We start from the raw sequence: 57,671 nt of genomic DNA on the forward strand, positions 1-57,671 counted from the left end.
CCGTTGGTTAAGGCTGATATCGAGCAACAATGCCGGGTATCAGCCAAGCGCAAGCGTTAACGGTTATCGACCAAAAGTTACACCGTGGACTTATACCAAGGCAGAATTACTGATGGGTAGGTTTGTCTAGGTTTTTAGAAGCGGCATACCGGAACTTACGCCCGGGGAGATTTGCCCTCTTGGGCGATTGGAGCAATCCTGTCGTCTAACGGCGAGTCGTTGAACCAGGAATCCTCGTCCACAGCCTAGCTATGGTTCAGGAGTGTCAAATGGAGTCTGACGCGCAAGCGGCGCAGTTTTTTCATCGTTCAGTATTAAGTCAGGAGTTAATCGCTGGATTGGCGATTCGTTCAGGTGGGCATTATTTGGACGCGACGGTGGGCGGCGGTGGACATAGTGAGTTAATTCTATCGGCTAGCCCAGATGTCCGTGTCACCGCGATTGACCAAGATGCCCAGGCGATCGCAGCCGCTCAAACTCGGTTAGCCTCTTATGGCGATCGCATCCAATTTTGGCAGGGAAATTTTGCCGACTATCAACCGCCTGAATCATCCTATGATGGCATTATTGCCGATTTAGGGGTGAGTTCTGCCCAACTGGATATTCCCGATCGCGGCTTTAGTTTTCGCCATCAAGCCAATCTGGATATGCGGATGGATCAACGCCAATCCTTAACCGCCGCCGAGATTATCAATCATTGGGATGAAACCCAACTGGCAAACATTATTTATGAGTATGGTGAAGAACGCTTATCTCGGCGGATTGCCCGGGCAATTGTGGAACGCCGCCCCTTTGAGACAACCACCCAATTAGCCGAGGCGATCGCGCGATCAGTTCCCAAAAAATACCGCTATGGTAGGATTCACCCCGCCACTCGCACCTTTCAAGCGCTTCGCATTGCCGTTAATCAAGAATTATCCTCCCTAGAAAAATTTCTCAATTGTGCGCCTAGATGGTTAAAACCAGGCGGCAGAATTGGTATTATTAGTTTTCACAGCTTGGAAGACCGTCTGGTTAAACACCACTTGCGGGATTCACCAATATTGCGGGTGCTTACCAAAAAACCCATAACTCCACAACCCACGGAACGGGATGAAAACCCCCGTGCTCGTTCTGCCAAGTTGAGATTGGCTGAACGTCTTTGAAGGGACAAGAGACTACAGGGCTAGAAGTCAGTCAAGTCATCCTATGGGCGCTGGTACTGGATTGGGAAAATCAGACTAGAATACTCGCTTTTTCAATGCATAGTATGACGATTTTGTCAACGGCTAAGACGAAGTTAGTGTTCTAAGATACAAACAGATGGCGACGTCCTTGTCGTCACCAATCTACTGTTTCTTTTTATCCCCAAGTTGGTGTCAATAAGCAGATGTTGCTGAAAAATTGCTGAACATATCACTCTGGCGAAGAAATATCAGGGCAGATGCATCGAGCCAAACTTAATCTGACACCAGGGAGTTCTACTCTTAGTCAGTTAAGGTGAATGTTTGGTGTTATTTCGTTTTTAAGAAAACATCTGACAAACCTTTGGATCTTCCAAAATATACCCCGTCCAAGTTGAAAACTGGAGATTCTCCTAGAGAAAAACGACCGGTTTCAACGTAGACGCGGTTTAGATTGTTCCTTTTGTTGATGACTCACACTTGCCCTAAATGAATTATGAGGGAAATTTTAATCGGGAGCCTCAGGGTGTCCCTAATGATGCCTATTCTTGGTTATTTGTGGTGGATCGGCTCAAAATCACAGATTGAACGACAACCGGGCTGGTTCTATATGCTGGCAGGTTACGCTTTAATTTGTCTAGATGGGTTTATGGATTTAGTCCACCGTACTCTTGGGTTGACAACCCTAAACTCTAGTCCAATCGATACGCTGATGCCAGCGACACTGCTTTATTTAGTGGGATTTGGACTGCTGGTGCTTGGTTTATGGCAATGGTTACCGTTTGTTGCCAGGGTCAAGAAGCTAGACATTTTGTTCCCTTCATACCCTAACTCGGAAGACTATCATACCTGTAAATTGTACGAGCAAGGCGGCACGATCACCCAGTCGGATGAACTCAAGCAAGCGATAGCAGACTGTCTACATACTAACGCCGAACTGCAACAACGAGAAGCACAATTTCGGGCGATTACTCAAGCCTTTCCTGTACCTGTCGCGATCGCACAAGCCTCTGATGGCACAATTGTCTACGGCAATTCCCACGCGAACGTACTGTTTGGCGTTGCTACCTCAGAGTTAGTCGGTAACTCAATGCCCGATTTTTATGAAAATCCTGCCGACTGGCAAAGACTGTTAGCCAGATTAGACCAAAAGGGTGTTGTCCAGAATGATCCAGTTCGTGTCCATACAATTAATGGCACGCCCTTGTGGGTAACGGTATCGATGCAGGTGTTGACCTTCAATCAGGGAAAAGCCATTCTGAGCGTATTCCATGATATCAGCGATACCTACCAGCAAATTACCCAATACCAGCAAACAGAAGCCGTTCTCAAAGACAGTGAAGCTTGCTATCGGACGTTGGTTGAACAGTCTCCCGAGGCGATCGCCCTGGAAAGCCAGGGAACCCTGGTTTATATCAATCCTAAAGGTGTCAAACTACTGGGAGCCATTCGTCAAAGCCAACTTATTGGTAAACCTTGGTCAGAGTTTAGCTCACCAGATCAGGGAAATCAGAGAAATAGGAGAGATCACCAAGTTATTGGTTCTGAGCCTACAGAGAAATTCTTGGATCACAAACGAAGGTCGCATCCCCCTCACCCCCTACCATTACCCACAAAATTTGTCCCCGAAAAACTGGTGCAGTTAGACGGTCAGATCATTGATGTGGAAATTGCCCGTTTACCCGCCATTTATCAAGGTCAAGAGGCAACCCAACTGGTAATTCGAGATCGTACTCATCCAGAACAGCCAGACCGAGACCTGAGAGTACGAGCGCGTCAGCAAGCAACTGTGGCTAAATTGAGCCAACGGGCGCTTTCGGGACTGGATTTAAATACCCTGATGGACGAAGCGGTAAGTACGATTGCTCAAACCTTAGAGGTTGAGTATTGCAAAGTGTTAGAACTCCTACCCAATGGTAATGTGTTTTTACTCAAAGCGGGTGTGGGTTGGTCACCGGGATTGGTTGGGTATGCTTTAGTCGGTGCCCACAGGAATTCCCAAGCGGGTTATAATCTGATATCTCAAGAACCTGTCGTGGTTGAAGATCTACCGATTGATCCTCGCTTTAGTGGACCGCCTCTGCTCTACAATCATCGCGTTGTCAGTGGTGTGAGTGTGGTGATTCCGGGTCAAGAGCAACCCTTTGGAGTTTTAGGGGCGCATACCACCAGCCAGCGCCGTTTTAGTGAAGATGACATTCACTTTCTCCAGGCGGTTGCCAATGTTTTAGCTTTGGCGATTGGACATAAGCAGTCAGAGGCGAATCTCTATCTGATGCAGCGAGCGATCGCGGCGAGTAATAATGGAGTGATTATTACAGACCCCAATCAGCCGGATAACCCAGTTATTTACGTCAACCCCGCTTTCGAGTCAATGACCGGTTATACCAAAGAGGAGGTGATTGGACGTAACTGTCGTTTCTGGCAAGAACCTGATTATCATCAAGCTGGGGTGACTAAGTTAGCGACAGCGATTCAAGAGCAACGAGAGTGCCATGTCATTTTACAGAACTATCGCAAAGATGGCAGCCTCTTCTGGAATGAACTCTATGTGTCGCCCGTCTTTGATGGAGACGGCTATTTAACCCACTTTGTCGGGATTCAAACCGATATTACTAAACGGAAGCAGGCAGAGGAAGCCCTACGACAGAGTGAGGAAAAGCTGGAGAGTATTCTCAGGTCTCTAGATGATGTGGTTTGGTCGGCTTCCCTGGAAAATCAACAGTTTATTTACCTGAATCCGGCGACAGAACGGGTTTATGGTCGCCCCGTATCCGATTTTGTGGATTGTCCCAGTCTCTGGCAGTTCGTCGTTCATCCTGATGATCGCCAACGGGTGGAGAGGGCATCTCATCGGATGATTCACCAGGGGAGTAAAGATCTAGAATATAGGGTTGTACGACCGGATGGCGAAGTGCGTTGGCTGCGCGATCGCGCCCGCCTGATTTATGACCAAAGGGGTATTGCCATTCGCATGGATGGAATTGCTACCGATATTACCAAACGCAAACAGGCAGAGGCGGCTTTACTCAAAAGTGAGGAGCAATTTCGCCTCACCTTTGAACTGGCTCCCATTGGCATGGCAATGACATCCCTTAAGGGTCAATTCCTCAAGGTTAATCAGGCATTGTGTGACGCTTTGGGGTATACGGATCAAGAACTGTTGGCTCTCACGTTTACAGAAATTAGCCACCCGAGTGAACGGGCACTCGACTTTACCCAACACCAATCCTTGTTGCAGGGGGAACTCTCTCATCTGCAAACTGAACGGCGATTAATATCAAAATCTGGCAGGATTGTCAATGGTATTTTGAAGGTTGTGTTGGTCAGAGACGCTCAAGGTCAACCCCTACACTACATTAGTCAGGTGGTGGATATTAGCGATCGCAAACGCATGGAGGAACAGTTACTCCACGATGCTTTCCACGATGTATTGACCGGATTACCGAATCGGGCATTATTCATGGATCGGCTGGAGTATGCGTTGCGACGGGCAGGGCAACGCTGGGACTATTTATGTGCGGTGATTGTCTTGGATTTAGACCGTTTCAAGGTGATTAATGATAGTTTAGGGCATCTGGTCGGCGATCGACTGCTGAGTGCGATCGCCAACCGATTACAAAGGTGCTTACGCCCCAGCGATACCTTAGCCCGGTTAGGGGGAGACGAATTTACGATTCTACTGGATGATATCCCCAATGCAACAGCAGCTACGGATATTGCCAAATCGATTCACCAAACCCTGGAATCCTCATTTAACTTAGATGGGTATGAGGTGTTTGCCACAGCCAGTATTGGGATTGCCCTGAGTGGTATGGGGTATAACCGGGGGGAAGATTTGTTACGAGATGCAGATACCGCCATGCATCGGGCAAAACTTCAGGGAACGGCTTGTTATGTCATGTTTGATACTGCCATGTCCGGTCGCGCCCTTGCCCAGTTACGCTTGGAAACCGAACTACGATGGGCAATTGAACGCCAAGAACTAGAGGTGTATTACCAACCGATTATTTCCCTGGCGACAGGTAAAATTACCGGGTTTGAGGCGCTGGTGCGTTGGCACCATCCAGAACAGGGAATGATTTCACCGGGCGCGTTTATTCCGTTAGCTGAGGAAACGGGTTTAATTATTCCCATTGGTCAGTGGGTATTGCGGACATCGTGTTATCAGCTACGCCAATGGCAACGACAGTTTCACCATTATCCCCCGTTAACCATGAGCGTTAATTTGTCGGGGAAACAGTTTTCTCAAACGAATTTAATTGAGCAAATTGCCCAAATTATTCAAGAGACAGAGGTCAATCCCAGCACTCTCAAGTTAGAAATTACTGAAAGCGGGATTATGGAACATTCAGACTCTGCCGCGGCTTTATTGGAGCGACTTAAGGCATTGAAAATTCAGTTATACATTGATGATTTTGGCACCGGCTATTCGTCGTTAAGTCGCTTACATCAGTTTCCCATTGATGCCTTAAAAATTGACCGTTCCTTTGTCAGTCGCATGGGAGATGCGGGAGAAAATGGGGAGATTGTGCAAGCGATTGTGACCTTGGCTCACAATTTAGGCATGGATGTTGTGGCTGAAGGGATAGAAACGAATATGCAGTTAGCCCAACTGAGAGGGCGGCGATGTGAATATGGTCAGGGATACTTTTTCTCTAAACCATTAAATCGGCAAGCCGCAGAACAGTTAATGATTAATTTACCTCAGTGGTAAACGATGAAATGGGGAGAAGGAAATTGCAAGCTGGCTCCCTGACTAGGTGCGCCAGCTTTGGCAGGAGGCTTAATTAATTGGAATTTATTGTCGCTCTTTCAAGAGTTGCTGCATGGCTACCGCTCCCCCACTATTGAAATTAATTGTTAATTACAAATAACTTAACCTCACTTTTACCTGATCTGTCAACCTGCTCGTGGCGCGATCGCATTACTCCCTTCCCGGTGACTCAAACGATTGCATCAAGTTCCTTGTAGCCACTGTGCCTTTTTTACAGGAGATTGATTATCGCCTTAAATGACTCATCAGGATATTGCCGAGACGATTGGGATTACCCGGGTAACCGCAACTCGCCTAATCAATCGGTTGGAACAGGAAGGGAAGATTGTGCGATCACATCGAAATCTCATCCTCACCACTGGTGAACCTTCTCGGTATAATGAATAAGCATTTTGGAAGCATCAAAACCTTGATATACTGTAGGGTGGGCATTGCCCACCAGCCTTAATCAGCGTGCCTTATTGACTTTTGAGCGTTAGAAATCCAGCACTTTGTCAGCCGCTAAAATTAAGTTAGGGATTTCATCATTCTCCAAGGCAAGTTGGCTTCTAGGACGCAGAAAATTTTCATCAATCCCGACGGCGCTAGCACAAACCGGACAGACGATAATCTTGCCACCTGCTGTCACAAAATCCTCATAGAGTTCAGCAACAGTCATAGTACCGTTTCCCCAACGCAGATCTAAGGGTTGTCGAGCATCTGCCAGTCGCACGCCTTCCAAGGTTAGCACCAGTGTAACCTGCGCCCCTTTCCTTTGCATATTGCTTCCCAGCTTCAGCGCCATAAAAACAGCGTGAAGATCATCGGTGCTGTGTTTAAGATGCACAATAATGTTCTGCTGGTTAGCGGCGGTAATTTCCTCCCCTGTGTTGGGTATCATCTCGCCTGGTTGCGCGTAACTCGGTAATGGCGTAGCTAGCGGTAATACCAGCACTGCGCCTAAAAGTGCGATCGCCCCTCTACCTACTCTTCCACTGCCCTGTTGCATAATATCCATACCTCAAGCCGTTTGAGAAATGCCGAATCGATGATCATGCTTGTCTTCTGTTTTGTCAAAAGACAAATGGTCAAATCTATGATTAGGGGCGATCGCACTCTATGCTCATGTCATCATACAAGTCTGTTAATTCCCGCGATCGCGTCTTTTTTTTGTTAACCCGTCGCCTCATCTTTTTCGTTCTTTGGATTGGGTGTCCTCCGGTTGAAATTCTGTCCATCCTCTACAAACAATCTCGTAACATTTTGGTGGGGCAATGGGTAAATTTGTCAAGTTAAAAAATGCTGCTTGATTGGCATACTCCAGCAACAAAACAACATCTTTGTAAGGATTATAATGATCCACCACTTGCAGAATATAGCCATTCATGAAATGTTTTTGCAGTAGCACCGTATCGGCAGCCGCCAGCCATGCATTAAAAAAAGCAGCTAGACGACGGCGCGGTACAAAATGAGCTGGGAATGTTTCTCCAAAAGCACCAACAGTCGGAGTATTGGTACTACAGACAACAGCACCACGATCCCCACTCAAGTAGCCAACCCAGGCGTTATAACCAATGACTAATAGGTTAGTGGCGATAAAATCGTGCTGCCAATCTTGAGAGTTTGTTTCAGTCATTTGTCATTTTTCATTTTTCATTTGTTATTTGTTATTTGTCATTTGTCATTCGTCATTCGTCATTCGTCATTCGTCATTCGTCATTTGTCATTTAGACAGGGCGGGTTTAGTGACGTTAGGGTGGACAAAAAACGATAGTAGTGAAACCCGCCCCTACACATAAAACTCTTTTCTTGTCATTGATCATTTATCTTCCCCATCTCCCTCATCTCCCCCATCTTCCCTAAGCACTTGGACTAGAAAACTCTGATTTTAGTCGCCAATCCCAGTCTTCGCAACAGACGAATCATCTGCCAAATTAGGTCAATTTCCCACCACAATACGCCGTACCGTGCAGAAGATTGGCAAGCATGGTGATTGTTGTGCCACCCTTCACCAAACGTCAGCAAAGCCACCCACCAGCAATTTGTGGAGTGATCGCCTGTCGCGTGGCTGCGATAACCAAATTTGTGGCATACGCTATTCACACAACAGGTACTATGAAATCCGACAAACAGGCGCACAAAAATGCCCCACACCACAAACGGCATTCCTCCTAACCCATACAATAAAATCGCCAACCCTACTTGCAAACCAATATAGTGCTGATGGCAGAACCGATAAAATTGATCATCAGCAATGTCTTGAGTAAACCGAGACAATTCAGTTTTTGCGGGCACCTCATGCATTAACCAACTGATATGACTCCACCACAATCCCTGAGTCGAATCATGGGGATCAAGGGGTTGGTCACTATACAAATGATGAATTCGATGGTAACCAACCCAACCCAGAACCGCTCCTTGTCCCGCCAACGTACCGCAAAAAATCAGACAATATTCCAACCATTGAGGCACTTGTAAACTACGGTGACTGGCTAAACGATGGAAACCCAACGAAATACCAAGTCCAATCGTTATCCAGTGCAACAATAGGGCAACACCGACAGCACTCCACTTAAAATTACTGGGCAAAAATGCCAAGAGAGTTAATAGGTGTAACGCGCCAGTCGCGAGAATAATTGTCCAACGTGGACGGGGTGAATTTGACATGCAAATGCTCAAAAATTTAACAATTATTACCGGAAACAGGGCTGAAATTCATGCCAACGCCGACGAACTTGTCGGTCACATTCAGGAGGGGAAATTTTTAGGTTATGCAAGAGATTAATTTCGGTTTGAGTCTGCGCCGTGAGTAGCAAGATTACATCTTCATCAGGGTGATAACGATCCACCAGTCGCAGAAGTTGGTCAATTACACCTTCCTCAACTCTACGTCCTTGCATCTGACTCACCACCTGGGGTTTGGCAATGAATTCAGCACGGAACGGTATCCAATCCAGACTGATTATCTTTGATGCGATCGCGGTATCCTGCACATCCACACAAACCATCCCGCGACCGGATTCAACATAACCGTTCCAAGCGTAATACCCAATCACCAACAAATTGGCATGAATAAACTCATTTTGCCAATAGCCAAAATTACCTTGCCAAACACTATTGTCCGGACGCATGGGTTTCCTCCCGCAGCATTTTTGCCGCTTCTACCATATTTTTCAACGCCGGAATCACTTCGTCCCAATGGCGAGTTTTCAAGCCACAGTCGGGATTCACCCAAATTTGTTCAACGGGCAAATTAGCCACTCCTGTCCGTAGTTGTTCCAGAAGGTGTTCTGTTGTGGGAATCACTGGACTATGGATGTCATAAATCCCATTCCCCACCTGATGAGCATATCCAGCATTGGTAATTTCAAACAAGGTTTCATTATTACTGCGGCTATTTTCAATCGATAAAACATCCGCATCCAGACGCTGAATGTGCTGAATAATATCCCCAAATTCGGAATAACACATGTGAGTATGAATCTGGGTTTGGGGTTTGGCAATTCCAGCACTGAGACGAAACGCATCCACTGCCCAAGACAGATAATCCTGCCACCGTTCTGGTTTCAGCGGTAAACCCTCTCGCAATGCCGGTTCATCAATCTGAATAATCGTCGCTCCCGCTGCTTCTAAATCCGCCACTTCTTGCCGCAAGGCTAAGGCAATTTGGAATGCCTGTTCCTGTCGGGAAATGTCGGTACGGGGGTAAGACCAATTAATCATGGTTACGGGTCCGGTGAGCATCCCTTTAATCGGTTTTTCCGTTAATGACTGGGCAACGTTAAACTCACGAACCGTCATCGGCGCTTGACGCACGACATCACCGTAAATAATCGGGGGACGAACATAGCGACTGCCATAACTTTGCACCCATCCATGTTGAGTGAAGGCAAAACCTTGGAGTTGCTGTCCAAAAAACTCCACCATATCGGTGCGCTCAAATTCACCATGCACCAGCACATCTAATCCGGCTTCTTCTTGATAACGAATACACTGAGCAATTTCGGCATCAATTGCCTTTTGGTAATCAGCCAGAGTGATTTCGCCGCGCTTCCATTGTAGCCGTAGTTTCCGCACCTGTGAGGTTTGCGGAAATGAGCCAATTGTGGTAGTTGGAAATGGGGGCAGTTGAACTTGTAGTGGCTGTCGTTGGGTATAGGGGAGCGATCGCTCAAAGGCATCAACATTCAATGACTGAAGCTGTTGTTGAACCTGTGCATTGGGGGGGCTGAATTGCTCAAATGCCGTTTGGCGTGTGGCAATATCCTGCAATTGCGATCGCGTGTCTTCCCCTTGGAGGGTTTGCGCCAACATGATCACTTCTTGGAGTTTTTGTTCCGCAAAACTCAGCACATTTCGCAGGGGTTCGGGTAACTTGGTTTCCCTTGTCGCATCGTAGGGAACAAACTGTAGGGAGGCGGAGGGTTGAATGGATAGGTTGGAGGTAATGGGTTTAATCTCGTCCAGGATGGGTAAGAGGCGATCGGGTCGAATTTGCCAGACGTTTCGCCCATCCACAATACCCACACCCAGGCGTTTATCGCTGGGAAACCCATGGTGTTTAAGTTGGTCTAGATTGCGCCCCCGGGTAAAGTCTAAACTGATGCTGGCAACGGGTAATTGGATCACCCAGGGATAACTTCCACCCAAATCATCAAAATAGGTGACCAAATCTAGCGGTATACCCACCTGCGCCAATGAAGCGTAAGTTGATTCATAGTCGTCTTTAAACTTAGCCGTATCTCCCAAAACTAGGGCAGGTTCATGAATTTGAACGTTTTCTACACCCAAGGGTTTGAGTGCCTGTAGCAGATTCACATAGCGATCGCACAGGGGACGAATGATCTCCGAAATTGGCATATCTAACCGACTCAATCGTAGGAGTGTCATCGGACCTAAAATAATCGGCGTTGCCCGTTTCCCCAGAATTTGCTGGGCGCGTTTAACGGTTGCCAAAACCGGATTAAAATCCGTCGGTTGCAGTTGGGCGGAAATTTCCGGTACGAGGTAGTGGTAATTCGTATCAAACCACTTGGTCATTTCCAGGGCGGGAATGCCTTCTTTCCCCCGTGCCATGGCAAAGTATTGTTCTAAACCGGATAGATGCCGAAATCGTTCTGGAATCAATCCCAAATAAATAGACCAATCGAGTACAGAATCATAGAGGGTAGCGTCACCAATCCCAATGCGATCGATACCTGCTTCACGTTGGGTTTTCCAGTTGGTTTCTTCAACCTGGCGCACGGTTTTCCGTAAGGATTCTGCGTCTAATTTTTCACTCCAGAAAGATTCTAAAGCTTTTTTGACTTCGCGGTTTTTGCCGATGCGAGGATAGCCTACTGTTGCGGTTTGAATGGACATGGTTTCTCTGTGTTTAATTAAGGTGTAATAGCCAGGATTTGATCAAGCGCTAAGGGTAGCACTCACCATCAAGGAACAGCACTCAAGCTATCTAATGCCTCAGGCAATTAATCGGTGTTACCGGAGTCATTAGAGCGATGAAATACTATAGGTTGTGTTTAATTGGTGCAATTTCCTCAAAGGCAGAATCTGTGCCAGAAAATCCGGTTCAACGGTTCAGGCGATTCTGAAACCGGGCGGGAACGCCTCGGATATAGTAATGCAGGATAGATTGAATCTAACCAAACGAAGACGTAGCAGTAAAAAACCCTTCTGCCCTCTGCCTCCTGCCTTCTGCCTTCTGCTATATTTCTGGACAGCAGAAACACTGCCTTGGGTGGATAAATTGCCAAACCAATCGAGTAATACCAGCTAGCATCTGTAGCGTATTTCTGGCACGATCAGAGCGTGAAATCGCGGGATGGGACTATTCATGATTGTATACATCTGTACCTCGCAGATGGATGAAATGATTTGACTGAAATTGCTTGACATTCGGCGGGCATTCTGACTCAGAGACATCAGTCTCATTACAGCTGCGGGACAGCGTCGGATTTGCACCGACCTTTCCCCATTACTTCTAACGGCTGCTCCCCGTTAGAACCGAACGTGATTTTCACTATATCACCATCATGTCTTTTTTGTCTCCCCTGCTCCCCTAATTTTGTCCACCTTCCCCACCTTCCCCACCGACAGAGTATTCTTTCTAAGTAGCATTTGGGAAGAATCTCAGCACCGTGATTAGAGTATTTCTTGATTCAAGTGCATTGATTGCAGCCTGCGGTTCTGCTAGTGGTGCTAGCCATTTCTTTCCGCTTCAGCCGTAACGAATTGTCCGAAAGTCCACACGGTTTGTATCCGGCTCATAAAGGGTGTAGGTGGCTTTTCCGGGTTCTCGTCCCACATTACCCACCCCAATGACTCGACGAGGAGATGCTGTTGCTGTCTGAACCGACTGTTGACTCTCAAGCGTGGTGATTTGTGAAGACACAGAACCTCCTTGCAGTTGATACTCAAAAATTAAACCCGATCGACCACAAAATAGGTGAGTTGCACCCACACGCATCAAGCGATCGCACATCTGCCAAGGGGGTGTCTGAGGCGTCAATTGATCATCCACACTCACGCTGCTACCATGAATCAGTAGACAATCGAGTTCTAAGAACCCAAAATCTAGGTGGCGAATCCATTCAATCGTTTGCCGGGAAACAGCATCCCAAAGCAATTTTACGGTGTCAGCACCATAGTTCTCAATCAGTTGAGTCGGTTCACCTGTAGCTGCTAATCCATGAAGAATCAGACATTGTTCCTCCCACCAACCGGTACAGATTTTGGGTAAACATTCGTTGGGTTTCGGAGAACGAATTCGCCGCACAACCTGTTCACTTTCGGGTCGAGAACTAATAAAATCCCCCAAAATATAAATATCATTCACCCCTCTAGTCTGGTGTTTAATATCAGAAATTACTGCTTCATAAGCGGCAATATTTCCTTCAATTCCACTTAAAATTGCCCAGGTTTCCATTGTTATTCAGTATGTGGGAGAATTGGACTTAACGGTGGAGAACGTCATTTGTCAGGCTTTAAAGACAGGATAAACGTGACAACCGTCTGCCTTCTGTTAACCGATGACCAAGAAAGGTTTATCGCGCACAAATATGAGTTGGGTCATCCGCTTTTTCGGCATACTCCAATCCTCGCGCCAATCGCCACGCAAAAATAGGAGGTAAGCCTTTATCAATAATTGCCGCACAGGTTTTTTGGTAGTCGTACTCAACCTCCCTCAACGTTACCTGTTCGGTGTCAGTATCGTAAATAACATAGGTAGCATTCGGGCGTCCGTGACGAGGTTCTCCGACAGAACCCACATTGATAATCCGTTTCAGCCGAGCCTGGAAAGTTTGCTGTTGTTGCTGTTCCTCGCGACTAATCTTGACTTGCAGTTGACCCGCTGCTAACGTCCGCACATAAGGCAGATGGGTATGTCCACAGAAAAGAACATCAGCACCCGTCGAGAGAACTCGTTCCACGGCTAAAAAAGCATCTAACTCCGGCAACAGGTATTCATGATTACTGTGAGGACTCCCATGAACAAAACAGAGGTTTCCTTCCTTTAAGCTATAAGGCAGTTGGGCGAGGAATTCTCGTGTTTCAGGGTGAATTTCCTGATTCGTCCATTCGTGAGCAATGCGTCCTCGTTTTTCGGCTAATAGTGAAGGATAGGAACATTCGCAAGCGTTTAATCCTTCAACAACATCTTCATCCCAACATCCCTGACAGGTGGGAATATCGAGAGAGCGAATTTGTTCGACTACAGCATTGGGATGGGGTCCATAACCCACTAAGTCGCCAACACAAACGATTTTGTCAGCGTTTTGGTGATCAATATCTAATAAAACGGCATCTAAGGCTGGGTAGTTTCCGTGAATGCAGGAGATAACAGCAAGTTTCATACTACTTCTTCTTCGTCTGGGTCTAAAATAGCTAACGATTCTTTGATTTGTTGTTGGTAATGATGAACAGCTACATCCGATAAACAGCAATCTTTCAGTGTTTGGGCGATCGCGCTCTTATCCAACGCCACACCCACCACCTCAATCCCACTGAAGCGCTGGGGACGACCTTCAAGCCAACGTGGAAGCGCTAACTCGGTGTAGGTACTATTGATCCCCGCGACAAAATCAAAATAAAAGGCGCGTCCATCGGCTAGGTCAAAAATTCCCTTGGCTCGATTCACATTGCCATAGGCTCCTTGGGTTAACTCAGCCCAAAAGACATCCAGACTAGCTGGATCAAGCACTTGAGAGCTAATCGGCGCACGCCAAAGCTCAGGATTTCCCTCCGGGGTGGCAATTGTCACCCCTGGCACGACTTGGTCTGCCCAAACGTGCCATCCGGTATCCTGAACATTAGGTGGCATCACGGCAACGCGACGATAGCAGAGGTGATCTAATACGGACAACACTGGCTCGACTGACTCTAAATCCAGATGAAATCCCAGTTCTATATAGGCAAGACACTCCAGCCGAGCTAACTCTAACAACCTATACTCATCCCCTTCTTTGAGAAGTGTGACTTGGGGAAATTCGACAGTGATACCCGTTAGGTCAATGGGAACAGGCTGAGAACCCGGACTAAAATACAGCACGGGTTGGTCAGTGATGGCTAGCTGTTGTCGAATCCAAGTGGTTTTTCCGGCTCCCGGTAAACCAGCGACAGCAATAATCATTGAAGAACATTGTGGGAATGATTATCATTATAATAACTCAAACGGGTGGATCGATCGCGTGATCGGGCAAACAGCACCGTGGTATCGGGCGCTGACGTTAATTGAACGAATCCCAGACTCAGGGACAATCAGGGAAGACTCTGACACCTATAGCTTTAATCAGGACTGAGCCGAACGCAAACTGCAGCGCTGGTATTCCCACTCAGTACAATAGATACAGAACGCGAATATCGGTTGGAGGCAGTATTTGACATCCTCACCGCCCTACAAGGACGGTGATTCCAAAAGCGTCGAACAGCGATAACTGCACGTACTCTCGGTGGGTTGACGGCTCACCACACACTGCCTCACTTGAGGTCTTACACGCGCTCCCCGTCCATTTAACGTCGTGGGTCTGCCCGACCCCGACCTTAAGTCCAGCTTGTTCAATATTGACCGAGGCGTTATCGTCTCGGTCGTGTTCTACGCCACAATTGACACAGACAATCGTTCTAACCGATAGGTCTAACTTGCCCCATCGGTAGCCGCACTCAGAACAAACTTGACTGGTGGGTTCCCATCGGCCGATGACTCTAAAATCCCGATTGTGTTTGCAGGCTTTACCCTCACACAATGAGCGGAATTCATGCCAGCCAGCTTGACTAATTGCCCGTGATAATTTGCGGTTTTTGAGCATACCGCCAACGTTCAAGTCCTCCAAGGCAATGACTTGGTTTTCGTCTACTACCTTAGTGGACAGCTTATGCAGGAAATCCTTGCGCTTATCCCGTATCTGGGCGTTAAGCTTGGCTACTTTAACCCGCATCCGTTCTCGCCGCTTGCTTCCCCGTTCACGTTTAGCTAACCGCCGTTGGCAACGCTTCAGCTTGCGGTAGAGAAGGGAGTAGTCTGGGCTATCAATTTTTTCCCCGTTGCTACAGGACGCAAAGGTTTTCAGACCTAAATCAATCCCGATTGATGGGTTCTTGGGCGGTTTAATTTCCGGGTCTACCTCTACAACAAAGCTGAGAAAGTATCTGCCAGCACAGTCTTTAATCACCGTGACTGAAGTCGGTTCAGATGGCAGAGGGCGTGACCACTTAATCTTGATGTCCCCAATCTTGGCTAGGTAGACCTTGGACGTTTTGGTTTTAAACCCTCCTTTTCTGAATCTTGCTGTTTGTTGAGAACGGCGCGATTTAAATTTAGGTGGGTTTACTTTTTTGCCCTTGCGCTTACCGGAACGGGATTGAAAGAAGTTTTTGAAAGCTACTCCTAAATCAGCAATCGATTGCTGCAAAGGGATATTGCTAACTTGAGTTAGCCACTCTCTAGCCTCAGTCTTCTTAGCCTGAGTGATGCACAGCTTCTGGAGTTCACTATTTTTAGGCAGCTTTTCCGACTGCTTGCACAACGCCAAAGCATCATTCCAAACCACCCGCACACACCCGAATAGTCGCGCCAATGATTGACGCTGACCAGGGGTGGGATAGATTCGGTACTGATATCTCGCTTTCATGGTGCTATTATATATTGGTCTGCTTCCTGAGACAACCATGTATCGCAAAGAAAGACATAGCGTTACAGACTTAAAGACTCACTTGGTCTGTGTGACAAAATACAGAAAGCCTGTTTTGACTCACGAGGGCTTAAATGTGATTGAAGACTCCTTTAGAGATGTCGCCAAAAAAATGAACTTCACCGTTGAGGAGTTTAACGGTGAAGCTGCGTAAAGTTCATGTTTTAATTGAGTATCCCCCTAAGTTATCGATATCTCAAATTGTTAATGCGCTAAAAGGGGTGTCCAGTCGCCGTTATGGACAAGTTGGATACAGGAAGCCTAGCAAAAACAACCTTTGGAGTCCTAGTTATTTTGCGGTTTCTGTTGGTGGAAGTCCTCTTGAAGTATTGAAACAGTACATCAAAAACCAAAGCCGTCCTTGAAGGACGGGGCTTGTGACCCAAATTTTCGGTCACTTACCGTCGCCGATTTAGAGAACCGACAAGCTTATTATCCAGACTATCGGCTAGAACGATGAGTAATCTATCAAAAGACCAAGAACTTACGATTAAGACATTTCTTTTGTCAATGGCTGAAGCAGGTCAGGTAACACTTCCACAAGAGGTTTTGGATAGCTTACAGGTGAGTCCAGAAAATTCGTTGCTGTTGCTGCAAATTGGGGAGTTTGTTTTACTTGTTCCTAGACAGCCTCAAGTTAGTTCTCTTGCCGATCGCTTTGTCTCCCAAATGAATACCAACCAGGTTAGTTTAGAAGACTTATTAGAAGGGTTACAGGAAGAGAGGCAAACCATTTGGGAAGAATATAAGCACCGTGATTAGAGTATTTCTTGATTCAAGTGCATTGATTGCAGCTTGCGGTTCTGCTAGTGGTGCTAGCCATGCCGTGATTGTCATGGCAGAGATTGGATTGTTCAAGGTTGTAATTTCAGAGCAGGTTGTAGACGAGTGCGAGCGCAACCTGATGAAAAAACTGCCAAAAGCTCTTCCCGTTTTTAGGCAAATTATCTCTACTATCGCTCCTGAAATTATACCCAATCCTTCTACTACAGAGATAGAGCAATGGGTAGCAATTATCGAACCTAAAGATGCTCCCATCTTAGCTGCTGCGGTAGTCGGTCAGGTCAATCGGTTGCTGACACTAAACACGAAAGATTTCACGCCAGAAGTCTCGGCTCAAAGTGGTTTACTGATTCAAACACCGAGCGAATTTATTCAACAAATTCGTGCTTTAATTAACAAAGAATTGAGTGAGTGATAGATAGGGAGGTGGCTTGCTTGTTTTCTTAAAAGCCAAAGGGAACAGGGAACTGCTTAACAGGGAATACCTAATTTATACCAAATCCAGGTTGATTCCCCGAGTCCGCGTAGACGGACTTTGTTTGTGTGGTGCCGCGACTTCCAGTCACCGTGGCAAAAAAGGGATTTCAGAATTTTTCTCATTATATAGTGTTTTCAGATGATTCGTATACAGCCAAAGCACTGAAAGCCTTACTGAGCAAGGGTTGCTTGTTTAAACCTCAAATGAAAACACTATAATAACCTAAACGGTTCCCCTTAGAAAAGGAACGTCGCTCGGAGCGTACCAATCACTACATCCGGATTTCGCGCGGATTGGTTAGGCGCCGTCAACCAAATTACACCAGGAGTCAGATAAATATGATCGGTCAGCTTATACCGATAGAATCCCTCAATATGCCAAGGAATCGCATTATCTGAAATCAGGTCAGTAGAATCTTCTCCTAAATCAGAACCTAAGAACCAATTTCCCCCAGTCTGGAACGGTGTTGGAACTTCTGCTCTAGTCGCATAAGCAGAAGCACCGATAACCAAACCACCGAGATTTCCTTCCCCTCCTAAGTCGGGAAACGCCAGAGCGATGCCATAGGTAAGAATATCAGCGCTACTGCCTTCATACTCTACATCGACGAAGCTTCCCCCTTGAAAAATGCTGGCGCTGTCCGGGTTACTATTGACGCGACTGTAGGCAAACCAGCCATTGATGGCAAACTGGGGACTCACTTGCCACAACGCACCAACACCATAGGAATCAACCGATACCTCTTGAGCCGGAATAATCGGACTATTGCTCAAGACTGTTCCTTGATCGAACAAAAAGATGGGTGTACTGCTAAATGGTCCCCTCGCAGGATGATAGCTGTGGTTATAGGTCAAACCAAAGGAAAAAGTATCGCTGGGTTTGACCGTTAATTGTGCCAAAGCCGAATACCGACCGCCAAATAAACCCCCAGCGAGAGGATTCGTCGAACGGGCGGAACTGGGTTCATTGGCGTATGTGGCGATATAACCCGCGCTCAGACTAATGGCATCACTCAAGTGGTAAGTGAATCCTAGACCGGCTCCTGACTCAAAATTATAAATGCCACTGCGTTGTCCAAAAACCGACAGAGAACCTGTACCCCCATTGTCGTCATCCCAAGAACTAAACGTGGTGGGAATGTAGTCGTGATGTTCGCCGCCGGCTGCCATAATTACGGTTCTCAGCTTTTCACCCAGGGAAAACTCATAGCTCAAACTCGTCAACCCTACAGTATTATTAGCGGGTAAGGACGCGATATCGTTAAAGGTTTGCTGACCTTCAGGGGAAAATTCCCGTCCCCCAAAGAAACCAAACAGGGGATTCGGACCATATCGAAATCCGCCGTCGCCTCGATCGGGGTGGGGAAAGTTCCCACTGGCAAGTCCTATTTTTAACTCATCCTCACCCGTGAAACTGGTAAGGAAATTGAGGCGAACGCGGTTGGCAAAAACCGTATTTTGTTCAGGACTGTCACGAGTTATGGTTCCCGTTGGGCTAAAGACTGACGGGAACGTCACTTGGGTGCCGTCTCCTGCTAAAACATCGGTAACGGCGATGATGACTTCTCCTTGCAGTTTGGTGGTGGTGGAAAACTGATTCGCTTCCAGAGACGCGGTACGATCTTCCAGATTCTCCACCCGTGCACCCAGGGTGACTAATTCGGTTTCAAACTCTTGTACCAGCCGTTGCCAAGTGTTTACGTCGTCTAAATCTCCTGGGTTTTCCGCGAAGATACGCTCGATTTGCTGCAAGCAAGCATTCAATCCGGCGGCAAATTCATACCGACTCAACGCTCGATTGCCTTGAAATGTGCCATTGGGATAGCCAGCAATACACCCATAGCGCTCAACCAGAGTCCGTAAGGCTTCATACGCCCAGTCTCCGGGGAAAACATCCCGCAGTTGAGACACGGAGTTAACTTGGCTCATGGGATCACGTTCCTCTGGAAAAAGCACCACCGATTCATCGACCTTACTTTTCACGGGATCGGGAAAACCTCTCTCCAAACCTCTCTCCTGCAAGGAGAGAGGCTTTGAATTCTCCCCCTTCCCTGCAAAAAAAAGCGAAGGGATGACTTCTTCCCTTGCCACGGCGGTATCAGCACCACCACACAGCAGGACAACCGCTGAAATACCGACAATCACCTTACCCCGGAACCTGTACATCTGTAGCATTTTCTCCTCCTCACACCTTCGTGGGTGAAAATGAAAATCATTCTGATATATTTGAGTATGATAATCATTATCACTCAAAAAGGAAATACCGGAAAACCACTACACAAGGCAGAACAGGATGAATCGCGCGATCGGGCAAACAGCACCGTGGTATCGGGCGCTGACGTTAATTGAACGAATCCCAGACTCAGGGACAATCAGGGAAGACTCTGACACCTATGGCTTTAATCAGGACTTAGCCGAACGCAAAATGCAGCGCTGGTGTTCCCAAATCCCCTTTACAAATTCGGCTTATTTTGATAGGCGATTGGCAATTGAGGGAATGACCCGAGAGCAGTTTCGCGATCGCCTCGGTGAATCCGTTGAATCTTTGGTCAAGCGTTTTCCCCATCCGCCCCATTGGTTAGAGGAACTCCAGCAGGCGTTTTCTCGCCCAAATTTCACAAATGTTCAGATCGCACCTGTGGCGCAACTCCCCCCTGAGCGAGCAACACCAACTTTCCTCTATGGGATTAAACCCTTACTGAGCCATGCGATCGCTCGTTTAGACGCCGGAATTGGCGAATTAGAGAAACGTTACCCCACTTTACCTTTTGATCGGCAGACTATTAAGGGACTTTTAGTTGCCAATCTCCCTGATCAGTTGATTACAATGATCAGTCAAACTATGGTATTGGAACTGAATGTAGCTCGGTTACAAGGACAATTATCTGGGGAGACACCAACCGAACGATTGCACAATTTTATCCAAGACTTAGACAATCCAGAGCGAGCGATCGCCCTGCTGCAAGAGTATCCCGTTTTAGCCAGACAATTAGTCATTCACCTGGAACAATGGGTGGACGCCAGCTTAGAATTTTTAGACCGTCTCTGTTCAGATTGGCAGGACATTTGCCAGACTTTCACGCCCCAAACCCATCCAGGGATTTTAGTGCAAGTGCAACAAGGCGCAGGGGACACCCATCGCGGTGGGCGATCGGTCATGATCCTAAAATTTAGTTCCGGGTTTCAGGTGGTTTATAAGCCCAAATCCTTAGCTATTGATTGCCATTTTCAACAACTGCTTCAGTGGCTCAATCAACGCGGTCAGCATCCACCCTTTTTCACCTTAAAAATCATCAATCGGGACACCTATGGATGGGTTGAATTCCTGTCTGCCTCCAGTTGTACCACGCCTGAACAAGTTGAGCGATTTTACTGGCGCATGGGCGGTTATTTAGCACTATTCTACGTTTTAGAAGCAACAGATTTTCACCTAGAAAACCTGATTGCTGCTGGCGAACATCCCGTTCCCATCGACTTAGAAACCTTATTCCGTCCCGTGCGAAGCGCCCCCGATTCCCCAGCATCTGTATTGATTGCTAACCGGAAAATGGGTGAGTCTGTAATGGGAGTGGGACTATTACCCCAACGCACTAATATCCAAGAAGGCTCACCAGGAATTGATATCAGTGGAATCGGTGCCATTGGGGGTCAAACTCTGCCCACTCAATCCCCTCAATTAACTGGGATAGGAACCGATGAAATGCGCGTGCGTCGCCAGCCAGGGAGGTTAAATAGAAGTGAAAATAGACCGACGTTGAATGGGGATGTGGTTAATGTTTTAGACTATCAAGAGGCAATAGAAACTGGATTTGCCACGATTTATCGGTTAATTAAAGAACATCGAGAAGACGTCTGTTCTACCTGGATGACAACATTTGCCCAGGACGAAATCCGAGTAGTTTTGCGGGATACTCGACTCTATGGATTATTATTACAAGAGAGTTTTCATCCCGATGTTTTACGGGATGCACTGGATCGCGATCGCCTCTTTGATCGCCTTTGGGTTGATGTCCCGAATCGCCCGTTTCTGGATCAGGTAATTCCCTGGGAGAAAAAAGCGTTATGGCGTGGCGATATTCCCTTATTTTCAACCACTGTCAATTCCTGTGATTTGTGGAGTGATGGTGAACGCATCACGAACTTTTTTGAGCAATCGGGAATCGAACGAGTAGAACGTCGAATTCGACAATTGAGTGAAACCGATTTAGACGAGCAACGTTGGTTTATTCGCACAGCTTTAACGGCGTTAAAACTCGAATCCCCAAACCCTGGGCATTCAAGTTATCATTTAGTGGAACCGGAAACGGTTCCAGATCCTCAACAATTGTGCCAACGCTTGTTACAAATAGCCGGGAACATTGCCTCACGATTGGAATCCCTTGCTCTGCACGATAATCATCAAGCCAGTTGGATTAGCTTAGACTCCGTCAGTCCAGGGTATTGGACGCTTAAACCGCTGAGTTGGGATTTATTTGCCGGAATTTCTGGGATTACTCTATTTCTGGGTTATTTCGGGGCAATGACTCAAACAGAACGCTATGAAACCTTAGCGCGAGATGCCCTATCTACGGTATTGCAACAGGTGGAGTTTGATCAAAATTTAATTCGTTCGATTGGGGGATTTAGTGGTTGGGGTGGATTAATTTATACGGTCACTCATTTAGGCAGTTTATGGCAAAATCAGGAGTTATATGATCGTGCCTTGAAATGGGTTAACCAACTGCCTAAGTTAATCGAACAAGACAAACAATTGGATATTGTTTACGGTTCAGCCGGATGTATTATCGCCTTAATGAATCTTTATCGCTGTATTGGTAATGAAGACATTAAAGCTGTTGCTTTACAATGCGGTGAACATCTTCTGGCTTGTGCCCAACCCATGGAACCAGGCATCGGTTGGGTAACCATTCCCCATAAAAAGCCCCTGGGCGGATTTTCTCACGGTGCGGCGGGAATTGCTTTAGCTTTGTTAGAATTAGCAGCATTTACGGGAGAAGAACGCTACAAAAATGCGGCGGTGGCTGCTTTAGAATATGAGCGGAGTCTCTTTTCGGAACCTGATAAAAATTGGCGAAATAGATTAGAGGAAGACGAAGAAAAATTTGCCGTGGGGTGGAGTCATGGTGCAACGGGAATAGGTTTGGCTCGCTGGAGAATGAGCGCCTATTTAGATGATCCAGAAATTGACTCAGAAATTGATGCCGCTTGGGAAACAACCCTGAATCGAGGCTTTGGTTACAATCATTCGTTATGCAACGGAGATTTAGGAAATCTAGAATTGCTCGGGCGGGGAAATTCTGGAATAGAAGTGGAAAACGAGTCTCAAGAGTTATGGCATAAACGTTATCTCCAGAAAACGGCTGCTGTTTTGGACAGTCTTGAACAGCAGGGGTGTTACTGTGGTGTACCTTGGGGAACAGAAGTTCTCGGTTTAATGAACGGTTTAGCCGGAATTGGTTATGGCTTACTGCGTTTGGTTCACCCCGATCGCGTTCCTTCGGTTTTAGTTCTCGATCCACCTATTTCCCGGCATTCCCACCTCTAAGACAATGGAGTTAATTCCAATGTCACTGACTTTAGAGTTTGTAGTCAGCGCTAGACTCGCTTATGGCACTAAAGTGCATACTACGAAACCAGCTTAAGTCAGCGACATTCGAGTTAATTCGGTTTGAATAAAATTAAAGTTTCGCGACGTGACTGATGAAATACCCCGTTGTACTCCAGCACAATGAAGAAGATTGCGGCGCAGCCTGTTTAGCCGCGATCGCTAAATATTATGGTCGAATTTTCTCGATTAATCGGGTTCGAGAAGTCGCGGGTACTGGACCATTGGGGACTACATTACTTAACCTCAAACAAGGGGCAAAAGCCCTTCGATTCGATCCGAGAGGGGTGAAAGTTCCGATTGAACTCATTGATCAAAAAATAATTCCTTTACCCGGAATTATTCACTGGAACGGTAATCATTGGGTAGTGTTGTACGAACGCAAAGGAAGAAAATACGCGATTGCTGATCCAGCTATTGGAATTCGATATTTATCGAAAAAAGAGTTGCTAACGGGGTGGACTAATGGAGCCATGCTTTTACTCCAACCGCGTCCAGAATTTCCCTCTCAACCGGATGATCGTCATAAAATTGGCAGTTTTCAACGTTTAAGTCAACGCTTCTGGGAAAAACGAGGTCTTTTGGCGGAAGTGTTGCTGATTAACGGGGTTTTTGGTTGTCTATCTCTCACCTCTCCATTTTTACTGCAAATTCTCACCGATGATGTCTTAATTCGCGGTGATGAGCAACTGCTCAATGGTGTGATTATCGCCGTTTTATTGTCGCACTTACTCCGGAGTAGTCTCCGATTTGTCCAGTCTCATTTAGTTGCCCATTTTGCCCAAGGTTTAGAGCTTAATTTAGTCCTGGAGTTTTGCCGTTCAATTCTCGGACTTCCTCTCGCGTATTACGAATCTCATCGCAGTGGTGAGGTGGCGAGTCGTTTGCGTGATATTCAAGCGGTTAATCAACTGATTTCTCAAGTGGGTATTTTACTTCCCAGTCAGTTGTTTATTGCCTTGGCATCTCTGGGATTTATGCTCGTTTATAGCCGAAAACTCTTGCTGGTGACGTTGGTGATTTCAGTAACCATGACGCTTTCAACGTTAGTGTTTCTTCCTCAACTGAAACAGAAAACCCACAGTCTTCTAGCGTTAACTGCCGAAAACCAAGGGATTTTAGTCGAAACGTTCAAGGGAGCGCTGGTTCTGAAAACTAAAAATGCGGGATCTCAGTTTTGGGAAGAATTCCAATCTCGATTTGGACGACAGGCAAATTTGAATTTTAAACGATTGAAAATTGCGATTATTAATACGGTGTTTTCGGGGTTTGTTTTGTTGAGTGGTGAAGGGATTTTGCTGTGGTTTGGCGGTCAGTTGGTTGTTGCCAATCAAATGAGCATCGGACAATTAATTGCGTTTAATGCGCTGAATCGCAATTGTCTAAATTTCATCACCAGTGTCATCGATTTTGTCAACCAATTTGCGTTTACGGAAGCTGCTCTACAGCGGTTAAATGATGTGATTGATGCGACACCGGAGGAGCAAGATAACCTGTTGAAACCCCAGGTTAATTTGGCGAATAATGCTGAAATTATTTGTAATAATTTAACTTTTCATCATCCCGGTCGAGTTGAGCTACTCAACGACTTCTCCCTAACCATTCCGGGGGGGAAAGCGATCGCTTTAATCGGGAAATCGGGTTGTGGAAAGAGTACGTTGGCAAAACTGTTGGCTGGGTTATATTTTCCGGACTCTGGCACAATTCGTATTGGCGATTACAATCTTGATGACTTGTCCTTGGATTGTCTCAGACGGCAAATTGTTTTGATTCCTCAAGAGGCTCATTTTTGGAGTCGTTCAATTATCGAAAATCTTAGTTTGGGCGATTTACCTGTCGGGTTTTCTGAGATTGTTCAAGCTTGCAAAATTGCTCAAGCTGATGAATTTATTAGTAAACTTCCTAATAAATATCAAACTATTTTAGGTGAATTTGGTGCCAATCTTTCCGGAGGACAGCGCCAGCGACTAGCGATCGCGCTGGGTATTGTAACGAATCCTCCGATCCTCATCCTTGATGAATCGACGGCTAGCCTTGATCCGGTGAGTGAAGCTGAAGTCCTTGATCACCTCCTTTGTCATCGTCAAGGTCAAACCACGATTCTGATTAGTCATCGTCCGCGAGTTATTAATCGGGCGGATTGGATTGTACTACTCGACACAGGACGAGTGCAACTCCAAGGGACTCCCTCGGATTTGCTCTCTAAGTCAGGTTCTCACCTAGATTTTTTGACTCCCTGAGAAGGTTGGCTGGACATTCATCCGTTACCTAACTTTTCACGGGAAGTCTACAAACTATTGTAGAGACGCGCCATGGCGCGTCTGGGCGGGTTTAGTTACATCTGGGTGCAACCAAAAAGGTAGTCGTGAAACCCGCCCCTACAAACGTTGCGCCAGATACCGTGAAAAGTCAGATCAGTTACTTCCCCTGTTAACCACGGAATCAGGCTTGATTTTAATATAGTACAAATGCACTTAAATCGCTTAAACAAACTTTGCAATAAAAATGATAATCATTATCAAAACTAAGGTAATATAGTCTCGCGGCAAAAAAGCCGCTTCAAGACTAGATCAATAGGAGGACGAAAATGTCTCACCTTGATATCATCCGTGCGTGGAAAGATGAAGACTACCGTGCCAGTTTGAGTGCCGAACAACTCAGCCTGTTGCCGGAAAACCCGGCGGGGTTGATTGAACTGAGCGATGAAGATATGTCGTCGCTCTCCGGTGGCTGCACCACCTGCACGGGGACAACTATAGACACGATTCACACTTGCTACCCAGGTTGCAAGATTTCGGTTGAATCTGATGTCTTGACCATTGCCTAGGCAACGATGGGTCGTGATCGCCCAGTGTTGAGGGCTTAAAACGCCAGCCAAGGTGACTGAGTTGGATTTGGCTAATTTTCTCAAATTCACCTGTGGTGACGGTTTTAAGCCGTCGTATATTGACCCGGAACCCTTTCTGGGTCTTTTCCTAGTTTACACTCCATGATTTCCGAAAGAATACTCAACCGTGACCAATCGGCAAACCTATCAACAGTTAAGAGTGCAGATTTTCTGCCTCCCATCAGCCCTTGGCTGAGTTGGGGCGGACTATGTTTAGTCGGCACAGTCGGTGCGGCGTTTACTCTAGCAGCTATTTTCACCTACAACGTCACCGTGAACGCCAGGGCGACAATTCGTCCTTCTGGTGAACAACGCCTCGTACAAGTGGCAACGGAAGGAACAGTTAAAACCATTGAAGTGAAGGAAAACCAGCCAGTTGAACAAGGGGACATTATTGCCACGATTGACGACTCCCGCCTCCAGACGCAAAAAAGTCAGCTTCAAAGTAATATTCAACACAACCAGCGTCAACTGACTCAAATCGATGCCCAGATAATGGCGCTTGATCGGCAGATTATTGCTGAAGGCGATCGCACGAAACGCACAGTTGCCTCAGCGCAAGCCGAACTCAGCCGCAGTCAACGGGAGTACCAAGACGAACAAATAACCGCAACAGCCCAAGTCCAAGAAGCCGAAGCCCATTTGAAGCAAGCGCAAGAAGAGTTACAAAGAAGTGAGGCTGAGTTAAACGCCGCCCAAGCTCACTTAAACTCTACGGAAGCCGCGTTAAACGCTGCCAAAGCCAGACGCGATCGCTATCAGCCAATCGCCGAATCTGGCGCTCTTTCTCAGGATCAATTCCAGGAAGCTCAACTTGCTGTGACTCAACAAGAACAAGCCCTAGAAGCCCAAAAAGCCACCATCCTGGCACAAAAACAAGAGATTGAACGACTCTCATCGGGTGTAGATGCTGCCCAAGCTAGACGAAAAGGGGCATTAGCCGCACTCAACCCCAGTGAGGCAATGGTGACAATGGCGAAGGAGAAAATTGCCCAAGAACGCGCCACTGGGAAAGCCAGCCTATCTCGATTACACCAAGAACGAGAGCAGTTAATTCAACGTCGCGGGGAACTCTCGAACCAACTCAGTCGCAACCAGGATGAACTTCAGCAAATTGAAACGGAACTCCAAAACACGATGATCCGCGCCTCAGCCTCTGGTATTATCCAGCAACTGCATCTTCGCAACGTCCAACAAGTTGTCCGTGCCGGAGATGCGATCGCGCAAATTTCCCCCAGTGCAGCGCCTTTGGTGATTAAAGCCTTCGTGTCATCTCAAGATATCAGCCAAGTCGAAATGGGTCAACGGGTGCAAATGCGCGTCTCTGCCTGTCCCTATCCGGACTACGGTACTCTCCCAGGTACAGTGACTGCCATTTCTCCAGACGTGACGACGCCCACCCTAACCCCCCAGGCGATCGCAAGTTCCACTCCAGCCAGTACAACCTCTGCCACTCATGCTGTTTATCAAGTCACGATTCAGCCAGGACTGTTTCAGTTGAGTGAGGGTGAACGCCCTTGTGTGATTCAATCGGGTATGGAAGGCAGAGCCGATATTATTGCCACAGAAGAAACCGTTCTCAACTTGATTCTCACCAAAGCTCGGTTACTCACGAATTTGTAATCCGCCAGCGATCGGCGGTTGATCCGCTACTTACCTTTTTTTACCTCCGACAAAATTTTCATCTGCGATTATAATGATTATCATTATCAAAAATGAGCGTTGCCAAAGTCAAACGTGCGATCAATCCAGCAAAGGAGACTAACCCATGCCAAATTATCGCCATCTAGTAACAACAATCCTGGCTTTAGGAATCGTGTCTTTAGTCGGCTGTGGACAAACTCAAATGAATGAAACAACCGAATCCGCTCAATCTTCTGACTCTAACGTCTCAGAGAACCAGCTTGATGTGGTTGTGAGTATTCCACCGCAAAAATATTTTGTCGAACGGATTGGTGGTGAATATGCCAATGTCACCGTCATGTTACCGCCTAGTGCGAGTCCAGCCACCTATGAACCCAAACCCCAGCAGCTACAAAATTTAGCTGATGCAGAGGCGTATGTCCGCATCCAGGTTCCTTTTGAGAATGCCTGGTGGGAACGCATTCGTTCTGCGAATCCGGAGATGAAAGTTGTGGATTTGACAGAAGGAATTAACCGAATGCCTATGGCAGCGGAACATTCCCATCCCGGAGAAGAACACCATCACCACAGTGACGCCGATGAACACCAGCATGATCAGGAGGCTAGTTCTCAACCCGAAACCGTAGCCAATCCCGATCCCCACATTTGGCTATCACCCCCCCTGGTTAAAGAACAAGCACAAACCATTTATGCAGCCCTTGCCGAACTTGACCCCAGCCGTCAACCGATTTATCAAGAGAACCTAAATGCCTTTATTGCTGACCTAGAGCAACTGGATCAAGACATTAAACAAACCCTTTCTGGGGTTGAGAATCGAACCTTCATGGTCTTCCATCCGGCTTGGGGCTACTTTGCTCGTGCTTACAATTTGGAAATGGTTCCCATTGAAGTCGGTGGCAATGAACCCAGTGCGGCAGAGATGTCCAAGCTGGTTTCTAAAGCCAAGGCAGACAATATTCAAGTCATTTTTGCTCAACCTCAATTTAGCACCAAAGACGCTAAAACAATTGCCAATGAAATTGGTGGAGAGGTGATTTTACTCGATCCACTGGCTGAAGACTGGATGAGCAATATGAGCCAAGTATCTAACACATTTAAAGACGTTCTGGGTGATCCAACCGCCCTGTTAGTTGTCACCCCTCACTGAAGGGGTGACAAGCTCGCGTCAAAGGTAGGCAGGGTGTGGGGTATGGGGTGTGGGGTGTGGGGAAAATATTAGAGAAACACAAAAGCCCATAAGAGGAGAGAGGGTAAGGAGTGAGCGCTCTCGCTTGCGAGCCAAGGCCGTCAACTCGAAGGACTTCAGGGTCAAAATGAATAAACAGGAGATAGAGTTTTTGGTGACTCCCTTTTTAAAGTTCAATTTTTCCCTACACCCTACACCCTACACCCAGTAGTACCCTCAAGTCCCTTGTCACCCCCTCAGCACCCCTCACCTTATGGCTGTGATTAGCAAATAGCTTTTTTCTTCACTATTGCCTATTGCCTATTGCCTATTGCCTAGCGCGTAGCGCTATATTGCACCCTGTCTGACCCATCCCGGCGATAGCAAAAGGGTGTATTTGTTGCCTGATTATAAAGAGAAAACGGGTATCACTGTGGAACACTCAACTACATCTGAAGTCGTGATTACGATCGAAAACCTTTGGGCAGGATACGGTAAAGAACCGATTTTGCACGACATCAATCTTTCGGTCAATAAATTGGACTATATCGGTATCATTGGTTCAAATGGAGGCGGCAAGACCACCCTATTCAAGGTACTATTGGGATTATTGTCACCTCAACAGGGACGGGTAAGAATTCTCGGACGTTCGATTCAGCAAGGTCGTCGTTATATCGGCTATGTTCCACAGGTTATGACATTTGACCGTAGTTTTCCCATTAATGTTTGGGATGTGGTGCGGATGGGACGTTTGGGCAAAGGTCGTTTATTGAGACATTTTAATCGTAAAGATGATCAGAAGGTAGAACAGGCATTACAACAGGTAGACTTGCTAGATTTAAAAGATCGCCCGGTGAGTGAGCTTTCTGGCGGGGAATGCCAACGAGTCTATATTGCTCGGGCGTTAGCAACAGAACCTCAGATTCTACTGCTTGATGAACCCACAACCAGTCTAGACCGTCAATCCTCTACAGCCATCTATGAATTGCTGCGGCAACTGAATGAATATGTGACAATTTTGATGATTTCCCATGATCTTGGCATGGTATCCTCTTACGTTAAAACAATCGGTTATTTGAACCAACGGCTGTATTACCAGGGTGACAGTCAGGTGACGAATGAAATGCTAGAACAGACCGACGGAGAATCAGTAGAACCGGTGATTCACAATCGGTTTGTGCCGCGAATCCGTTAAAATTGACCTAAATCAAAACCTGAATAGCCGAGACACAAGGAAATAATTTTGATTTCGCTTATGCTGGAAGTTATACAGCAAGAATTTATGCAAAATGCCCTATTAGCAGGGTTGTTGATTAGCATTGCCAGTGGCATTATTGGCAGCTTTGTGGTGGTCAATCGGATTGTGTTTATCGCTGGAGGCATTGCTCACGCCGCCTATGGGGGTGTGGGTATGGGATTTTTCTTGGGATTTAATCCAGTGCTAGGGGCAAGTGCCTTCAGTCTGATGGCGGCGTTGATCATGGGCTGGGTGCAGCGTAAAACTCAGTTGCGACAAGATACTGTCATTGGTATGTTATGGGCAATTGGTATGGCAATTGGGGTAATTTTTATTGATTTGACACCGGGCTATACGGCAAATCTCAGGAGTTATTTATTTGGTAGTATTCTCTCGGTTCCTAGACGCGATCTCTGGATTATGCTGGCGCTAAATATAATGATCGTCATTTTGGTCGCGCTGTTTTACAAAGAGTTATTGGCGATCTCCTTTGACGAAACCTTTGCCACGGTGCGGAATGTACCCGTGAATGCGCTTTACCTGATGCTGATGGGAATTATTGCGCTGACGGTGGTGATGCTGATGCAGGTGGTGGGCGTAATTTTACTGATTGCCTTGCTGTCGATGCCCGCCGCGATCGCGAATCTGTATGTCAAGGACTTGAAGAAAATGATGCTACTGGCTAGCTTGCTGTGTATGGTCTTTACCACAGCCGGATTGTGGCTTTCCTACGTCCTCAATTTTACCTCTGGTGCCACGATCGTGCTGTGCGCCGCGATCGCTTATCTTGCCAGTTTGGGTATCAATTTTCTCCGGCGATACCGCCAAAGGGAGACAAGATTGTTTCAGTAGAGTCTTTCCCGTTTAATTTGTTAGGTTTGAGTTTATTTATGTTAGACACCGCCAGCTTACCTCAAAAACTACCTGTAACTGTCATTACAGGCTTCCTGGGCAGCGGTAAAACAACGCTGTTGAACTATATCTTGCAAAATTTAGAAAATTATAAAGTTGCTGTTTTAGTCAACGAATTTGGCGATATCAACATTGACAGTCAGTTCTTGATCACTGTTGAAGAAGACATGATTGAACTGACCAATGGCTGTATATGCTGCACGATCAACGATGTCGTTTAAAGGAGATCGCCCTCTCTCTCTCAAAAAATTTCAACAATTTCTTGACTATCAACTTCCGAATAATGTATTTCGCGCTAAGGGCGTTCTCTGGTTTGCCGAAAGCCCCAAGCGACATCTATTTCAACTGATTGGCAAACGATTCACTATGGATGATAGTGAATGGACAACAGCTCCTAAAAATGAACTGGTGTTGATTGGACGTAAACTTGAGGCTCTTTTGTTGATCCAAATGCTGAACAACTGTCTTACCAAGTAATGGCAATAAAAGTCTACAAACTCTTTGTCAATTAACCATCAATAAGCCGATGTCTTTATCCACGTCAATCCCCTATATATTTCCCACCCGTCTGCATGTTGTGTATCCCCAAAAAGCGTTTAATCGCAAAGATTTGCTATCTCTGAGTTCAGACTATCTGTGGAAAATTGAACAAGGTATCGTGCGATCGCTAACTTGGAATGAAGAGGGTCAACTGGTTACCCTTGGCTTTTGGGGTCCGGGAGATGTAGTGGGACGACGGTTATCTCGGATCAAGCCTTACCAGGTGGTTTGTTTGACTCGAGTACAGGCAAGTCAAATCCCTTTAGAGAGTCAATCGTTACCAGAGGCGTTACTGATTCATGCTTGGAAAAGCGAAGAACTATTGAATATTCTACATCAGCACTCTGCCTATGCCCGCCTGCTGCATCTGTTAGAATGGCTATCCTGTCAATTTGGACAAACAGTTCCTCAGGGTAAATTGCTGAACTTTCACCTGACTCATCAGGATATTGCCGAAACGATTGGGACTACTCGGGTAACCGTAACTCGCCTAATCAATCGGTTGGAACAGGAAGGGAGGATTGTGCGATCGCGTCGAAATCTCATCCTCACCACTGGTGAACATTCTCAGTACAATGGTACTGAAAATTTGCATTTGAAAGCATCAAAACCTTGATCTAGCGTAGGGTGGGCACTGCCCACCTGTCAATGGCTGAAGCAGGTCAAGTAACACTTCCACAAGAGGTTTTGGATAGCTTACAGGTGATGTGTTTTGAGTGTTCGCAACAGCCCTATCCTTTGTAGTGGTCAATTGACATCATGCATGGATGAATTTAATCGAGATCAAGTTCCTCTATGTAGCCTGAATCCAGGCTTTTCGGTTAAAATGAGAATGATTATTATTTTTATTTTGGAGTATGGTCAGTCAATTAACTCAGTCTCTGTCTGAGAACAGTCCTCACCAAGATGACCCAAAAAAACTAGAGCGAATTCGCCACACCTGCGCTCACATCTTGGCAATGGCAGTGCAAACTCTCCTCCCACAGACAAAAGTAACGATTGGACCCACCACAGACACCGGATTTTACTACGACTTTGATCGCCAGCAACCCTTTACCCCAGATGACTTGAGCCGCATTGAAGCCAAAATGCGGCAGATTATCAACGCTAACTTGCCAATTATCCGCGAAGTTGTAGATCGGGAGGAGATTCGTGGGGAAATTGAGCAGTTAGGGGAACCCTACAAGCTGGAAATCCTCGACTTGATTCCCGAAGGAGAAACCATTACCCGCTACTTCATCGGTAACCCCGATTGCGGCAGAGGGTCAACGGATACAATTCAGCCAGAACCTTCTCTATTTGAACAAGTGACGCTACCTCCAGATGAATACTGGTGGGATTTATGTTCTGGTCCTCACGTCAACTTCACTGGAGAAATCAATCCCGATGCTTTTGCCTTAGAAACTGTTGCGGGTGCTTACTGGCGTGGGGATGAAACCAAACCTCAGTTGCAACGTATCTATGGTACAGCTTGGGAAACACCCGAACAACTCTCGGCTTACCTTCAACAAAAAGAAGAAGCCAAGCGACGCGACCATAGAAAAATTGGTCAAGACCTCAAACTCTTTAGTATCCAAGACGATGCTGGCGGTGGCTTAGTTTTTTGGCATCCGCGTGGCGCAGCGATACGTAACATTATCGAAGATTACTGGAAAAAGTCTCACCTAGCAGCAGGTTATCAACTCCTTTACACACCCCATATCGCCAATCTGGAACTGTGGAAAACATCGGGTCATTTGGATTTTTATCGAGAGAATATGTTTGACTCGATGGATATTGAACAACAGGCTTATCAAATTAAGCCGATGAACTGTCCTTTTCACGTTCTGACCTATAAGCACGACCTGCATTCTTACCGCGAGTTTCCCTTACGCTTTGCTGAATTAGGAACAGTTTATCGCTACGAACGCTCAGGCGTTATGCATGGTTTGATGCGTGTCCGAGGATTCACCCAAGATGATGCTCATATTTTCTGCTTACCCAATCAGATTGCCGATGAAATTATTGGGGTATTAAATCTAACCGAGCAAATTTTATCAGATTTTGGCTTTACAGACTATGAAGTGAATTTGTCCACTCGTCCGGCTAAATCTGTTGGCACCGATGAAGTTTGGGAGTTAGCGACAACAGCTTTAAAACAAGCTTTAGCTGCCAAAAGTTGGACTTATATTGAAGATGTGGGGGGTGGCGCGTTCTATGGTCCCAAGATTGACCTTAAGATTCGAGATGCCATTGGTCGTTTGTGGCAATGTTCGACAATTCAGGTCGATTTCAATTTACCCGATCGCTTCAATATGGAATATGTCGCTGCGGATGGAACTCGCCAACAACCGATTATGATTCACCGAGCAATCTTTGGCTCGTTGGAACGCTTTTTCGGGATTTTAATTGAGAATTATGCAGGTGATTTCCCTTTGTGGTTAGCCCCCATTCAGGTGCGTCTGTTACCCGTGAGCGATGATCAACGGGAGTATACAGGATCAGTTGCCACCACTCTTAAAAAAATTGGGTATCGGGTTGAGATTGACCGCAGTGGAGAGCGTTTGGGTAAGCAAATTCGCAATGCAGAGTTAGAAAAAATTCCCGTTGTTGCTGTAGTCGGTAAACGGGAAGTAGAAAATCAAACTCTGAGTGTGCGGACAAGGAAGGGGGGAGAGTTAGGAACACTAACTTTAGCTGAGTTGCAAGCTTGTCTGCAAGGAGTGATCGAAGAGAAATCAACGCTTTAATCTGTCAAGTTGGAGAAAATAATTTAGGTCTGACCGTACAGAAACAGGTAACTTCTTTCTAGTTGATAGCTGTAATGAATTCTTCTAAAATCTTGGATGTAGTTATTGTCGGTGCGGGTGCGGCGGGGGTCGGTTGTGGGGTCGTTCTCAAAGATTTAGGACTCCATGATTTTATCCTATTAGAGCGCCATGAAGTGGGAGCATCTTTTAATCGCTGGCCCGCACAAATGCGATTTATTACCCCGTCGTTTCCCAGTCACGGCTTTGGGTTACTCGACCTGAATGCAGTAGCTCTAAATACCTCCCCAGCTCTATCTTTTCAACGAGAACACCTAACGGGTAAAGAGTATGCCCTCTATTTACAAACGGTTGTCGAGTATTTTCAGCTTCCGGTAAAAACAGGCATTGAGGTTCACAATATTGAACCGCAACCTGGGGAAAAAGGGTTTATCCTCAAAACGTCCCAAGGCGATGTTCAAAGCCGCTTTGTCATTTGGGCGGCGGGAGAATTTCAGTATCCGCGCCTCGATCCCTTTCCCGGTGCCGATTTGTGCATTCAAAATACTCAGGTACGTTCCTGGGACGAGATACAGGGAGAGGAGGTTATTGTGATTGGCGGTTATGAAAGTGGAATGGATGCTGCCACCAATTTAGTTGCCTTGGGAAAACGAGTGGGAGTAATCGATCGCGCAAAAAGTTGGGCATCCAATAACCCCGATCCGAGCATTTCTTTGTCTCCTTACACAGTACAGCGCTTGGAGTTTGTCTATGGGACAGGTCGCCTTGAACTGATTGGGAATACTGACATTGTGGGAGTCAAGCGCGACGCCAACGGTTATGCTGTCGTCGGGGCGCAAGGTAATGAGAGGCTTGAGTATCGCCAGTGGATGAGTCCCACGCCTCCTATTCTGTGTACGGGTTTTAAGGGCAGTCTCAGTACCATAGCCCACTTGTTTCATTGGTCAGACGGACATACTGTGCTGAATGAATGCGATGAATCAACCCGGACTCCAGGGTTATTCGTCGTTGGACCTTCTGTGCGTCACGGGGATGTGATTTTCTGTTTTATCTATAAATTCCGGCAGCGGTTTGCGGTGGTGGCTGATGTGATCGCACAGCGTTTGGGTTTAGATCCCTCTCCTTTGCAGGTTTACCGCGAACAGGGTTTATTTCTTGATGACCTTTCCTGCTGTAGCAATGATTGTGTTTGTTAATAGTTGAGTTCTTTTATAGACAGATAGCGATGAACCGAGTTACAGGACAACTCTCTACCCACACTGCCGTCGTTGCGATCGGTAAAGAAAGCGTGGGAAAATCCCAGTTAATTACCTCTCTCACCCAAAAGCCAGCCTATAGCTCGAATTTTCGGGGTACTACCGTGGCTTGTGAAACCTATCGGGACGGCGATAGCACCTTTGTCGATACGCCTGGGATTTTGCGCCAGTCTGATAGCGTGACGACGGCAACCGTGCTGAACCGTTTGCCAGAAACGGATACCGTGCTGCTTGTGGTACAAGCTACTCATATCGACGAGGATTTAGCGGAGTTACTCCCATTGGTTCAAGGCAAGCGGGGAGTCGTGGCTGTTACCTTTTGGGATAAGGTACGAGCTAAGGCAGAAGCCATAGAAGTACTCGAACGTCTCCGCCAGAGTTCCGGGATTGGTTTCATCCCTGTGGATGCCCGTCATCTGAGTGCGAGCGATCGCGTCCAGATTCTAGAGGCTCTTTCATCTCCCGGAACCTTTACCCAAGAGTCAATTCCAGAGCGCATTGACTGGCGGATCGAGCCATCACCAACCTTATTGGAACATCGTTACTGGGGTCCGATTGGAGCAATTTTGCTGCTTTTATTGCCTGCCATCATCGCCGTTGGGACAGCCAACGCCTTGGCTGGATTCGTTGAGCCCTTAGTACAAGGGTTGGTTAAGCCTTTAGTCGAACAACTCAACCCGTTGCCGTCCCTGTTGCGAGAAATTCTTGTGGGTCGATATGGACTGGTGACGATGGGTCCGTTGCTGTTCGTTTGGGCAATCCCCACGATTGTACTGTATGCTCTGTTTCTTGGTGCTTACAAAGCAAGTGGTTTGATTGATCGGATCACGGTAGCAATGCACCCGTTAATGCTTCCCTTTGGATTAACGGGGCGAGACTTGGTGCGGGTGATTATGGGATTTGGTTGCAATGTCCCCGCCGTAATTAACACTAGGGCTTGTTCGAGTTGTTCGCGAGGGACTTGTATTTCTGCGATCGCATTTGGTTCCGCTTGTTCCTACCAGTTTGGGGCAACCCTCGGCGTATTTGCGGCGGCAAAGCTGCCTTATCTGGTTATTCCCTATTTGCTCTATCTGACGGTGACAACCTTACTTTACACCCGACTAACAGCACCCAAAAAAGCGCGATCGCCGTTAAATAAGTTGCTCGTTGAAGGGCGTAGTTTCCTGGAATTTCCCCGCCCGATTGCAGTCTGGCGCGAAGCCCGCAGCACTTTATCTCAATTCTTTCTCCAGGCAATCCCCATCTTCTTGGGAATTACAATTATTGCGTCGCTACTCGACTGGCTAGGTATTCTCTCTTTATTGTCGGGTGTTCTTCGCCCTGTGATGGGATTGTTTCGCCTTCCGGCTGAAGCAGCTTTACCTGTAGTGCTTGCCTCTATTCGCAAGGATGGCATTTTGCTATTCACCGAACCGGATGTAGTGGGTGCTTTAACCCCCTTGCAGATTCTAACAGCCGTCTATCTGGCAGGTGTAATTCTACCTTGCCTTGTCACCCTCCTAACCATTGTGCGCGAGGTATCTTGGCGCTTTGCCCTGAAGCTTTTGAGCCAGCAAGTTGTGGCAGCCGTTAGCTTTTCGCTGCTTCTGGCTTGGGGCAGCGCCCTATTTGAGCATTTAATGACAACGTTGCTGATATGTGTAATTAACCCACTTCAATGACAACGTTGCTGATATGTGTAATTAACGTCCGTTCATCTTGAGTCACAATTTTGACGTAGCCACTGGCAATACAGTACTCAACCGAAGCAGCTTCAATGGTTTGTGTGGGAGTAATCATCGATACTTTGGCGTTCTCAATGTAATTCGTTGCATAGTGCTGAATTGTTGTCATCGCTTTTACCTCCTGATTGAAAATTGGTTTACTTTTTCAAGTCATTCACTGTCAACCTTTATAGCATTGTCCTGTTAGCGCCATGCTTTGAGAAATGGATAAGTATAGTTCGTTGGGTTACCCGGTTCAGTTTGAAACTCAAAGTTCATAATTTTCCAACGAGGTTCTGTATGTTGGTCTGAGCTAAATTCCACTGGCACTCCATACAATCGTTGCTTCACAAAATAAAACTGCCTAAACCAGTCAGCATGATGTTCTAAGCTGTTGCCAAGCATCTCTTTATACCGTTGAGCAACAATCACCTGGGTTGCTCGATATCCATTTCGATAAAGGTGTTCAAGCGCCTCAGCGATTTCAAAGCGTAGGGTATCGGGATGAATATGCTGACGATACCATTGACCTTCCCATTGATGCCAAAATCGCCCCGACTGAACATGAACTAATTCCCCTGTATTGGGGTTGGCTTCAAAAGCTCCATGCTCAGGGCAAACGTAAGAGTCTGTGAGTAACAAGGCTGGAATTGGTTGATGGCACTGAGGACATCGAATCTCTGTGCCGAATATGGGGTAGTCCGAAAGGATAGGAGTCATACCAAGTGTCATCACAAAAATTGTTCCTTTCCACTAGAGAGTTCAAAAACGATGCCAACGGGTTTGTCCGTTGGGCTGATCAATCAAGGTAATGCCTGCTGCTTGCAGTTGATTACGGATGCGATCGCTCTCGGCATAGCGTTTTTCTTGGCGTGCTTGGTGCCGTTGTTGCAGTAGCGATTCAATCCAATTCACATTAATCTCTGGTACAGGTAAGGTTTCGGCTTGAACCTCTAAACCAAACACCCCAGCAAGCTGTATCAACGTCTGCGATAAAGCACGTAACTGCACATCCTCAAGTTCCTGAAACCCTTGATGGCAACGCTGATTAAACTCTCGTTTTAGGGATTTTGCCAACTCAAACAGCACCGCTAATCCAGCCGCCGTATTAAAGTCATCATCCATTGCCGCTTGAAAACGGGCGATCACCTGTGAGTCCAATTCATCAAGAATCGTAGCTTGTGGCGATAGATTGCATTTAGCCAAGTCTAAATTCAGCGCATCTTTGAGGGTTTGCCAGCCATGAACAGCGGCGGTAATGGCTGATGCCGTAAAATCTAAGGGCTTACGATAATGAGCTTGCAAAACGAATAACCTGATGACCATTGGATCGATCGGCTGCGGATACTCTGACCATTTACCGTCTAACAAATCTCGAATGGTGGTAAAGTTGCCTAAGGATTTAGACATCTTCTCCCCATTCACGGTCACCATGCCATTGTGTAGCCAGTATCGAGCCAAGGGCTTACCTGTTAGCACTTCTGATTGAGCGATTTCATTTTCATGGTGGGGAAACACCAAATCGCCCCCACCGCCATGAATATCAATCGTCTCACCCAATCGGGCACGAATCATTGCCGAGCATTCAATATGCCACCCAGGTCGTCCTTTACCCCAAAGAGAATCCCAAGCAGGCTCCCCTGGTTTGGCAGCTTTCCACAGTGCAAAATCAAAAGGGTCTTGTTTTTTGCCCTCTGGTTCGCCTGGGTCAATGCGTCCACCTGCCCCAGCTTGCATCTGCCCTCTTTTTCGTCCAGAGAGTTTGCCATACTCGGAAAACTGCTGCACGTTGTAGTAAACATCACCATCCACGGTGTAAGCATAGCCTTTCGTTTCCAGTGCTTGGATGAGATGAACAATCGCTGGGATATGTTGGGTGACACGGGGATACTCATCCGCATCCATGACGTTCAACCGCCGAATATCCTCAAAGTAGGCATTGATGTAGCGATCGGCAATTTCTGGCATCGAGCTGCCTTCAACTCTAGCCCGATTCAAAATTTTGTCATCAATATCGGTAAAGTTCTGCACATACCGTACTTGATAACCCCGCCATTGTAAATAACGCCGCATTACATCCCAGCCGATATAAGACCGGGCATGACCCAAATGGCAATAGTCGTACACTGTTACCCCACAGCAATACATGGTAACTTTACCGGGTTCAATCGTTTTGAACGGCTCTTTGTGGCGAGTCAATGTGTTGTATAGAGTGAGGCTCATCGCAAATTTTGGCTTGTCAAGGTTTGGATCAAGTATTCCAGTAGCATTTAGAATGATAATCACTCTCATTCTAGCATGACTATGTACAACATCCCTGCCCCACCAACCCCTTGGTCACAGCAACTCGCTGAACCAACCCTAGATTCCACCGTCTATATCCACCCCCTGACCAACGTGATTGGAGATGTGCGGATTGGAGAGCAGGTTCACATTGCTCCCGGTGTCTCGATTCGAGCCGACGAAGGAATGCCGTTTTATATTGGTGCGAATGTAAACATTCAAGATGGAGTGGTGATTCATGGATTGGAACAGGGACGAGTCATCGGGGATGATGGACAGCTTTACTCCGTGTGGATTAGCGATAACGCTTCGATTACGCACATGGCTTTAATTCACGGTCCTGCTTACGTGGGAAACGGTTGCTTTATTGGCTTTCGATCAACTGTGTTTAACGCTCGTATTGGGGATGGTTGTATCGTTATGTCCCATGCACTAATCGAGAATGTAGAAATTCCGGCGGGCAAATATATCGCATCTGGCTCAATCATTACCAACCCCCAACAAGCTGATCATTTACCCAATGTGCAAGACGCAGATTCAGAGTTTGCCCGTCATGTAGTGAGCATTAATCAAAAACTCCGTCAGGGATATTTGTGTGCTGAGGACAATACCTGCATTGCTGCAATTCGCGATGAATCGAACGGGTACTCAGACTTTGTGCCAAGTCATAAGTCTGGCAATGGTTCCCAGCAATCCCCATTTCCAAATTCTGATAGCGCTAGCGTAGTGATTCCAAAGGAGCTAGCGGTAGCGAATCTGGGAGCGTCAGCATTAGTATGGGTTCGCGAGTTACTGAACCAGGGGCACCACATTGGGATCGAGCAGGCTGATGCAAGGCGATTCCGGGCTAATTCTTGGTCTGACTGTGGGTGGATTAAAACCACCAACGAGGCAGAAGCGATCGCAGCACTAGAAGATTGCCTGCATGAACATCACAGCAAGTATGTGCGTTTATTTAGTATTAATCCTAAAACACGGCAGCGTGGTAGTGAGTTAATGGTTCAGTATCCACAGGTGAAGTGATATAAGCAGTGATGGGGTGGAGAGGTCAAGGACTTGACACTTCACCCTTTTACCTCTTGAACGCGATTGAAAAAACAACTTCTGGCTCCCGTATGGCAGGCAACATTGCCCACCTGATCAATTTTCAATAGAAGCGTATCGGCATCACAGTCATAATAAAACGCTTTGACTTTTTGAATGTGTCCAGAAGTCGCACCTTTATGCCACAGTTCTGCACGCGAACGGCTCCAGTAATGGGCTTCTCCTGTTTCTAGGGTTCGCTGAATGGATTCGCGGTTCATCCACGCCATCATCAAAACGGTGTTGTCTAAATAATCCTGGGCGATCGCTGGAATCAAGCCCTGTTCGTTGAACTTGAGGTGTTCTATCCATAAAAAAGTTTGATTCATAGTTGATATCGCCAAACTCATTGACTCAACGTATTCGCGGGAGTCCTCACCCTCAGCAGATCCTTCGCAGGCTCAGGAGGGTGAGGAGGGATAGCGGGATGCCGGAAGAATGGAGGCATCCAAGTCTTTTGTTAGGCTACGCATAAGCCGTTATTTCTCCTGATTAGCTCAACTTTACTAGGAGCAAATTGTCCAACACGTTTCCAGGTATAGTCGCAAACAGAAACCTTCTGAGTCTTTTTGGTATCAGTGAATCCGCCGACGTAGCCAATGTAAACTTTCCCGGCTTTTTCTGCTCTAACCCAATCACCAATCCTCACCCCAAAGGGGGTAATCGTCCCACCTTTACGCTTTCTTGTCCCCGACTTATCTGGGACTTCAAAGTGTAATTGGCGGCGGAAGAATCCATACTCTTTTCCCCGTTTCACTGCGCCAGGACGGGTGATGATTTTAAACGGGGAAGGGGTAACGTTAACGCTACCTTTATGGGTGTAACCATGGGAATTAGAGCCAGTAAACGGGACATACTTGATGAAATACCCACAAGCCAGCGTCACCCCATCAACCGCGTGAGTTTCCGGTTTGGCTCTTGCCTTGTTAACCTTATCCTTCTCCAACCCCAGTTGGGTTCGGAGTTGGGATGTACCGTTCCCATCCTTTTGCCAACCGTGCCGAATATAGACAGGGGCAATTTTTTCCATCTGAGATATTGCCCAATTGTTTGGGTCGGCGGGAGATATTGCTACCTCCCGTCTCCCTTTCAAAACCGTGCGTGACAGTTTCCCGTCACACGGCTCCTCAGTGACTTGACCCTTGTTATGGGCACCTCTTCCCTCGTTTGGGGTTAGGCGGTTAGAACAGGTTATCATCCAAATACCTCGCTAACTCTTCATGTGCCAACTGCCTCTTTTGCCACAAGGCATCCATAGCAGTTTTTTGGTCGTGGCAATGTCTGTGCAATAACTGACGGTTGCTCAATACGTCCTTTCCATCTTGCGAGGTAGGGAGTTTATGGTCGATTTCAAGCAAGTCGTCTTCTCTGAAGTGTAATCCGCATCGATTACATTTCCCTTGTTGAACCTTGAGGAGTTTTGCGACTCTCTCAGGACATTCTGGGTGTTTACCCCTTCTAGTTGACCAGTACACTAGGTTGCCATCATAAGGACTAGCTTCGCCTTTAACCTTCTCATGCCTGACTATAGGAGTCTTGGCATGAGTGCGTAACCGAACGAGGTTTCCTTGCTCGTCCCTGGTTGCGAATACCCAGTTATTGTTTCCCACCGCCATCCAGCATTTACGGATGATTTCTTTATGCGGTGTACCGCCGTGGGAGTACTTAGCCCAAGCCCAAAGCTGTTGATAGGTTATGTGGTCTATCTTTGAAAACGTTTCTTTACTGACTTGTGTAGAGTTGTAGTTGGCCCAACCTTGTATTATCGGATTGAGTTTTCCGATAAGAGCCTCTTGAGGCTTTGACTTATGGGCTTTGATGATGTTGCCTATTTCCTCTACATGACGTTTTATCGCTTTCTGGCTAGGCTTGATGAGTGTCTTAAAGCCTAGAGGTTTGCCTGTTGAGCTTTTCCCAGACCGTTTTATACTTATTGGGTACTGGCGAATATTAAACCCCAGGAAATCGAAACCCTTGTTCCCTTCGTACTCCGTGAGGGTATGGGATATGCGGGTTTTTGATGGCTTTAATTCCAATCCCATGCCATTTAGCCACTCGGCAATTATCTGCTGACATCCTTGGACAACGGCTATATTTTCGTGAAGAACCACGAAATCATCGGCGTATCGAATGACGTTGGGAGTACGGAATGTTTCTCCCTTTTTGTGAAACCAAGTCTCCCTCGACTTTTTCACCATCGTAGGAAAAGCCTGGTTAATTCGATTCTCTATACCGTGAAGGGCTATGTTTGCCAGTAGAGGGGAAATGATCCCACCTTGTGGCGTACCCTCAGATGTTGGGAACAGCTTGGAGCCGTCCATCACTCCCGCTTTTAACCATGCACGAATTTGACGGCGGATGGTGGGGAATGTATTTAATTTGTTAAGCAGTGCTTTATGGTTGATTTTGTCGAAGCATTTGGCGATATCCGCATCTAGCACGTATTTGGCTTTCTGATTAATCGCTGTGAATATTGCTTCAATCGCATCATGGCACGAGCGTCCGGGTCTGAAACCATAGGAGTTTGGCTCAAAACGAGCTTCCCATTCTGGTTCTAAAGCAAGTTTTACCAATGCTTGTGACGCACGGTCTGTCATCGTTGGAATCCCTAGTCTCCTCTTCTCAGAAGTTCCCGGCTTGGGTATGTTTACCCGCCTTACTGGGCTAGCTTTTCGGGATAGTTTCAGGTTATTAACTAACTCAAGTCGCTGGGTTGGTGCGAGACTTTTGATACCATCCACCCCGGCTGTCTTTTTGCCAGTGTTATCCTGCGTTACTCGACGAACAGCCAAACATTTGGCAGACCAAGACCTCATCAGGGTCTTTTGGAGTTTGCGAACTGCACGAACATCGCCACGAATAGAGGCTTGATAGATACGTTTTTGCAACTTGAACACCCGTTTTTCTAGCTTTCGCCAGTCTATGGCGTTCCATACCACCGTCAGTTTTTCCTGCGTTTTAGTCTTATTCATTGCTACTTTGTTCTCTATCCTTCAAATCACCGTGAGTCTGTCGGCATATACCTGGTATTACCCAGGTCATTTGCTTGTGACTCAATCCCTCCCATCCCGTAGCCTTCGGTTAGCACCTGCTCTTCGGTATCGACCTCCAAAGAGGGCATACGGGAGGGTTACTTCGTTCCTAACAGCCATTTGTTTGAGTCCTTTAGGGTGCTACTTTCCACCGGGTTTAATCGGGGTACTAACTGGTCAAGGTCAAAATTGCCAGCCCATAACCTTTCCTTTCGGACACATGGTCACGATGGTTCAAGCGTAGCTTCGTATTCCTACCCATAGGCTCTTGCTTGCCCGTAGGCTTTCACCCCTGCGTTACAAATTTGATGGCTATTCTCCTTTGTAAGGGACACCCTTCAAGAGGGTGCTTTGTGTGCTTTCAACCCAGCACCTGGGCGGTTGGACTTGGGGGTTCTAGGATACTGACCCTCACCAACATGGCTGTTAAGTTGTCAAGGTTCTGTTGGGTGTTACCCCGTCATTTTCCCTTGCGGCTAATCCTTCAAACCTAGGCTCTCAGAAGAACTCTGGCTGATTTCTAGCCAACGAATCGCACTTGACCTACCATGGCGGGACTGAAGCCTTTATCTCCTCTGGCTTTAACCACTTCCACCACTACATCAGTGAATGGGTAAATCTTGCTTAACTCCTGAATCACCCTTAGTGCTAACTGCTTATTAGCTCGGATGCTGGGGGGGATCTTGTGACCCTTGCGGTTATCGAATCTGTGCTGGCGGTGGTTGCGTTGGTTAAATGGCAGCTTCCGGTTAATCCGTCGCCCTCGCCGTCCCCGTCGCATCATTGCCCGTTGGCTCATCCGTTTGGTTACGGTTTTAAACGGCAGGTTTAGGTGGGCAAGGAACAGGGTAGCTCCCTTTGACTGAACGGCAATCCCGGTAAATAGTTTTCCCGGATCGACTCCGGCTGCAATATCTTGGGTCTGATCATCTGACGGTTCCTCTGTTAATTGGACTTGAAAGATGCCTAAGTCGTTGTGTACAACCTTGGCTTTGCCGGACTTTAGCCACCGTCTAATACGGCTGGCTTTAGCTGGCATTAATGGTTCACCTTGCGGTGATAAAACGGGTACACGAATCATGGGTATAAGCCTCTCGTGTAGAGACGCTTCAAAAGCGCGTCTGTACAAAGTACATAGTCCCCTCGACCGCCACCAACAAAATGTCCTCTCTTAAAGCGTCTATGACAAGTAGACTTACAGGGTTCGCGAACTGGGGAAGCATCCGGAAGTGTGTATCAGTTGGTGGTTCAATGGCACTATTCAGCTCTTACGTCGCCAGACTTGTCCCTGGCAATCCCCACGCTCCACGTCAGTAGCGTGGGGTTGCTGAAGTAACATCCCATCGCCATCAAACCAGTGATAGTGACCGATAGGGGAAAACTGAGGATTCGGACCATTGCGGACAAACATCCCGGATAAGTCGGCAGGAAGTTCACCAATGACGGTTAGTTCATCCGCCGTGATTTCGTCCTGTACTGGGGCAAAATTCCCCGCTAAAAACGGATTGACGGCTGTTGTACTCATCCTGTTCACTGAACTTGTTACCTACAATTGAGGGAAAAATTTCCCACTATCCTCCATTGTGTCTCGAAACGAGGGGGTCAAGACGACTGATGCAGCCAGCACAACAAAAAATGACAGTCTCTTTCCCCTGTTCCCTGTTCCCCACTTCGATAAAGATTGCCATGCCTAAGTCTATAGATAGAAGAGTCTTTCTGCGACAGAGTGTTAATTTACTGGGGTTCGTGGGATTGTCCCTAGTCGGTTGCAGTTCGGCAAATCACGATTCCACGTCCACAGACTCGCAAACCTCATCAGACAAAAATACGATGAACCTGGAAAGTCAAGCCTTTAACGCCAACGAGATGATTCCGTCCCAGTACACCTGTGATGGAGAGGACATCTCTCCCGAACTCCACTGGGATGCACCCCCCACAGGAACCCAAAGCCTTGCTTTAATTGTTGATGACCCGGATGCGCCTGGGCAAACCTTTGTTCACTGGGTTGTCTATGATATCCCCCCGGAAACGCGCCAGTTACCTCAAGGAATCCCAGCGCAAGAACCACTACCCAAGGGCGGGACTCAAGGTAAAAATGATTTTGGTAATTTAGGATATGGGGGTCCATGTCCTCCCAGTGGCATCCACCGCTACTTCTTTAAACTCTACGCCCTTGACCGCACCCTGAAATTAGACGCCGGTGCAACCAAAGAGCAGCTTCAAGCGGCGATGAGTGGTCATATTCTGGCAAATGGAGAACTGATTGGACGCTATTCCCGTACTTAGGGTTTGCTGCACAACTCCAAAACCCTTAGATATCAAGGCTTTGAGTAGCATGGACATTGGCTCATCTTCAAGGACATAAGGTAAAACCCTTTCATACCCTTGCACCACTAAGTAGGTGGACCCAATTAAAGTTAACGGTCGAGATTAGGGAACAGGGAACAGGGAACAGTAAGGGTTTGAGGGCGATTTACTTGCACTTAATACAGTACCGTTTTCTTTTGTCCGACTACTTATCAGGGAAAATGTATCATTGCTTCCCCAGCTTCCAGACGTAGCATGCTACGTCTCTACATTGCTCCCCCAGCTCCCTACCCCACCACAAGACTTATTCAGCAGACCCTACTTCATTAGGTTAAAGTTATGGGTTTTCTCTGTTACAATCCTCTTTGTTCAAAATTTCTGCTGGAAAACTGGCACTAAACCCTAGAATATGCCTGAGAGGATGTCCTGATGTCTAGCTCTGGTTGGCGTAAACCAAAACCATTACACTCAATCGCGACGAGAAAATTAGCTGTGTTCAAGCCGACTCTATTTCTGGTGAGTAGCCTATTCGTTACCGGGTTGACGATAACTCTAACCCCTGAGGCGGGGGCTAGTCAAACCCAGCTCGTTAGCCAGCTACAGCCGGAACAACAGCGACTGCGTGAGCTACTCCGCCAAGCGCGAGACTTGGTGGATGCGGGGAATTATCCTCAGGCGATCGCAACCTATCAACAAGCGGCTACTCTAGATCGAGATAATGCCAAGATTTTCTCTGGAATTGGTTATCTCCAGGCGCGTCAGGGGAACTTCCGAGAAGCGGCTAGGGCGTATCAACGGGCAATTGCCTTGGAACCGAATAATGCAGAATTTCAGTATGCTCTCGGTTATAGTTTAGCCAATGCCGGAGATAATGCCGCAGCAGCAGAGGCATATCGTCAAGCCCTAAGGCGCGATCGCAACCATATTAACTCCTATTGGGGATTGGGGGTTGTCCTCCTGCGTCAAAAGGATTATGACGGCGCCACCCAAGTTTACCGCCAAGTCATCAATCTCCAACCCAAGAATGCTCAGGCACACCAGTTACTGGGTGCGGTTTTTCTCCAGCAAGGGCGTCCCCAAGAGGCGATTAAAGCACTCCAACAAGCTGAATCCTTAGCACCTCTGGATAGTAATATTCAGCTTACATTGGGTATGGCTTGGTTGAGTCAGGGCGATATCGACACTGCCCTGAAGGTTTTTGACCGAGCGGCAAAACTAGAACCCAATAATAGTCAAGTTTATCTACAAATTGGCAAAATTCTCCAAGCGCAAGAAGATTTCGTCGGTGCATTAAAAGCCTTTCAACGAGCCGTGGCGGTTCAATCAGATTTAGTGGAAGCACAAGCTGCTATTGGTGAGATTTTACTCGGCGAGGAAAATTACTTAGAAGCCATTGTCGCCTATCGGCGCTTGATTGAAATTGCCCCCCAAGACGCCCAAGCCTATTACAATCTAGGATTAGCGTTAAAAGGGCGGGAGCGCATAGCAGAAGCGATTACGGCTGTGGAAAAAGCCCGTGATCTCTTCCGCCGTCAGGATAATCGCGAGGGTGTCAAGAAAGCGCAATCCTTGCTGCGGGATTTAAAGAAAGCGCGGCGTTAAACTAGTACAAGAAGGCAGAAGGCAGGAGGCAGATGGCAGAAGGTTGATTATTGATATAGCAGTAGACACATCGATTAGGACTTTCGGCACCATAGAGGCGTTCCATGCAACGTCTCTACATAAATGATGTGTCCTAACCGCTATGGCGGTTGCTATACTTCGCCGTTTCAGCCGTTCAAGATGTCCTAACCTTAATGGCAACCGCTATAGTTTTACTCTTTCCAAGTGCTTAATTCATCGTTTTTTCAACATATATTTATTTTAACTTTATATTTATTTAATATTCACAAATCTAAAAGGTTTGCTGAATCTTCTGTAAAATGCCTCAATTTCCATAGACAAGACAATCCCAGATTCAGTACAGTATAAAACTATAAGGGATTGCTACTGATTCAGTCATTTCACCAGAGTTCCCTTCCCTGAGTTTTCTAATCCTATAACCCCTATACTGAACATGAAACCACTATCTTTAGGTATCCTAAGTTCCAGCTTACTCGCTACCAGCGTTACACTCATGTCCTGCTTTGTCTCAACTAACGCAGCACAAGCCTCAGCTATTTCATTCGATAATACCAACACATCAACCAATACACTTACTAATGAAGCTGTAGCTCAAGTCAACGAAGCAAATAGAAGAATACTGATTAATACTATACCTCATATTCCTGAGCATAATCCGGATCATGATGATGGTTCGGCGTCCCAACACACTATGCTAATAAGTTTTGCCTTGATAGTCGGTTCTATCGCTGCCACAGCCGTTCGTTCTCGGCAGTCTGGCTAACTATTGATTTATAAAGTGGCTTATAGTGCAAAAACCTTGCACTTGTTGGGTCAGAAAATGGCTTGAAACCTCTATCTGACCTACCCTACACACTCATGCAGCAAGCCCTAATTTAGGAAAGATACGAGAGTTTATGCCTTCGAGTTTATTACAACTTCATCTAGCAAGCCGTTCGGCTAAAGTTTCGGTAAACTTAGATACTTTTTATAGACACCCCCATCCAACATTCAGTAACGTAGTAAATAAGAAGCAGGTGCTGATTCTTCTACCCTCCTAAAACAGTCCAACACATTTTCTAGTCCTACAAGCAAAGTAAAAGAACATGACAACCTTCACTTCTCGTTTACTAGGTTCCAGCTTACTCGCTACAAGCATTGCTCTCACGTCTTCTTTGGTTTCAGCCAACGCCGCACAAGCTTTAACCCTTAACTTTGATAGCACCAGCACCTCAACAAATGACCCAGCTACAGGCGCTTCGGCTCAGGTAGACTTCGATTTCGTTGATAGAGAAGAGGGGGGTGTTCAGTTAGATTTAACCTTACTCAATACCACAGATCAACTGGATAGTCCATTTGGGGAAGAAGCAACTGAGTCAGAATTCGTCGCCTTTGGATTTGATGTCTCTGATTCAATTTCATCTTACACCTACGATAGTCTAAGCAGTCCCTTTACTCGGCTTTTCGGTGATTCTGGTTTAACTTCAGATACTGTAGAAGGTTCTGCGGTAATTAGTGGTGCTGGTGGTCAAAATATCTTTGACATTGGCATTCGCGTTGCTGGTCAAGGGAATTTTAGTGGTGGACAAACAGCCGCCGGACTCAATCCAGGAGAGTCTGCACAAGTTAGATTCATCCTGGATACAAGTGATAATGCAAAAGCGGTTGAACAAGCGTTTGCCAATTTATTTAATGGCGAAGAATTCCGCGCTGTGGCTCGCTTTCAGTCAGTAGGTGGAGCAGATTTTGAAGGCGCTTCTGACAAGTTACTGGTTAATAGAATTCCTAACGGTGAGCCTGATGATAATGGTGACGTATCTGTCCCCGAACCCGGTACGCTGGCAGGTTTAGCCTTGATTGGGGGTTCTTTAGCCGCAGCGCGTCGCCGCAAGTCTTGCTAAGTATTTTAAGTGTTAATCGGCTGGTTGACGGGGTTAGAAGTTGAACTTCTGACCCCTTTTTTTACAGCAAAAGGCACAGGTCAGAAGGCAGGAGGCAGAAGAAAATAAGGGAAAAATGGAACAAGGAAAAGACAATAGAGAATACACAATTTAAATGTATCTCAGCTTAGTCTACAGTTAATAGTTGACCATTGGTCGGGTCGATGAGTCTTGACCTCTGCTGATAAAGCTTTTTCAGGATACTAACATCACCCATACAATAATCAATCACTTGTCCGCGTTTACCGCGTTGCCAAAGTTCTGGGGCTAACTCTCCCTTCCCTGATTTGCCATACCCCAAATTAACTCTGGCTAATTGTTCTAAACTGTAACCTGCACGAGTTTTCCCTTTAACATAATTAGGCGGCATTCCGGCGGCGACACGGACATGGCACAATAGATCATAAGTTGTCTTGACGTTTAATCCGTTGGCAGCACAAAGCTGATCATCAAAGGCGATAGAATTAAAGCCGATAATTTCTTCGGCTTGATTGATTAGTGTTTGGAATTCTGTTAGATTATCTTTTAAATAAATATGATACCGATCTTGCCAGGATGAATAAGCACAGATAACAGATAGTCCCATTCCTGAAAAATCACCCCAGCCTTGGCAGTAGTCTAGGTCAGGGGAAGGCTGTTTGTTTGGGATACATCGAACAATCTCGCAGTCGTATATGACTGTTTTTTTGGGGAATTCGGGTTTGGGTTGAAAGAGTTTATTTTTTTCTAATCGTATTTTTTTTAACCAATTAAGCATTTTCAGTAATTAACATTTGTCTGTAAAGCAATAATTTTACTGTCAAATTCACTAAAGGGCAACTCGATCAAATTAAGCGGATACAGTTGTTAATTTGGGTTTGCTGCACAACTCCAAAACCCTTGCATGGACATTGGCTTATCTTCAAGGAAAGATGGTAAAACCCTTTCATACCTTTGCACCGCTATCAGGGAAAATGTACCATTTCTCCCCCTGCTCCCTCTGCTTCCCCTGCTTCCTCTGCTCCCTACCCCCTACAAGACTGATTCAGCAGGTACTTTTGCCGACTTGAGATATCCATTCCTGTTAAAACAAACTCAATTGTACGGGTGATTGATCCATCTGATTCCACGGTAACGGGGGAACAGGTACATTATTTTCCTCCAATAACTGCTGAAACTGTCGTGCATTAGCTGGAGAATAGTCTTCAATCGGACAGTGAACGAAAAAATAAATCTGTCGCCCTAACTTTAGCTCCTGATCCACCCAGTTTACCCACTCTTGGAAAAATGGCTGATTCACCTGTTGATCAGGATGACTAATAAACCTAACGAAACTAAATTCTGCGGTTACGGCGGGTTGCACGGGTAGTTTTGGCTTGCGAACCTCTAATGGCGTTTTATAATGAGTGGATTGACTATAAGCGGGGCGGCTATCTAATAACACTCGCCCTACTCCCAGTTGGGTTAATAATTCATTCAGATGACTGGCGTGGGGTTGTTCAAACCAATCAGAATGACGCACTTCTAGTGCGATCGCGACTTTGGCTTTCTGACACGCTTTCAGAAAGGCGGCTAAATCTGCCAAGAATGCAGGTTCATAGCTGGGGGGAAGTTGGATAAACACTGGACCTAAATATTCCCCTAACCCTCGCATCCTCTCCAAAAACGCCAACGCCTCTGAAATTGAGGGTTTCAAGACTCCATTATGAGTCAGCGATCGCGGAATTTTGGGACAAAACCGAAAACCCGGTGACATCTGGGATTTCCACTGGGCGATCGTTTCTGCACTGGGAATGGCGTAAAATGTGGTATTGCCTTCAACGGTTCTCAACCGTTGACTATAACAATGCAGCAATTCCCCTGCTTGACTCTTCGGCGGATAAAACTCACCGATCCAACCCTTATACGCCCAAACTGCACAACCCAGTAAAAAATTCATGGTTCATCCTTGTTGGCTACATCTACTATGACCAATGAACCATCAACAATCAACTATGCACCTGCAACGGTTAGTCATCTCACCCCCGCAACGACAAAACCAACAGATTCTCCTCACCGATAGCCAACAGCATTACCTGGTGCGAGTCTTGCGACTGAGTAAAGGCGATCGCTTTATTGCTATGGATGGACAGGGAAACTGGTGGTTGAGTGAGTTAATGGCGAACCTAACCCAAGCGACAATTATTGAATCGATCCCCATCCAAACTGAATTACCCTGTGCGATTACTTTAATCGCTGCGATGCCCAAGGGGAGTGGATTTGAGGATATCATCTCCAGTGCAACCGAACTTGGTGTCACCTGTATCCTACCCGTAAAGAGCGATCGCACAATTCTCAAACCCAGTTCCCGCAAACTGGAACGCTGGCGGCGTATCACCCAAGAAGCCGCCGAACAATCGGAACGTCAGATTGTACCCACCATTCTTGATCCCTTGGACTTTACCTTAGCGATTAAACAAGGTATCGACTCCACCACCCACCGCTATATTTGTGTCGCACGGGGTAACGTTCCTCATCTGTTAAATTGCTTACCTAAGCTAGAGGTTATTGATCAGGGAGATGAGGACGGGTTTAGCCAAATCAGGGTGACAACAAACGATAATAGTGAAACCCGCCCCTACATTCAAAACCCGGTTCCAGATGAACGCAGCGAAGGGTCAAAACGCCCTATTATCGCCATTGTCACAGGACCCGAAGGCGGCTGGACACCCAAAGAAATTGAACAAGCGATCGCGGCTGGATTTCAACCCGTTTCCCTAGGACATAGAATTTTACGCGCTGTTACCGCCCCCCTCATGGCTCTTTCGTTAATTGCTGCTAGTTTAGAGACAAAAAAGCGACAATCTTTTACATAAGACGAATAACAAATGACGAATGACAAATTATGCTTGACCAAGTTACTGATGCCTTTAAACAAAAAGACTACCGCACAGCGGCTCGGTTACTCAAACAATTAGCCAAGGAAGACCCCAATAACCCCTGGGTGCGACTCTATATCGGACGCTTACACGAAGCCACAGGTAAGCTAGACGCCGCCGAAACCGCCTACCGCAAGTTACTCAAAAATACCACGCATCCTAAAGTCATGACCCAAGCACGTCAGGGACTTGGGCGTTTAGAAGCCATGGAACAGGAAAAACGCCGCCAAGCGTTAGCCCAAGCCACGGCTGACCCCGAAAATACTCAATTCGGCGTTTTAGTTCTCGAACCCATTGAACCTGAAGCCAAACCCATCGCCGCCCAAACCTTGGCGAAAATTATGCAAATCGATCCCTATACCGCCCGCCTGCAACTCCCGACACGCGGCTGGCGGTTGTATCGAGTTGGACCCATTGGTGAATTAAAATTTTATGCGTCATCCCTGCAACAGGGTTCAGTTCCTTGTTTTTGGGCAATTCTGGCGGAGATTCAGTCTCTGAATGTGTTTAGGGTTCATTATTTTTCCCAACTCAGTGCTGAGGACGTCACCGTTGTTTGCGAAAATGATCAAGGTCAACTGGGTTCTCTCCCCTTTCAATGGTCCCAAGTGAGTCAACGGGTAGAGGGACGCTTGCCTATTTTTGAACAAGTGGTGGATCTCGACGCTCGTGGTAAATTACAGCGCAAGACTCAAACCCAGGACTACGCCCAGTTTTGCGACTTGCATTTACCAACAAGAAAAACTATCCTGCGTTTGTGCGATCGCGATTATCAATTTCAACAGGGGATTGAGTTATCCCCCCAACCACAGAACCACCCCACTCCCGGAGAATCCCCCTCTTCCCTGAGCCAGACAACCAATCGCATCAACTGGAATAAGCTGCGGGATTTTCTCAACCGCCAACTTCCTCAAACCCCAATTTTCTCAGATTTCACCAACTTTGCTGAAACGGCTCTCGATTACAAAGAAATGCTGACTCGTTTACCCGCTCACATTGACTTGTTTCGCCGTCAAGAAAGTCTTTGGGATTCTGCCTTTGAACTATACAGTGGACTGGTTTTTCAGAAAAATGTCTAACCCGTTGAAAGCCATACCTAAATTCTCGGTTGTGCCGGGATACCCTTGGTTTGGCACTCGACCTAGACCAAGCCTTTAGCGAAGCTGGCTGGTTTGGTTTTTGAGTAGAGACGTTGCGTGCAACGTCTCTACATCGATACCGCCCAATGAAATCGCTTATGAACGAGGCGGCTGCATCTGACGCGCCATCTCCAGGAAACTATTCATAGAAGGACCCGGACGCCGCCGACCACTATTGGTTTTGAGTGGCAATAAGTTGTTTGGCGCAAAGGTGAGTCCCGGTTGAGGCTCGACTTTGCCATTGCTGGCTGCTGGTGTCGCCTGAGGTGCAGCTTTTTGCGGTTTGGCTTTTGGTGCTTTAGCCGCTTTAGCTGCTGGCTTTTTCGCTGCTGCTTCTGGGGCTTTGGTTGCTTGAGCAGGTTCCGGTTTCTTCGCTTCCGGTTCCGATTTTACCGCTCCCGTGTCGTCTAGCTCCAAAAAGTAGTCTTTACTTTTTTTTGTTTTCGGAGCCTCTGACGATTGGTCTTTAGATTTCTTGCCACCTTTTAAAAAACCGAACATTTATCGATACTCCTGTCTCTTAGAGAAAACTTAACAACTTTGCCAAAGAAAGATAGATGAGGACAAACGAATAACGTCTGCCATTTCTGATTGTACAGGTAAACGGCTACCTCAATCAGTTTTGTTAGCTTTTTTCTGGGGACTGAGCTATGCCAGTCACTAAGCTGTCATGCATTTAAATTAGGTATTAGTAGCGAGCAAGATGCCCACACTACAAGGATGAGATCCATTATTGACATTAAGGTTTAAATGTCAAACAGCTTAAGCTATAGACTCATAAGAGATAAGACTTTTTTGCTCTTATGGCTACTCGATGGAATTGACTTGTCTGGCAATTGAAGGGTCTTATTTGCCTCATAATTTTAAGGCTTTTTCTTCAGGTGTTTCTAGATAGACGAACGTTATATCGTCTTCTATCATTGTTGCTTAGCGCACTTGTTAAACCTAGCTTCAATTGATCATCCCGACTCCAGTAGAGAGGTCAATAACTACTTACATTTTACCGTTTAATGGTACTTTTTCGCTAACCCAAATACGGCTGTTGATGACTTGACAGCAATTGATCAGGCATAGGGCTATCCCTACTCTTCTGGGATAACGCTGCTCTATAACATCGCCATCAGATTAGAATTATGAGTTTTCAGGGCGATTATTGCAAGGTTTCGCTAACTTTCTTTACAAAATTTTACAATCAGACGATAACAGATACTCTATTCCACCAATACTTCTCGGATAAGCTCTAAATTTGATTATCATCTACTATCGCCAGATAGCATCAGCCACCCGACAGACATCATGCATTTCGGCAACGTCGTGAACTCGGAGAATATCCGAGCCTGCCGCAATCGCCGCACAGCAAGCCGTCGCCGTTCCCCAGACTCGTTGCTTGGGGTCAGGTTGGTTCAGAATGCGACCGATAAAACTTTTGCGCGACACGCCAACTAAAAGTGGCACACCGAGGGAACGAAAGGCAGTAAGTTGCCGGAGTAGTTGTATATTTTGCTCAGCAGTTTTGGCGAACCCAATACCCGGATCAATGATCAGGCGCGATCGCCCGATTCCCGCCTGGATAGCCGCCTGAATTTGACCCTCTAGCAACTCGTAGATTTCGCCGATGAGATCCTGATAATCGGTCAGCGTTTGCATGGTTTGGGGGGTTCCCCGGATATGCATCAGAATGATTGGCACACCCAACTGGGCAACCACAGAAAACATATCCGGGTCAAACGTGCCACCGGAAATATCATTGACCATATCCGCCCCCACCGCCACCGCTGCTTTGGCGACAGAGGCTCTGGTGGTATCCACCGAGATCGGAACAGACAGGGAGGAACGCACCGCCTTGACTACGGGGAGTACACGCTGGAGTTCGGTGGCTTCCGAAACCTCCTCAGCCCCCGGTCGGGTTGATTGTCCGCCGATGTCCAGAATATCCACACCCGCTTCGACTAGCCGTTGAGCTTGTGCCAACGCCGCCTCTGGGGTATTAAACTCCCCCCCATCACTAAAACTATCCGGCGTCACATTCAAAACGCCCATCAGATAGGTGCGTTCTCCCCAGCAGAACGAATGGTCTCGGATGGTTAGTTGTCCTTTGTCATTCGTCATTTGTCCTTTGTCATTAAGCTATTCGGCATTTAAACCTTAATGTCAAGAATGGCTCTCATCCTGGTAGTGCGAGCATCTTGCTCGCTGCTAATAGCCAATTTAAATGCATGACAGCTTATCGGTTGTTTTCGACAAATGATCCATGAACGATGAACCATGACCGATAAACCATGAACTATTCATAGTTAACAATTCGGGCAAATCCCCCCGGATCTAGACTAGCTCCCCCGACTAGCACCCCATCAATTTCAGGTTGCGCCATAATCTGATCAATATTCGCAGGCTTGACCGAACCCCCATATTGAATTGGTACATCGGCAATTTTCAGTTGAGAGCGAATCAAACCCATGATCCGATTGGCTTCTGCGGCTTCACAGGTATCCCCTGTGCCAATTGCCCAGATCGGTTCATAAGCGATTACCAGTTGCTGCTGATCCACATCCACCAAGCCTTCTACGAGTTGCTGGCTGATGTGAGATTCCGTTTCTCCAGCATCCCGTTGCTGCTTGGTTTCACCGACACAGAGAATCGGAATTAACCCGTGACGCTGGGCGGCGAGGAGTCGCTGGTTCACGGTTTCGTCCGTTTCACCAAAGTATTGACGCCGTTCACTGTGACCGACAACGACATAACGCAAGCCGAGTTCGGTCAACATCGGACCAGAAATTTCCCCCGTGAAAGCGCCTTCATCTGCCCAGTGGATATTCTGCGCCCCTAACTGCACCCGGCTATTGTGCAGATTTTTGGACATTACTCCTAAATCTGTAAAGGGAACACACAGAACAACTTCCCGTTCTGGGGGCGTTTGTTCCAGCTTGGGCATAAAGTCTTGCAAAAACTCAGAGGACTCCCTTTGAGTTTTGTGCATTTTCCAGTTACCAGCAATGACTATTTTTCGCACAGCTTAAAATAAAATCGTCTCAATCTTGATGCATCCTATAGTTTATAGCCTTGAGGCGCAATTGACAGACTCAAGTTAGCCGTTTGAGGTCGCTAATCCTTGTCTAACTCCTACGGCATCAATGATCTAGCGATCTGGTTGTGGCAAATTGGGAGCATGTCACTTTTGTCGTGGCGTGGCTGGGGTTCGTAGTCAGGGCTTTAGCCCTGGATTCTGCCCTACTAACAGGCGTCAACCCAACCTACAATCTATACCACCATTTTAAGTGAAATGGCACTGACTTAAGCTGGGTTCGTAGTAGGCACTTTAGTGCCAGAAGCGCTGAAGCGCTTACTACAAACTCTAAAGTCAGTGGCATTCATTTTAAGTGGGTGGACACAATACCTACTGGGCTGACACAGCTAAAATAGGGCTTTGTTTGTAGTAAGCACGAAGAGTGCTATAACGCCTAGCTGGAGAGGGCTAAAGCCCTCACTACGAACCAATTCTAATCCATCAATTAAGGTGTGCCATGCCACTACTGCCGTGACCCACCTAAAATTGTGCAATAGATTTTACTGTTAAATTGGACGCACGTCGGTGCGCCCCTACGATTCTTCATCATTTTAGGTGGGTCAGCCCACTACAAGAACTCGCGATCGCGCTGTGGCACACTATGAGCAGGCGCGTCTGGAGGGGGGTAGGGGCGGGTTTTACCGCATTGGTGTCAACTTAAGCGCAAAAGCAGGGGAAGCAGGGGAAGCAGGGGAAGCAGGGAGAGCAGGGGAAGTAGGAGGAATAATGAGAAAAATGTTTGGTTGGGCTTTTGTGGGATTGGCAATTTCTGGCGGTTTTACGTCCGATCTTGCCTTTCAAGCTCAGGATGATGATCCTATCCCTGTTGCTGACGTGACAAATGGTTCTGACGATACCTCTGGAGGCGGGGACGCCTGTACAGACTCCGCTTGCTACGTCGGGGAAGCAGAAGGCGAGGAACGTATAGATTATTCGGTTATCGGTCTAAAGCGGGACATTTTGGTTAGGAAAGGGAACAGGGAACAGGGAACAGGGAACAAATTTGTCCCAGCTTGGGTTGGTAGCCATGATTCTTACTTGTCACCGAATGGGGAAAACCCCTCTCCCCATCTGATTACCAAAAGAGAGGCTGTGATGTTTCCGCCATCCCAGAGGTTACTAACCGATACTTCAACGATTACCGTCTCAGCATCCATGAATCCTGTATCAGAGGAGAGGGAACAGTTTCAGCAGGTTATGGAATGGGCAATTGCCCAGCACCTGCAGGAGCAACCCATGGCGGGTATTATACAGGCGAT

Annotated in this window: 44 protein-coding genes, 5 pseudogenes and 1 riboswitch (1 of these 50 running past the window's edge); of the genes and pseudogenes, 26 read left to right on the plus strand and 23 right to left on the minus strand. The window is 46.8% G+C overall.

Annotated features, from left to right (window positions below; translation table 11 throughout):
- Positions 1-144: 144 nt before the first annotated feature.
- From RIE73_RS29430 to RIE73_RS29445, 4 genes and pseudogenes are all read left to right on the plus strand, one after another.
- A pseudogene (locus RIE73_RS29430) lies at positions 145-249 on the plus strand (RNA-guided endonuclease InsQ/TnpB family protein); the annotation flags it as partial.
- Positions 250-269: 20 nt separating this feature from the next.
- Positions 270-1,145, plus strand: coding sequence for a 16S rRNA (cytosine(1402)-N(4))-methyltransferase RsmH (rsmH, locus tag RIE73_RS29435; protein WP_446404547.1), 876 nt, complete (start codon positions 270-272; stop codon positions 1,143-1,145).
- A gap of 553 nt (positions 1,146-1,698) precedes the next feature.
- The gene (locus tag RIE73_RS29440) at positions 1,699-5,880 is read left to right on the plus strand and encodes a PAS domain S-box protein (RefSeq protein ID WP_446404548.1); all 4,182 of its coding nucleotides are present in this window, start codon (positions 1,699-1,701) and stop codon (positions 5,878-5,880) included.
- Between the two features lie 297 nt (positions 5,881-6,177).
- Positions 6,178-6,327 carry a helix-turn-helix domain-containing protein gene (locus RIE73_RS29445; RefSeq protein WP_446404549.1) on the plus strand — a complete coding sequence of 50 codons (150 nt, stop codon included), beginning with the start codon at positions 6,178-6,180 and terminating at the stop codon, positions 6,325-6,327.
- 88 nt (positions 6,328-6,415) lie between these two features.
- Here the strand turns inward: RIE73_RS29445 and RIE73_RS29450 are convergent, their stop codons facing one another.
- From RIE73_RS29450 to RIE73_RS29490, 9 genes are all read right to left on the minus strand, one after another.
- The gene (locus tag RIE73_RS29450) at positions 6,416-6,937 is read right to left on the minus strand and encodes a DsrE family protein (protein ID WP_446404550.1); all 522 of its coding nucleotides are present in this window, start codon (positions 6,935-6,937) and stop codon (positions 6,416-6,418) included.
- 168 nt (positions 6,938-7,105) lie between these two features.
- On the minus strand, positions 7,106-7,555 hold the full coding sequence (locus RIE73_RS29455; RefSeq protein ID WP_446404551.1) for a hypothetical protein: 450 nt from the start codon (positions 7,553-7,555) through the stop codon (positions 7,106-7,108).
- A 236-nt stretch (positions 7,556-7,791) separates the two neighbouring features.
- Positions 7,792-8,586: an acyl-CoA desaturase gene (locus RIE73_RS29460; protein WP_446404552.1), complete on the minus strand. Its 795-nt coding sequence runs from the start codon at positions 8,584-8,586 to the stop codon at positions 7,792-7,794.
- A 26-nt stretch (positions 8,587-8,612) separates the two neighbouring features.
- A complete protein-coding gene (locus tag RIE73_RS29465) occupies positions 8,613-9,050 on the minus strand; it encodes a hypothetical protein (protein ID WP_446404553.1) in 438 nt (145 codons plus the stop codon).
- Positions 9,034-11,280 carry a 5-methyltetrahydropteroyltriglutamate--homocysteine S-methyltransferase gene (gene metE / locus RIE73_RS29470; protein ID WP_446404554.1) on the minus strand — a complete coding sequence of 749 codons (2,247 nt, stop codon included), beginning with the start codon at positions 11,278-11,280 and terminating at the stop codon, positions 9,034-9,036. The genes RIE73_RS29465 and metE overlap by 17 nt, the downstream gene beginning before the upstream one ends.
- A 519-nt stretch (positions 11,281-11,799) precedes the next feature.
- A riboswitch (cobalamin riboswitch) is annotated at positions 11,800-11,942 on the minus strand.
- 194 nt (positions 11,943-12,136) lie between these two features.
- Complete coding sequence (locus RIE73_RS29475; RefSeq protein ID WP_446404555.1) at positions 12,137-12,844, minus strand: metallophosphatase; 708 nt, start codon at positions 12,842-12,844, stop codon at positions 12,137-12,139.
- Between the two features lie 118 nt (positions 12,845-12,962).
- On the minus strand, positions 12,963-13,772 hold the full coding sequence (locus RIE73_RS29480; protein WP_446404556.1) for a metallophosphoesterase family protein: 810 nt from the start codon (positions 13,770-13,772) through the stop codon (positions 12,963-12,965).
- Positions 13,769-14,548, minus strand: a complete 780-nt coding sequence (locus RIE73_RS29485) for a GTP-binding protein (protein WP_446404557.1) — start codon at positions 14,546-14,548, stop codon at positions 13,769-13,771. The genes RIE73_RS29480 and RIE73_RS29485 overlap by 4 nt, the downstream gene beginning before the upstream one ends.
- A gap of 256 nt (positions 14,549-14,804) precedes the next feature.
- Positions 14,805-16,046 carry an RNA-guided endonuclease InsQ/TnpB family protein gene (locus RIE73_RS29490; RefSeq protein WP_446404558.1) on the minus strand — a complete coding sequence of 414 codons (1,242 nt, stop codon included), beginning with the start codon at positions 16,044-16,046 and terminating at the stop codon, positions 14,805-14,807.
- A gap of 37 nt (positions 16,047-16,083) precedes the next feature.
- On the opposite strand from RIE73_RS29490, the pseudogene tnpA reads away from it, so the two are divergent.
- From tnpA to RIE73_RS29505, 3 genes and pseudogenes are all read left to right on the plus strand, one after another.
- Positions 16,084-16,471: pseudogene (gene tnpA / locus RIE73_RS29495) on the plus strand (IS200/IS605 family transposase).
- Between the two features lie 91 nt (positions 16,472-16,562).
- On the plus strand, positions 16,563-16,868 hold the full coding sequence (locus tag RIE73_RS29500) for an AbrB/MazE/SpoVT family DNA-binding domain-containing protein (protein WP_446404559.1): 306 nt from the start codon (positions 16,563-16,565) through the stop codon (positions 16,866-16,868).
- Positions 16,861-17,304, plus strand: a complete 444-nt coding sequence (locus RIE73_RS29505; protein WP_446404560.1) for a PIN domain-containing protein — start codon at positions 16,861-16,863, stop codon at positions 17,302-17,304. Before RIE73_RS29500 ends, RIE73_RS29505 begins: the two co-directional genes overlap by 8 nt.
- A gap of 299 nt (positions 17,305-17,603) precedes the next feature.
- On the opposite strand, the gene RIE73_RS29510 is transcribed toward RIE73_RS29505, so the two are convergent.
- Positions 17,604-19,541: an iron uptake porin gene (locus RIE73_RS29510; protein WP_446404561.1), complete on the minus strand. Its 1,938-nt coding sequence runs from the start codon at positions 19,539-19,541 to the stop codon at positions 17,604-17,606.
- Between the two features lie 118 nt (positions 19,542-19,659).
- Here RIE73_RS29510 and RIE73_RS29515 point away from each other — a divergent pair, with 118 nt between their 5' ends.
- From RIE73_RS29515 to RIE73_RS29570, 12 genes and pseudogenes are all read left to right on the plus strand, one after another.
- Positions 19,660-22,911 carry a type 2 lanthipeptide synthetase LanM family protein gene (locus RIE73_RS29515; protein WP_446404562.1) on the plus strand — a complete coding sequence of 1,084 codons (3,252 nt, stop codon included), beginning with the start codon at positions 19,660-19,662 and terminating at the stop codon, positions 22,909-22,911.
- 155 nt (positions 22,912-23,066) lie between these two features.
- The gene (locus tag RIE73_RS29520) at positions 23,067-25,211 is read left to right on the plus strand and encodes a peptidase domain-containing ABC transporter (RefSeq protein WP_446404563.1); all 2,145 of its coding nucleotides are present in this window, start codon (positions 23,067-23,069) and stop codon (positions 25,209-25,211) included.
- Between the two features lie 347 nt (positions 25,212-25,558).
- Complete coding sequence (locus RIE73_RS29525; RefSeq protein ID WP_446404564.1) at positions 25,559-25,798, plus strand: mersacidin/lichenicidin family type 2 lantibiotic; 240 nt, start codon at positions 25,559-25,561, stop codon at positions 25,796-25,798.
- A 162-nt stretch (positions 25,799-25,960) separates the two neighbouring features.
- The gene (locus tag RIE73_RS29530) at positions 25,961-27,481 is read left to right on the plus strand and encodes an HlyD family efflux transporter periplasmic adaptor subunit (RefSeq protein ID WP_446404565.1); all 1,521 of its coding nucleotides are present in this window, start codon (positions 25,961-25,963) and stop codon (positions 27,479-27,481) included.
- Between the two features lie 145 nt (positions 27,482-27,626).
- Positions 27,627-28,649 (plus strand): metal ABC transporter solute-binding protein, Zn/Mn family, encoded by a 1,023-nt coding sequence (locus tag RIE73_RS29535; protein WP_446404566.1) that lies wholly within the window; start codon positions 27,627-27,629, stop codon positions 28,647-28,649.
- A gap of 451 nt (positions 28,650-29,100) precedes the next feature.
- Positions 29,101-29,862, plus strand: a complete 762-nt coding sequence (locus RIE73_RS29540) for a metal ABC transporter ATP-binding protein (protein WP_446404567.1) — start codon at positions 29,101-29,103, stop codon at positions 29,860-29,862.
- Positions 29,863-29,922: 60 nt separating this feature from the next.
- The gene (locus tag RIE73_RS29545) at positions 29,923-30,756 is read left to right on the plus strand and encodes a metal ABC transporter permease (protein ID WP_446404568.1); all 834 of its coding nucleotides are present in this window, start codon (positions 29,923-29,925) and stop codon (positions 30,754-30,756) included.
- Between the two features lie 38 nt (positions 30,757-30,794).
- Positions 30,795-31,293, plus strand: a pseudogene (locus RIE73_RS29550) (CobW family GTP-binding protein).
- Between the two features lie 49 nt (positions 31,294-31,342).
- Entirely contained in the window at positions 31,343-31,972 is a 630-nt protein-coding gene (locus tag RIE73_RS29555) for a Crp/Fnr family transcriptional regulator (RefSeq protein ID WP_446404569.1), read from the plus strand.
- 241 nt (positions 31,973-32,213) lie between these two features.
- Entirely contained in the window at positions 32,214-34,085 is a 1,872-nt protein-coding gene (gene thrS, locus RIE73_RS29560) for a threonine--tRNA ligase (RefSeq protein WP_446404570.1), read from the plus strand.
- 74 nt (positions 34,086-34,159) lie between these two features.
- A complete protein-coding gene (locus RIE73_RS29565) occupies positions 34,160-35,299 on the plus strand; it encodes an NAD(P)/FAD-dependent oxidoreductase (RefSeq protein WP_446404571.1) in 1,140 nt (379 codons plus the stop codon).
- Positions 35,300-35,328: 29 nt separating this feature from the next.
- Positions 35,329-37,023 (plus strand): nucleoside recognition domain-containing protein, encoded by a 1,695-nt coding sequence (locus RIE73_RS29570; protein WP_446404572.1) that lies wholly within the window; start codon positions 35,329-35,331, stop codon positions 37,021-37,023.
- Here the strand turns inward: RIE73_RS29570 and RIE73_RS29575 are convergent.
- The 3 genes from RIE73_RS29575 to cysS form a co-directional block, all read right to left on the minus strand.
- Complete coding sequence (locus tag RIE73_RS29575; RefSeq protein ID WP_446404573.1) at positions 37,007-37,195, minus strand: hypothetical protein; 189 nt, start codon at positions 37,193-37,195, stop codon at positions 37,007-37,009. The two genes, RIE73_RS29570 and RIE73_RS29575, sit on opposite strands and share 17 nt — an antisense overlap.
- A 74-nt stretch (positions 37,196-37,269) precedes the next feature.
- Positions 37,270-37,785 carry a TIGR02652 family protein gene (locus tag RIE73_RS29580; protein ID WP_446404574.1) on the minus strand — a complete coding sequence of 172 codons (516 nt, stop codon included), beginning with the start codon at positions 37,783-37,785 and terminating at the stop codon, positions 37,270-37,272.
- A gap of 42 nt (positions 37,786-37,827) precedes the next feature.
- Entirely contained in the window at positions 37,828-39,288 is a 1,461-nt protein-coding gene (gene cysS / locus RIE73_RS29585) for a cysteine--tRNA ligase (protein WP_446404575.1), read from the minus strand.
- Between the two features lie 81 nt (positions 39,289-39,369).
- Between cysS and RIE73_RS29590 the strand changes: the two genes are divergently transcribed.
- Positions 39,370-40,371 carry a ribulose bisphosphate carboxylase small subunit gene (locus RIE73_RS29590; protein WP_446404576.1) on the plus strand — a complete coding sequence of 334 codons (1,002 nt, stop codon included), beginning with the start codon at positions 39,370-39,372 and terminating at the stop codon, positions 40,369-40,371.
- A 41-nt stretch (positions 40,372-40,412) separates the two neighbouring features.
- Here the strand turns inward: RIE73_RS29590 and hisI are convergent, their stop codons facing one another.
- From hisI to RIE73_RS29615, 5 genes and pseudogenes are all read right to left on the minus strand, one after another.
- Positions 40,413-40,760 carry a phosphoribosyl-AMP cyclohydrolase gene (gene hisI, locus RIE73_RS29595; protein ID WP_446404577.1) on the minus strand — a complete coding sequence of 116 codons (348 nt, stop codon included), beginning with the start codon at positions 40,758-40,760 and terminating at the stop codon, positions 40,413-40,415.
- Positions 40,761-40,891: 131 nt separating this feature from the next.
- Entirely contained in the window at positions 40,892-41,461 is a 570-nt protein-coding gene (locus RIE73_RS29600; RefSeq protein WP_446404578.1) for a hypothetical protein, read from the minus strand.
- 151 nt (positions 41,462-41,612) lie between these two features.
- Positions 41,613-43,403 carry a group II intron reverse transcriptase/maturase gene (ltrA, locus tag RIE73_RS29605; RefSeq protein WP_446404579.1) on the minus strand — a complete coding sequence of 597 codons (1,791 nt, stop codon included), beginning with the start codon at positions 43,401-43,403 and terminating at the stop codon, positions 41,613-41,615.
- Between the two features lie 598 nt (positions 43,404-44,001).
- Positions 44,002-44,544 (minus strand): annotated as a pseudogene (locus RIE73_RS29610) (RRXRR domain-containing protein); the annotation flags it as partial.
- A 216-nt stretch (positions 44,545-44,760) separates the two neighbouring features.
- Positions 44,761-44,988: pseudogene (locus RIE73_RS29615) on the minus strand (carotenoid oxygenase family protein); the annotation flags it as partial.
- 161 nt (positions 44,989-45,149) lie between these two features.
- Here RIE73_RS29615 and RIE73_RS29620 point away from each other — a divergent pair.
- The 3 genes from RIE73_RS29620 (at position 45,150) to RIE73_RS29630 (ending at position 49,273) form a co-directional block, all read left to right on the plus strand.
- Positions 45,150-45,749, plus strand: a complete 600-nt coding sequence (locus tag RIE73_RS29620; RefSeq protein WP_446404580.1) for a YbhB/YbcL family Raf kinase inhibitor-like protein — start codon at positions 45,150-45,152, stop codon at positions 45,747-45,749.
- 450 nt (positions 45,750-46,199) lie between these two features.
- Complete coding sequence (locus RIE73_RS29625) at positions 46,200-47,372, plus strand: tetratricopeptide repeat protein (RefSeq protein WP_446404581.1); 1,173 nt, start codon at positions 46,200-46,202, stop codon at positions 47,370-47,372.
- A 1,106-nt stretch (positions 47,373-48,478) separates the two neighbouring features.
- The gene (locus RIE73_RS29630; protein ID WP_446404582.1) at positions 48,479-49,273 is read left to right on the plus strand and encodes a PEP-CTERM sorting domain-containing protein; all 795 of its coding nucleotides are present in this window, start codon (positions 48,479-48,481) and stop codon (positions 49,271-49,273) included.
- A 166-nt stretch (positions 49,274-49,439) separates the two neighbouring features.
- Here the strand turns inward: RIE73_RS29630 and RIE73_RS29635 are convergent, their stop codons facing one another.
- Positions 49,440-49,898: a hypothetical protein gene (locus RIE73_RS29635; protein ID WP_446404583.1), complete on the minus strand. Its 459-nt coding sequence runs from the start codon at positions 49,896-49,898 to the stop codon at positions 49,440-49,442.
- A gap of 477 nt (positions 49,899-50,375) precedes the next feature.
- On the minus strand, positions 50,376-51,230 hold the full coding sequence (locus RIE73_RS29640) for a DUF72 domain-containing protein (protein ID WP_446404584.1): 855 nt from the start codon (positions 51,228-51,230) through the stop codon (positions 50,376-50,378).
- 34 nt (positions 51,231-51,264) lie between these two features.
- Here RIE73_RS29640 and RIE73_RS29645 point away from each other — a divergent pair, with 34 nt between their 5' ends.
- Positions 51,265-52,146 (plus strand): RsmE family RNA methyltransferase, encoded by an 882-nt coding sequence (locus RIE73_RS29645; protein ID WP_446404585.1) that lies wholly within the window; start codon positions 51,265-51,267, stop codon positions 52,144-52,146.
- Positions 52,147-52,175: 29 nt separating this feature from the next.
- A complete protein-coding gene (locus RIE73_RS29650) occupies positions 52,176-53,288 on the plus strand; it encodes a tetratricopeptide repeat protein (protein WP_446404586.1) in 1,113 nt (370 codons plus the stop codon).
- Positions 53,289-53,444: 156 nt separating this feature from the next.
- Here the strand turns inward: RIE73_RS29650 and RIE73_RS29655 are convergent, their stop codons facing one another.
- The 3 genes from RIE73_RS29655 to tpiA all read right to left on the minus strand — a co-directional run bounded on the left by RIE73_RS29655 (position 53,445) and on the right by tpiA (position 56,358).
- Positions 53,445-53,849, minus strand: coding sequence for a hypothetical protein (locus RIE73_RS29655; protein ID WP_446404587.1), 405 nt, complete (start codon positions 53,847-53,849; stop codon positions 53,445-53,447).
- Positions 53,850-54,608: 759 nt separating this feature from the next.
- The gene (gene folP / locus RIE73_RS29660) at positions 54,609-55,457 is read right to left on the minus strand and encodes a dihydropteroate synthase (protein WP_446404588.1); all 849 of its coding nucleotides are present in this window, start codon (positions 55,455-55,457) and stop codon (positions 54,609-54,611) included.
- A gap of 175 nt (positions 55,458-55,632) precedes the next feature.
- Positions 55,633-56,358 (minus strand): triose-phosphate isomerase, encoded by a 726-nt coding sequence (tpiA, locus tag RIE73_RS29665; RefSeq protein WP_446404589.1) that lies wholly within the window; start codon positions 56,356-56,358, stop codon positions 55,633-55,635.
- Between the two features lie 609 nt (positions 56,359-56,967).
- Between tpiA and RIE73_RS29670 the strand changes: the two genes are divergently transcribed.
- Positions 56,968-57,671, plus strand: the 5' portion of a protein-coding gene (locus RIE73_RS29670; RefSeq protein WP_446404590.1) for an N-acetylmuramoyl-L-alanine amidase-like domain-containing protein. The gene runs 691 nt beyond the window's last position; the window shows 704 of its 1,395 coding nt (coding positions 1-704); it begins with the start codon at positions 56,968-56,970; its stop codon lies off the right edge, out of view.

Origin of the sequence: Coleofasciculus sp. C1-SOL-03 (assembly GCF_040220555.1) — a bacterium.
In the GTDB taxonomy this organism is placed as follows: Bacteria; Cyanobacteriota; Cyanobacteriia; order Cyanobacteriales; family Coleofasciculaceae; genus Coleofasciculus.

What these genes read in the sequence shown, in the direction of transcription:
- rsmH (WP_446404547.1), top strand. Translation starts at nt 270, where the DNA reads ATGGAGTCTGACGCGCAAGCGGCGCAGTTTTTTCATCGTTCAGTATTA.
- RIE73_RS29440 (WP_446404548.1), top strand. Translation starts at nt 1,699, where the DNA reads ATGATGCCTATTCTTGGTTATTTGTGGTGGATCGGCTCAAAATCACAG.
- RIE73_RS29445 (WP_446404549.1), top strand. Translation starts at nt 6,178, where the DNA reads ATGACTCATCAGGATATTGCCGAGACGATTGGGATTACCCGGGTAACC.
- RIE73_RS29450 (WP_446404550.1), bottom strand. Translation starts at nt 6,937, where the DNA reads ATGGATATTATGCAACAGGGCAGTGGAAGAGTAGGTAGAGGGGCGATC.
- RIE73_RS29455 (WP_446404551.1), bottom strand. Translation starts at nt 7,555, where the DNA reads ATGACTGAAACAAACTCTCAAGATTGGCAGCACGATTTTATCGCCACT.
- RIE73_RS29460 (WP_446404552.1), bottom strand. Translation starts at nt 8,586, where the DNA reads ATGTCAAATTCACCCCGTCCACGTTGGACAATTATTCTCGCGACTGGC.
- RIE73_RS29465 (WP_446404553.1), bottom strand. Translation starts at nt 9,050, where the DNA reads ATGCGTCCGGACAATAGTGTTTGGCAAGGTAATTTTGGCTATTGGCAA.
- metE (WP_446404554.1), bottom strand. Translation starts at nt 11,280, where the DNA reads ATGTCCATTCAAACCGCAACAGTAGGCTATCCTCGCATCGGCAAAAAC.
- RIE73_RS29475 (WP_446404555.1), bottom strand. Translation starts at nt 12,844, where the DNA reads ATGGAAACCTGGGCAATTTTAAGTGGAATTGAAGGAAATATTGCCGCT.
- RIE73_RS29480 (WP_446404556.1), bottom strand. Translation starts at nt 13,772, where the DNA reads ATGAAACTTGCTGTTATCTCCTGCATTCACGGAAACTACCCAGCCTTA.
- RIE73_RS29485 (WP_446404557.1), bottom strand. Translation starts at nt 14,548, where the DNA reads ATGATTATTGCTGTCGCTGGTTTACCGGGAGCCGGAAAAACCACTTGG.
- RIE73_RS29490 (WP_446404558.1), bottom strand. Translation starts at nt 16,046, where the DNA reads ATGAAAGCGAGATATCAGTACCGAATCTATCCCACCCCTGGTCAGCGT.
- RIE73_RS29500 (WP_446404559.1), top strand. Translation starts at nt 16,563, where the DNA reads ATGAGTAATCTATCAAAAGACCAAGAACTTACGATTAAGACATTTCTT.
- RIE73_RS29510 (WP_446404561.1), bottom strand. Translation starts at nt 19,541, where the DNA reads ATGCTACAGATGTACAGGTTCCGGGGTAAGGTGATTGTCGGTATTTCA.
- RIE73_RS29515 (WP_446404562.1), top strand. Translation starts at nt 19,660, where the DNA reads ATGAATCGCGCGATCGGGCAAACAGCACCGTGGTATCGGGCGCTGACG.
- RIE73_RS29520 (WP_446404563.1), top strand. Translation starts at nt 23,067, where the DNA reads ATGAAATACCCCGTTGTACTCCAGCACAATGAAGAAGATTGCGGCGCA.
- RIE73_RS29525 (WP_446404564.1), top strand. Translation starts at nt 25,559, where the DNA reads ATGTCTCACCTTGATATCATCCGTGCGTGGAAAGATGAAGACTACCGT.
- RIE73_RS29530 (WP_446404565.1), top strand. Translation starts at nt 25,961, where the DNA reads ATGATTTCCGAAAGAATACTCAACCGTGACCAATCGGCAAACCTATCA.
- RIE73_RS29535 (WP_446404566.1), top strand. Translation starts at nt 27,627, where the DNA reads ATGCCAAATTATCGCCATCTAGTAACAACAATCCTGGCTTTAGGAATC.
- RIE73_RS29545 (WP_446404568.1), top strand. Translation starts at nt 29,923, where the DNA reads ATGCTGGAAGTTATACAGCAAGAATTTATGCAAAATGCCCTATTAGCA.
- RIE73_RS29555 (WP_446404569.1), top strand. Translation starts at nt 31,343, where the DNA reads ATGTCTTTATCCACGTCAATCCCCTATATATTTCCCACCCGTCTGCAT.
- thrS (WP_446404570.1), top strand. Translation starts at nt 32,214, where the DNA reads ATGGTCAGTCAATTAACTCAGTCTCTGTCTGAGAACAGTCCTCACCAA.
- RIE73_RS29565 (WP_446404571.1), top strand. Translation starts at nt 34,160, where the DNA reads ATGAATTCTTCTAAAATCTTGGATGTAGTTATTGTCGGTGCGGGTGCG.
- RIE73_RS29570 (WP_446404572.1), top strand. Translation starts at nt 35,329, where the DNA reads ATGAACCGAGTTACAGGACAACTCTCTACCCACACTGCCGTCGTTGCG.
- RIE73_RS29575 (WP_446404573.1), bottom strand. Translation starts at nt 37,195, where the DNA reads ATGACAACAATTCAGCACTATGCAACGAATTACATTGAGAACGCCAAA.
- RIE73_RS29580 (WP_446404574.1), bottom strand. Translation starts at nt 37,785, where the DNA reads ATGACTCCTATCCTTTCGGACTACCCCATATTCGGCACAGAGATTCGA.
- cysS (WP_446404575.1), bottom strand. Translation starts at nt 39,288, where the DNA reads ATGAGCCTCACTCTATACAACACATTGACTCGCCACAAAGAGCCGTTC.
- RIE73_RS29590 (WP_446404576.1), top strand. Translation starts at nt 39,370, where the DNA reads ATGTACAACATCCCTGCCCCACCAACCCCTTGGTCACAGCAACTCGCT.
- hisI (WP_446404577.1), bottom strand. Translation starts at nt 40,760, where the DNA reads ATGAATCAAACTTTTTTATGGATAGAACACCTCAAGTTCAACGAACAG.
- RIE73_RS29600 (WP_446404578.1), bottom strand. Translation starts at nt 41,461, where the DNA reads ATGGAAAAAATTGCCCCTGTCTATATTCGGCACGGTTGGCAAAAGGAT.
- ltrA (WP_446404579.1), bottom strand. Translation starts at nt 43,403, where the DNA reads ATGAATAAGACTAAAACGCAGGAAAAACTGACGGTGGTATGGAACGCC.
- RIE73_RS29620 (WP_446404580.1), top strand. Translation starts at nt 45,150, where the DNA reads ATGCCTAAGTCTATAGATAGAAGAGTCTTTCTGCGACAGAGTGTTAAT.
- RIE73_RS29625 (WP_446404581.1), top strand. Translation starts at nt 46,200, where the DNA reads ATGTCTAGCTCTGGTTGGCGTAAACCAAAACCATTACACTCAATCGCG.
- RIE73_RS29630 (WP_446404582.1), top strand. Translation starts at nt 48,479, where the DNA reads ATGACAACCTTCACTTCTCGTTTACTAGGTTCCAGCTTACTCGCTACA.
- RIE73_RS29635 (WP_446404583.1), bottom strand. Translation starts at nt 49,898, where the DNA reads ATGGGACTATCTGTTATCTGTGCTTATTCATCCTGGCAAGATCGGTAT.
- RIE73_RS29640 (WP_446404584.1), bottom strand. Translation starts at nt 51,230, where the DNA reads ATGAATTTTTTACTGGGTTGTGCAGTTTGGGCGTATAAGGGTTGGATC.
- RIE73_RS29645 (WP_446404585.1), top strand. Translation starts at nt 51,265, where the DNA reads ATGAACCATCAACAATCAACTATGCACCTGCAACGGTTAGTCATCTCA.
- RIE73_RS29650 (WP_446404586.1), top strand. Translation starts at nt 52,176, where the DNA reads ATGCTTGACCAAGTTACTGATGCCTTTAAACAAAAAGACTACCGCACA.
- RIE73_RS29655 (WP_446404587.1), bottom strand. Translation starts at nt 53,849, where the DNA reads ATGTTCGGTTTTTTAAAAGGTGGCAAGAAATCTAAAGACCAATCGTCA.
- folP (WP_446404588.1), bottom strand. Translation starts at nt 55,457, where the DNA reads ATGACGAATGACAAAGGACAACTAACCATCCGAGACCATTCGTTCTGC.